A 55,317-nucleotide genomic window follows, 5' to 3' on the forward strand; every position below is an offset into this window, starting at 1 on the left:
AAAAGGGTCTATCTTCTTGAATCTAGAGCATGTCCGGGCGGCGAACCGGCGCCCACTTGCGCCTGACATGCTCTAGGTCGCGGCTCGCGCCGCGCTTGCCTGCGCCTTGGCTGAGGCCTGCTCGTGGGCGATGGCGTCCCGGGTTTCTCTGATTAGGCGCACGGCGATCGGGTCGGTCTGGATCGCCCGCCAATAGGCCGAGAGCTTGGGCAGATCCTCAAGCGGGTCCGGCGTGCCGAACAGGCCGGGGATCCACTCGCAGGCCAGGACGAGCTGCGGCGTGATCGCGCCGTCCGCCTGGGTCAGGCTCTGGCCGACCGCATAACCGTCGGTTCCAATGTACGGCTCCAGGAACCCCAGCGCCTCGGCCACCTTGTCGGTCGCCGCGCGGATCGCGACGGGGTCCCAGTGCTTGCGCGAACGGGCTGAGAAGCTGAACAGCGGGACCATGGCCATGACCACATAGAAGTCGCAAATGCGCGACAGCAGCCGCATCTGGGCCCGGCCCCAGGCGTCGGCCGGCTGGGTGGCCGGCTGCGGATAGGTATCCTCCAGATACTCGCAGATCACCTCCGACTCCGGCAGGGCCCGGCCGTCCTCCAGCACCAGGGCCGGAACCCGGCCGATGGGGTTGATGTCGAGATAATCGCCCTTGGACTCCGCCGAGGAATGGAATCCCGGCGGCTCGATGATCGTCACCTCCAGCCCCTTGGCGTAGATCATCAATCGCACGCGGGTCGGGAAGGGCGAGGAATAGGTCTGGAACAGTTTCACGAGGCGCGCGCCAGGCGCGGGGCGCCCACGTAGCGGGCCGGGTCGGCGTCCACCGTCACCCGTCGCATGTGGCGGCGCTGGCCGGGATAGTCGTTGAGGGCGTAGTGCCAGACCGAACGGTTGTCCCAGAAGGCCACCGAGCCCGGCTGCCAGACGAAGCGGGTGGTGAACCGCTCGCTTCGGCAATGCTCGAACAGGAAATCCAGCAGCGGCTTGGACTCCCGGGTGCTCCAGCCGTCGATCTTCATCGTGAAGGCGGGGTTCACATAGAGCGCCTTGCGCCCGCTCTCCGGGTGGGTGAGCACCACGGGATGGATGAACTCCCCGGTCACCCCCTCGGCCTCGGCCACGTTCATGGACGAGCGCTTCTGGGCCGAGTGGCCGCTGGACGAATACTCCCGGCCGGCGGAGTGAACGGCGTTCAGGGTCTCCAGCGTCGCCCGCAGCCCCGGCGTCAGCGCCTCATAGGCCGCCGCCTGGCTCGAAAACAGCGTGTCGCCGCCATAGTCGGGCAGCTCCACCGCATAGAGGATGGAGGCGATGGAGGGGTGCTCCAGGAAGCTCATGTCGGAGTGCCAGCCGCCGCCGAAGTTCACCTTGTCCTGCGGCTCCTTGATCACCTCCATCACCTCGGGGTGACCCGCCATGCCGGCCACATAGGGGTGGATGTTCAGCGGCCCGAACCGGCGGCCGAACGCCAACTGCTGCTCGGGAGACAGCGCCTGGTCGCGGAAGAAGATCACCTGGTGCTCGACGAACGCCGCGCGGATCTCGGCGATGGTCGCGTCCTCCAGGTCGCTGGAGAGATCGACCCCCGAAATCTCCGCCCCCAGGGCTCCGGCCGTACGGCGAACGCACAGATTCGGCATGGTCTTGTCCTCCCGCCACCTGAACGGTGATCACGAGGGGGATTTCGTCATGTCCGGCGGCGGCGTTCAATCCCCGGCGCGCGCAGTTTTTCTACCGCCGGGCTCAGGCGCCCCCGACTAGCTTTCCGGCGCGCGCGCGCCTAAGCCCGGCGCAAGGCCCCCTTCCAAGGATCCCGCCATGACCTCCAACGCCCTGACCTGGCGCGCCGCCTTGCTGGCGCTGGCGGTGGTGGCGGTGTGGGGGACCAATTTCGTGGTCATCAAGGTGGCGCTGGGCGACCTGCCGCCGCTGCTCTTCGCCACCCTGCGCTTCACCTTCGCCCTGCTGCCGGCGGTCTTCTTCCTCAGGAAGCCCGACGTCCCGTGGCGCAACCTGGCGGCTTATGGCGTGCTGATCGGCCTGGGGCAGTTCGGCATGCTCTACATCGCCATGCAGCACGACATCTCGCCGGGCCTGGCCTCCCTGGTGGTCCAGGTCCAGGTGTTCTTCACCATTGGCCTGTCCATGTGGTTGACCCGGGAGCGGGTGAAGCGGTTCCAGGTCGCCGCCCTGGTCCTGGCGACCGCCGGCCTGGCGATCATCCTCCTGCACACCGACGGCTCGACGACGCCGCTCGGCCTGGGCCTCGTGCTCATCGCGGCGGCAAGCTGGGCCGGCGGCAACATGGTCCAGCGGGCGACGCCGGGGGTGAATTCGCTGGCCTATGTCGTCTGGGCCAGCCTGTTCTCGATCCCGCCGCTGCTCATCCTGTCCCTGGTGTTCGAGGGGCCCGAGCGGATGCTGTTGGGGGTCCAGAACGCCGACCTGGCCACCTGGGGGGCGGTTCTCTGGCAGTCGGTGGGCAATACCCTGTTCGGCTACGCCGCCTGGGGCTGGCTGCTGGCCCGGTATCCGGCCGCCACCATCTCGCCGCTCGCCTTCTTCGTGCCGGTGTTCGGCATGGCGGCCTCCGCGGTTCTGCTGAACGAGCCGATGCAGGACTGGAAGCTGACGGCGGCCGGCCTGGTGCTGGGCGGTCTGGCGCTCAACATGTTCTGGCCCATGCTGCGCCGCCGGGCGACTCAGGCCTCGTAGACGTACATGTGATAGGGCACCTGGGCGTCCTGGGGTTTGGAGTACTTCGTGGTCGCCGCCTGGAAGTGGAACCCCAGCCGCTTGAGGATCGCCCCGGAGGCCGGGTTCTCCGCATTGTGCCCGGCGACAATCCGCTTCAGGCCAACCGTCCGGATCGCGAAGTCCATCAGGGCGGCGGCGGCCTCGCGGGCGAAGCCCTGACCCCAATAGGGCTCGTCGAACCAGTAGCCGATCTCGCCGGAGGTCCCGTCGATGTCGTCGATGTCCGCCGTGCCGATCATCACCCCGTCCAGCAGGACGGCGAACCGGTAGGCGGTCCCCGCCGCCCACTCCTTGCCGTGCAGATGGGCCCAGTCGGCCATGGCCGCCTCGGTGGCTGGCCAGGGCGCCAGGCGCAGCATCCGCGTGACGTTCCAGTTGGACTGGATCTGCGCCATGCGCGCGGCGTCGCCGGGTTCGGTGGGACGCAACACCAGACGGGGCGTCGTCAAACGAATGTCGCGGCTCAGCATGGATATCGACTCTTCCTCCACCATCCCGGATGACAGCCTGACGTGGCTTCGCTATGCCGCGTCAAGGAGACGCCATTATGAACACCGAACAGGTCCTGGACGAATTCCGCGCGTCGGGCGCCCTGCGCGAGGGACACTTCGTGCTCTCCAGCGGCCTGCATTCCGGCACTTTCCTGCAGAAGAACCTGGTCTTCCAGTACCCCGACCGCACCGAGCGGCTGTGCAAGGCGCTGGCGGCCAAGATCCTTGAGGAGGTCGGCCCGGTCGATCTGTGCATTTCCCCGGCGGTGGGTGGCATCATTCCAGGCTACGAGACCGCCCGCGCCCTCGGCGTGCCGTCGATGTACGTGGAGCGGGAAGGGGGCGCCTTCAAGCTGCGCCGCGCCTTCTCCATCCCGCCCGGCGCCCGGATCGCCATGGTGGAGGACATCGTCTCCACCGGCCTGTCGTCGCGTGAATGCGTCGAGGCCATCAAGGCGGCCGGCGGCAATGTCGTGGTGGCCGCCGCCATCGTCGACCGCTCGGGCGGCAAGGCCGATCCCGGCGCGCCCTTCGTGGCCCTGGCCCGCCTGAACGTGCCGGCCTATCCCGCCGACCAGCTGCCGCCCGAACTGGCGGCGATCCCCGTCGAAGACCCGGGCAGCCGGAGACTGCACGGATGAGCCGCCTGCGCCTGGGGGTGAATATCGACCACGTGGCGACGATCCGGAACGCCCGGGGCGCCACCTATCCCGATCCCGTTCGGGCCGCCGAGATGGCCATGGCCGCCGGAGCGGACGGCATCACCGCCCACCTGCGGGAGGACCGCCGCCACATCTCCGACGCCGACATGGAGGCCCTGGCCGCCATCACCCGGCGGCGCGGCATTCCGCTGAACTTCGAGATGGCGGTGACCGCCGAGATGGAGGCCATCTGCCTGGCCCACGTCCCCCACGCCGCCTGCCTGGTGCCCGAGCGCCGGGAGGAGGTGACCACCGAGGGCGGCCTCGACGTGGTCAAGGGCCACGACGCCATCGCCCCCACCGTGCGCCGTTTCGTCGAGGCCGGAATCCGCGTCTCCTGCTTCGTCGACGCCGATCTCGAGCAGGTGGCTGCGGCCAAGTCGGTGGGCGCCCAGGTGGTGGAGCTCACCACCGGACCCTATTGCGACGCCGTTCGCGACCGCTCGCCGGACGCCCCGCGCCTGCTGGAAAAGCTGCGCGCCACGGCGGCCGAGGCGCACCGCATCGGGCTGGAGGTCCACGCCGGCCACGGGATGGACTACGAGACCGCCAAGCCCATCGCCTCCATCCCCGAACTGATGGAGCTGAACATCGGCCACTTCCTGATCGGCGAGGCGATCTTCGTGGGCCTCACCCCCGCCATCCAGCGGATGCGCGCCTTGATGGACGAGGCCCGGGCCGAGCGCGCGGCATGATCCTGGGCATCGGCTCGGACCTGTCGGACATCCGCCGCATCCAGGGCAGCCTCGACCGCTTCGGCGAGCGGTTCACGAACCGCATCTTCACCGAGGTCGAGCGCACCCGCTCGGAGCGCAAGCCTGACAGGGCCTCCAGCTACGCCAAGCGGTTCGCGGCCAAGGAGGCCTGCGCCAAGGCGCTGGGCACCGGCATGCGGGCCGGGGTCTTCTGGCGCGACATGGGGGTGGTGAACATGCGCTCGGGCCAGCCCACCATGGCGCTGACCAACGGCGCCCTGGCGCGTCTGGAGAAGATGGTGCCCGCCGGCCACAAGCCGGTGATCCACCTGTCCCTCACCGACGACCACCCCTACGCCCAGGCCTTCGTGATCATCGAGGCGGTGCCCCTCTAGGGTTCACTGCGACCTCCGCAATCGGCGGGCGAGAGCAGGTGAGGCGGCTGACGATTGTGCTAGGCTGACTGGCATGACGGGGCCTTCCAGAGCATCGCGGCGTCGGGTCGCTCACGGTCAGCGCTGGTGGTTTGGCCTGGTCGCCCTGCTGCTGGGCGCGGTCCTGACCCTGGCGCCGGCGCCTGCCGAGCGGCCACCGGAAGGCCGGTCGATTCAGCAGGCCGTGGCGGCCCAGGAGGCCCCCGAGCTTTCCGCGCGCATCAAGTCCCTGGGCCGCGCCTTCGACGGTCGGGTGGGCATCGCCATCCGCGAGGTCGACGAGGGCTGGACGGTCGCCTTCGACGGCGACAACAAGTATCCGCAGCAGAGCGTTTCCAAGCTGTGGGTGGCGCTCGCCGCCCTCGACGCGGTGGACAAGGGCCAGATCCGGCTCGGCGACACCCTGGTGGTTCGCAAGGACGACCTCAGCATCTTCCATCAGCCCCTGCGCAAGCATGTCGGCGACAATGGCTATCCGGTCACCGTGATGGAACTGATCCGCGGCGCCATCGCCCAGAGCGACAACGCCGCCAACGACGTCCTCGTGGGCCATGTCGGCGGCCAGGCGGCGGTGCAGCAGATCCTCGATCGGCACAGGCTCAAGGGCGTCTGGGCCAGTCCGCCGGAGAAGGTGATGCAGACCCAGATCGCGGGCCTGGACTGGAAGCCGGAATACTCCTTCGCGCGCACCTTCTGGGACGAGCGCGAAACCCTCTCGCCCGAGGCCCGCGCGGTGAACCTGGACGCCTATCTGGCCGACCCCTACGACGCCGCCACGCCCGTCGGCGTCGTCGGCGCCCTGGCGCACCTCAAGCGCGGCGAGCTGCTGGCGCCGGCCTCCACCGACCTGCTGTTGAAGATCATGGGTGAGACGGAGACCGGGCCCGGCCGGCTCCCGGCGGGTCTCGGCCCCGGCTGGACCCTGGCTCACAAGACCGGCACCGGCCAGGTCTGGGGCGCCGTGGCCACCGGCTTCAACGACGTGGGGATCATGACCGCCCCTGACGGCCGCAGCTACGCCGTCGCCGTCATGATCGCCCAGACCCGCCGACCGGTCTCCGAGCGCCAGGCGCTGATGGCCGCCGTCGCCCGCGCCGTGGTGGCGCATCACGAAGGAGAATCTGCCCGATGAGGGGCTCTGGGTCCGCGGCGACGTCATGGTCTTTCGGTGGGACGCCGCCACCGGGCGTCTACACGCCTGAACGCCGCTGCGGGGGCGTTGGCTGGGGCGGGAGTGCGGCCCTCGGGCTCTGCGGCCCATTCGCCTGGACAAAGAGTTCACGGGCGCGACTCTTGCCGCTGGGCTATGCAGCGGTTAGCTACAGGCCCTCAATGCGCCGGCTCGCCGGATGTTCGGAACCCCATCTATGACTGAAGACGTGCACAGCGCGGACAGCTCCGAAAAGTCCGGAGCCCTGAATGAGGTCGTGGAGATCGTGAAAACGGTCGTCTACGCCCTGCTGATCGCACTGTTCCTGCGGGTGCTGTTCTTCCAGCCCTTCACCATTCCCTCGGCCTCGATGGATCCGACCCTCCTGGAGGGCGACTACATCATCGTGTCGAAATACTCCTACGGCTATTCCAAGAACTCGATCCCCTTCAGCCCGCCGCTGTTCAAGGGGCGGATCATGGATCGCATGCCCGAGCGCGGCGATATCATCGTCTTCAAGCTGCCTCGCGACGGCCACATCGACTACATCAAGCGCCTCGTGGGCCTGCCCGGCGACCGGATCCAGATGCAGGGCGGCGTTCTGTTCATCAACGGCAAGGCGGTGCCGCGCAGAGCGCTGCCGCCGGTGATGGTGGACTCCGGCTACGGCTTCACGCGCAACGTCGAACGCTATGAAGAGACCCTGCCCAACGGCAAGAGCTACATCACCTACGATTTCGGCCCCGACGGCGACGTGGACAACACCGGCGTCTTCGTGGTGCCCGAAGGCTCCTACTTCTTCATGGGCGACAACCGCGACAACTCCCTCGACAGCCGCGTGCCGGCCGAGATCGGCGTGGGTTATGTCCCGGCCGAGAACCTGGTGGGCAAGGCCCGGATCATCATGCTGTCCTGGAACAAGGGCGCCTCGCTCTTCAAGCCCTGGACCTGGGTCCTGGATGCACGGCCCAGCCGGTTCTTCCACACCCTGAAATGAACAAGCGCGAAGTCGCGGTCTCCCAACTCGAGGCCCGCATAGGCCACGTTTTCCAGGACCGCGAACTTCTCGAGCGGGCCCTGACTCACGCCAGCGTCGGCAGCGGCTCCACCAAGACCGCCCACAACGAGCGCCTGGAGTTCCTCGGCGACCGGGTGCTGAACCTGATGGCCGCCGAGCGGCTGATGGAGCTGCGCCCCGAGGCCCGCGAGGGCGAGATGTCGCGCCTGATGAACAAGGTGATCACCTACCAGGCCTGCGCCCGCGTCGCCCGCCTGGTGGGCCTGCCCGAGGCTCTGCGGGTCGGACACGGCGAGACCAAGCTTGGGACCCGCGACAACGACAAGGTGCTGGGCGACGCCTGCGAGGCCCTCATCGCGGCCCTCTACATTGAGGGCGGCCTGACCCTGGCCAAGACCTTCTTCCTCACGTTCTGGCTCTCCGAGTTCGAGACCATGGACCAGGCCGCCTTCAAGGATTCCAAGACCTTGCTGCAGGAATGGGCTATGGCGCGAGGATTACCTGTTCCGCGCTATGATGTGGTGGCCCAATCGGGGTCCGCCCACGAGCCGGTATTCACCATTGAAGTCTCGATCGAGGGCCAGTCGCCGGAGCGGGCGCAGGGCCGGTCGAAGCTGGAAGCCCAGAAAGCCGTCGCCAACATAATGCTGTCGAAACTCGAGACCGCCCAATGACCCGTGCAGGTTTTGTCGCCGTGATCGGCGCGCCCAACGCCGGCAAGTCCACCCTGACCAACCGCATGGTGGGCGCCAAGGTCTCGATCGTGACCCAGAAGGTGCAGACCACCCGCTTTCCGGTGCGCGGCGTGGCCATTGAGGGCGAGACCCAGATCATCCTGGTGGACACACCGGGCATCTTCACCCCGCGTCGCCGACTGGACCGCGCCATGGTGCGGTCGGCCTGGGGCGGAACCGAGGACGCCGACGCCGTAGTGCACCTGGTGGACGCCGCCGCCGAGATCGCCGTCAACGAAGGCAAGGGCAAGGCCGCCGACCGCCGAGGCATGGCCGATGTCGACACCATCGTCGAGGGCCTGAAGGCCGCCGGCAAGCAGGTGATCCTGGCGCTGAACAAGATCGACGGCGTCAAGCGCGAGAACCTGCTGGCCATCTCGCAAAGGCTCTTCGAAACAGGTGTCTATACCGAGGTCTTCATGATCTCGGCCGCCACCGGAGCCGGCGTCGAGGACCTCACCAAACGCCTTGTCGAACTGATGCCCGAGGGCCCCTGGCTCTATCCCGCCGACCAGACCGCCGACCTGCCGGTTCGCCTGCTGGCCGCCGAGATCACGCGCGAGAAGATCTATCTGCGGGTTCACGAGGAGCTGCCCTATGCGGCGGCCGTGGAGACCACCTCGTTCGAGGAGCGCAAGGACGGCTCCCTGCGCATCGAACAGACCATCTATGTCGAGCGCGAGAGCCAGCGTCCCATCGTGCTGGGCGCCAACGGCCAGACCCTGAAATGGATCGGCCAGAAGTCCCGCGAGGAGCTTACCACCCTGCTGGACAAGACCGTTCACCTGTTCCTGACGGTGAAGGTCGACGAGCGTTGGGCCGACAAGCGCGAGTTCTACGGCGACGTGGGCCTCGACTTCGATGTCTGAGGCCGCCCCCCCGCGGTCCTTCTCCCCTTGCGGGAGAAGGTGGCCCTGCGGAGCAGGGTCGGATGAGGGGTCGATAGACCTATCCGGCAAACTCACTTCATCATCCCTGCGGTCGCTCGTAGCGGCGGGTGTCTTGTTCCGCGAGCGGAGTGCGACCCCTCATCCGTCGGGCCTTCGCCCGACACCTTCTCCCGCAAGGGGAGAAGGAGCCTTGGCGCTCGCCTGACTCCATGGAATTCGAAGACGACGCCTTCGTGCTCTCGGCCCGGCCTCACGGAGAGGCCGGGGCCATCGTCGAGTTCCTGACCGCCACCCACGGCCGCTACGCCGCCCACGTGGCGGGGGGGACGTCGCGGCGGATCAAGCCCTTCCTGCAGCCCGGCGCGCGCGCCGTCATCGCCTATCGCGCCCGGGTGTCCGACCAGCTGGGCTCGGCCTCCCTGGAGCCCGTGGGGGAGGGGCCGTCGGCCCTGTTCGACGACGCCCTGGCCCTGGCCGGCCTGTCGGCCGCCGCCGCCGTGGCCGCCGCCGCCCTGCCGGAACGCGAGCCGCATCCCGGCGCCTTCTACGCCTTCGAGGCCCTGACCGATTCCCTCATCCATCCCGACATCTGGCCGGCCATCTTTGTGCGCTTCGAGGCGGGGCTGCTGCAGGACCTGGGTTTCGGCCTGGACCTCTCCAAGTGCGCCGCCACCGGGGTGCTGGACAACCTGATCTATGTCAGCCCCCGCACCGGCCGGGCGGTCAGCGCAGAGGCGGGCGAGCCCTACAAGGACAAGCTCCTGCACCTGCCGCCCTTCCTGCTCTCGGCCCAGGGCGGCATCGCGCCGGGCGACATCCGCGCCGGCCTCGACCTCACCGCCCACTTCCTGCAGGCCTTCGTCTTCAACCCCCTGAACCGGCCGCTGCCCCAGGCCAGGCTCTGGCTTGTGGACCGTCTATCTGACGCAGACCGGCTCTAGAGACGCGGGCGCCCCGGCCCGCTAGAATCACCGCGCAACCGAGTTCGCGATTCTCCCATGTCCAAACACACCCCACCGCCCTTCGAGGGCGACGGCGACCGCATCATTGACGAGCCGCTGTCCGAGGCCCTGTCCCGGCGGTATCTCGCCTATGCGCTCTCCACCATCACCGGCCGGGCCCTGCCCGATGTGCGCGACGGCCTGAAGCCCGTGCACCGGCGGCTGATGTACGCCATGCGCATGCTGCGGCTGGACCCCACCACCACCGCCAAGAAGTGCGCCCGCGTGGTCGGCGACGTCATCGGTAAGTATCACCCGCACGGCGACGTGGCGGTCTATGAGGCCCTGGTGCGCCTGGCCCAGGACTTCGCCCAGCGCTATCCGCTGGTCGATGGCCAGGGGAACTTCGGCAACATCGACGGCGATAACGCCGCGGCCATGCGCTACACCGAGTGCAAGCTCACCGTCGCCGCCCAGCTGCTGCTGGACGGGATCGACGAGGACGCGGTGGACTTCCGCTCCACCTATGACGGCGAGGACGAGGAGCCTGTCGTCCTGCCGGCCGGCTTCCCCAACCTGCTGGCCAATGGCTCGTCGGGCATCGCCGTGGGCATGGCCACCTCCATCCCGCCGCACAACGCCGCCGAGCTGATCGACGCCTGCCTGGTGCTGCTCAGCAACCGCGAAGCCACCACGATGGACCTGCTGGAGCACGTCCAGGGCCCCGACTTCCCCACCGGCGGCGTCATCGTCGAGCCCAAGGCCTCCATGGCCGAGACCTACGAGACCGGCCGGGGCGGCGTCCGCGTCCGTGCGCGCTGGTCCAAGGAGGACAACGGCCGCGGCACCTACCAGATCGTCATCACCGAGATTCCGTATCAGGTGAAGAAGGCCGACCTGGTGGAGCAGCTCGCCGGCCTGATCGAGACCAAGAAGGCCCCGCTGCTGGGCGACGTGCGCGATGAGAGCGCCGAGGACGTGCGCCTGATCCTCGAGCCCAAGAGCCGCAACGTCGAGCCCGAGGTGCTGATGGAGAGCCTGTTCAAGCTCTCCGACCTGGAGACCCGCTTCCCGGTCAACATGAACGTCCTGGACGCGCGCGGCACGCCCGGCGTCATGAGCCTGAAGCGCTGCCTGCAATCCTTCCTCGATCACCGCCGCGAGGTGCTCGTTCGCCGCGCCCGCTTCCGGTTGGCGAAGATTGAGGCGCGCCTGCACATCCTCGACGGGATGGTCATCGCCTTCCTCAATCTGGACGAGGTGATCCGTATCGTCCGCTACGAGGACGAGCCCAAGACCAAGCTGATTGACGCCTTCGAGCTCTCCGACATCCAGGCCGACGCCATCCTCAACACCCGCCTGCGCCAGTTGGCCCGGCTGGAGGAAATGGAGCTGCGCCGCGAGCATGCGGAGCTCGCCGAGGAACGCGACGGTCTGGTCAAGATGCTGGGCGACGACAAGCAGCAGTGGAAGCTGGTGGGCGTGGGCCTCAAGGACGTGCGCGCGATCCTCGGCCCCGACACCACGCTGGGCCGCCGCCGCTCGACCTTCGACACCGCCCCGGTGGTGGACGCCGACGCGGCTATCGAGGCCATGATCGTCCGCGAGCCGATCACAGTCATCCTCTCCGAACGCGGCTGGATCCGCGCGGCCAAGGGGCGGGTGGAGGACCCGTCGGAACTGAAGTTCAAGGAGGGCGACAAGCTCGGCTTCCTGGTCCCGGCCGAGACCACCGACAAGCTGCTGATCTTCGCCTCCGACGGCCGCTTCTTCACCGTCGGCTGCGACAAGCTCCCCTCGGCCCGCGGCCACGGCGAGCCCCTGCGGCTGATGCTCGACCTGGACGACAAGACCGACATCATCGACATCTTCCCCTTCAAGGCGGGCTCCAGGCGGGTGATCGCCTCAAAGGAGGGCTACGGCTTCGTCATGCCGGAGGAGGAGGCCATCTCGGCCCGCCGCGCCGGCAAGCAGGTGCTGAATGTCGGCGCCAAGGGCGCGGCCTTCGCCATGCCGGCGACCGGCGACCACCTCGGCGTCATCGGCGACAACGGCAAGATCCTGATCTTCCCCCTGGCCGAGCTGCCGGAAATGCCGCGCGGCAAGGGGGTGAAGCTGCAGACCTACCGCGAGGGCGGCCTGCGCGACGCCATCGTCTTCAATGAGGCTGACGGCGCTGCGTGGATCGACGGGGCGGGCCGCACGCGGGTGTGGGCCGAGTGGAAGGACTGGCTCGCGCGCCGCGCCGCCGCCGGCAAGCTGGCCCCCAAGGGCTTCCCCACCAGCAAGCGGTTCAAGCCGAAGTAGGCAGGGCTGAAACTTGACTTTCGACCCCCCTCATGCGCCCTTCCGCGCCTTGATTTTCTAGAGCTTTGGCGACCATGCATCCCCACCGTTCCCATACCTGCGGCGCCCTCCGGTCGGCGGACACGGGCCAGAATGTCCGCTTGTCGGGCTGGATCCACCGCAAGCGCGACCACGGCGGGTTGATGTTCATCGACCTGCGCGACCACTACGGCCTGACCCAGCTGGTGATCAGCCCCGAGACCCCCGGCTTCGACCGCGTCGAGCGCCTGCGCGCCGAGAGTGTGATCCGGGTGGACGGCCAGGTCCTGGCCCGCTCGGCCGACACCATCAACGCGAACCTCCCCACCGGCGAGGTCGAGATCCGCGTGTCGTCCATCGACGTGATCTCGGAAGCCGCTGAACTACCGCTGCCGGTGTTCGGCGAGCCCGACTATCCCGAAGAGCTGCGGCTCAAGCACCGCTATCTCGACCTGCGCCGCGAGACCCTGCACAAGAACATCGTCCTGCGCTCCAAGGTCATCCAGTCGATCCGCAACCGCATGATCGGCCAGGGTTTCCTGGAGTACCAGACCCCGATCCTGACGGCCTCGTCGCCGGAAGGGGCGCGCGACTTCCTCGTGCCGTCGCGCCTGCACCCGTCCAAGTTCTACGCGCTTCCCCAGGCGCCCCAGCAGTTCAAGCAGCTGCTGATGGTGGCCGGCTTCGACCGCTATTTCCAGATCGCCCCCTGCTTCCGCGACGAGGACCTGCGCGCCGACCGCAGCCTGGAATTCTACCAGCTCGACGTGGAGATGAGCTTCGTCACCCAGGACGACATCTTCGCCGCCATTGAGCCGGTGATGCACGGCGTGTTCGAGGAGTTCGCCGACGGCAAGAGCGTCACCCCCTATCCGTTCCCGCGCATCCCCTATCGCGACAGCATCGCCTGGTACGGCAGCGACAAGCCCGACCTGCGCAACCCCATCAAGATGGCCGACGTCTCCGAGCGCTTCCGCGGCGGTGGCTTTGGCCTGTTCGCCCGCATCCTGGAAGACGCCAAGAACGCCGTCTGGGCGATCCCGGCCCCCAAGGGCGGAAGCCGCGCCTTCTGCGACCGCATGAACTCCTGGGCGCAGGGCGAGGGCCAGCCGGGCCTGGGCTACATCTTCTGGAGCGAGGACCAGGGCGCCTGGGGCGGCCCCATCGCCAAGAACCTGGGCGCTGAGGCGACCGAGGCCCTGATGGCCGAGATCGGCCTGGGGCAGGGCGACGCCGCCTTCTTCGTCGCCGGCGATCCCAAGAGCTTCTACAAGTTCGCCGGCTCGGCCCGTACCAAGGTCGGAACCGACCTGAAGCTGATCGACGAGGACCGCTTCGAATTCGTCTGGATCGTCGACTTCCCGATGTTCGAGATGAACGAGGAGACCAACCACGTCGACTTCTCGCACAACCCCTTCTCCATGCCGCAGGGCGAGCTGGAGGCCCTGGAAACCAAGGACCCCTTGGACATCCTGGCCTACCAGTACGACATCGTCTGCAACGGCTACGAGCTGTGCTCCGGCGCGGTGCGGAACCACCTTCCCGAGGTGATGCTGAAGGCCTTCGACATCGCCGGCTACGGCCCCAGCGTGGTCGAGGAGCAATTCGGCGGCATGCTGAACGCCTTCCGCCATGGCGCCCCGCCGCACGGTGGCCTGGCTCCCGGCATCGACCGGATCGTCATGTTGCTGGCCGGCCAGACGGCCATCCGCGAGGTCATCGCCTTCCCGCTGAACCAGCAGGGCCAGGACCTGCTGATGAACGCGCCGTCAGAGGTCGAGGAAAAGCAGCTCAAGGAGCTGCACGTCCGCCTGGCCCCGCCGATCAAGGTCTAGCGGGCCGGCAGGCCTAGCCGGCGCTGATCAGTCGCGCGGCTCGGCGGGCGGCGCCGGCGGCCGGGGCATGCGCGGCGCGGCCGGCGGGGTCGGGGGCCGCCAGCCGGTCAGGCGCGCGCCGCCGCCGTGGCAGCCGCGGGCCACCAGGCCCGGCGGCAGCTTCGTCGAGGCGTCGGTGCAGGCCTCGTCCAGCTGATCCTGGTCCAGGTTGCGCGCCTTGGAGAGATCGACCCCGTACAGCATGGCGCGGCGCAGGCTGGCGTCGCGGAAGTCGGCGCCGGCGAACATCGCCCCCGAAAGCACCGCGGAGTCGAGATTGGTGTCGCGGAACGAGGCGCGCTCGAACCGGCCGTGCGCCAGCACCGCGCCCTGCATCGAGGCGTCGCGGAAGCTGACGCCGCGGGCGTCGGTCTTGCTGAAATTCGCCCCGGTCAGCTCGCCCTCATTGAGCTGGGCGCCGCCCATCGAGGCCCGGCCGAAATTGGCGCCCTGGGCGCGCAGGTCGCGCAGGTCGGCGTTCGACAGGTTGGCCGAGGAGAAGCTCACGCCCTTGGCCTCGACATCGCGCAGCTTGGCGTCCGAGAGATTGGCCGAGCCGAAGTTGGCCCCGATCATCTGGGAATCCGACAGGTCGGCCCGTGACAGGTCCGCGCCGGAGAAGTTGGCGCCGTAGAAGCGGGCCTCGCGCAGATCCGATCCCACCAGGGCTGCGCCGGCGAAATTCGCGCCGTTGAACTGGGCGCCGGTCAGCTTGCGGCCCGACAGCTCGCACTTGGCGCAGGCCCCGCCAAAGGAGACCAGCCTGGCCACCTCCTTGTCGCCGAGCATGGCGCTGGCCGCACTGGGAGCGAACGCCGCCACCACGGCCAGGGACGCGGCCAGCGGGACGATACGGGACCGGGCGGTGCGGAAAGAGCCGAACATGACGCACCATGTGCCCTGTGGGGGATGTCTCAGGCTACTTAAATCGCGGTAATTCTTGACAGATTAGCAGCGTGGGGTCCGCAGGCCGGGGGGGAGCCGGGTGGCGCCGTCGCCGCAGGCTCGGTTGAGTTGAGCCTGAGACAGTCCCCGCGCGCGGCCCATTTCGGCGCCCGAGAAATTGGTCCCCACCAACTGCGCGCCGGCGAAATTGGCGCCCTCCAGATAGGCCCCGACGAAGCTGGCCTGGGTCAGGTCCGCGCCGGCGAAATTGGCGCTGGAGAACACCCCGCCATAGGCGTTGACGTCGCGCAGGTCGGCGCCGCGGAAATTGGCGCGGTTCATCACCGAGACACTGAGATCGGCTTGCCGGAGTCGGGCGCCGGCATAGTTGCGGCCCTTGATCTCCAGCCCCGAGAAGTCGGCCTGGAACAGGTTGCAGCTGGGGCAGTTGGCCCCCTTGCGCGCCGCGGCGATCTGGCCGGCGTTCTGGGCGCTGGCGGGCAGGGCGAGGGCCAGGACGGTGGCCAGGCTGAGCAGGCTAAGCGGCTTCATCTGCGGGCTCCGGCGGAAGACCCCTCCTGCCTAGGCCAGCAAGCTTAAGGTCCGGTGACCATGCTTAGCCGGTGCGGTCGCTGTCCTGCGGTCCGGCGCGCACGCCACAGGATTCGCAGATCAGGCTGGCGCCCTTGCGCACCACCGCCAGGTCCCCGCAGGCGGCGCAGACATCGGCCTCCAACCGCCCCGAACGCGCATTGGCGGTGGGCAGGAAGACCAGGTTGTCGGGCGTCGCGCCCCGGGCGAACCCGCGTGAGATGAAGTGGGAGGCCGGGATGTTCTCCCCCTCCGGCTCGCCCTCGTCCTTGCCGCGCCCCAGGCCGTCGGCGTTGAGCTCGCCGTCGGCGTTGGCCAGCTCCTCGCGGCCCAGATACGAGATGCCCAGTTCGCGGAACAGGTAGTCGAGGATCGAGGTGGCCGAGCGCACGGAGTCGTTGCCGGTCACCGGTCCGGCCGGCTCGAACCGGGTGAAGACGAAGGCGTCCACGAACTCCTCCAGCGGCACCCCGTATTGCAGGCCGATGGAGATGCCGATGGCGAAGTTGTTCATCAGCGATCGGAAGGCGGCGCCCTCCTTGTGCATGTCGATGAAGATCTCGCCCAGCTCGCCGTCGTCGTACTCGCCAGTGTGCAGATAGACCTTGTGGCCTCCCACGGCGGCCTTCTGGATGTAGCCCTTGCGGCGGTCTGGCAGTTTTCGCCGCGTGCGGTCGCGCTCGACGATGCGCTCCACGATCCGCTCCTCGGGCGGCGGCGCGGGGCGTTCGGGCTCGCGGGCCGCGCGCACCGGTGCTTCGGCCGTCTTCGGCAGGTCGAGGAAGAAGCTCAGCGGCGGATCGGAGCGGCGGATCCGAACGGCGGCGACCCTGGCCTGGGCGGCCTCGGCCAGCAGGGCGCGGGCGTCCGCGGGGGCGGTGTCCCACTCCAGCTCGATCTCGGCGATGGCGGGCAGGTCCAGGGCCGGCTGCAGGGCCGCCAGCATGGCGAAATAGGGCGTCGGGCCCAGGTCCTCGGCGGTGAGGAACACCTGCCGCTGCTCCGGCGTCAGGAAGGCCGCGTCGGCCAGGGCCCCGCCGCCCAGCACGTGGGCCTCGGCGGCGGCGATCTGTTGCTCGCTGAAGCCGGCGAGCTTGAGGGTGTCAAACTCGGGATCGGCCAGGTCGGCGTCGGTGGCCCCCAGCACGTCGGTCAGGAAGCCGGCGTCCACCACCAGGGGGGAGAAGGCGTCGCGCAGGCGGGCGGCGAAGGGCAGGGCGGCCTCGGCCGAGGCGATCTCGTGCTCGGTGAAGCCGCGGGCCTTCAGGGCGGCGTGATCGACACCCGGCGCTTCTGACAGGTCCAGGCGGCCGATCAGGTGGGCGCGGGCGGCCGGAAGGTCTGCGCCCAGCGTTTTGAGGCCGCGCAGGGCGGCCTCCGACAGCACCCGGGTCAGGGCCCCGTCCTCGGTCTCGGCGACGGTGACCGGTCCCAGCCAAGGCGCGCCCGAGCTGGAGGATCCGCCCAGCCGCAGGGCCAGGTCGGGATCATCGAAGACCGCCAGGCCTCCTGCGAGCGGGATGTCGGCCATGGCGGTCCGGGCGCGCTCATAGACCTCGCGGACGGCCAGGCGGCCGGCGTTCGAATCATAGGCCAGGCCCTGGGCCGCCAGCCAGTCGGCGAGCCCCCCCAGGCCCAGCGCCACGGGGCCCCCGAAGGCGGCGAGCGCGATGGCCGCCAGGCCAACCGCGTCGTCGAACGCCTCGCCGTCGAAATCAGCCCCGCTTCCGAAGGCCAGCAGGTCCACCGCGCCGCGCGTGGCGGTCCAGGTCTGGGCGATTTTCGGCGCGGCGTCGGCGGCGAAGGCCGCCACCACGGCGCCGGTTTCCCAGGCCGCGGCGGCCAGGGCGAGGTCGCCCTCGGCAAGGTCGGGCGGAATGGCGGCGATCAGGCCGGGGCCGTCCCCGCTTTCGAACTGGGCCTGGGCCGACCACAGGTCCTCACCCGCGCGGGCCAGGGTCATGGCGTCCAGGATCATCAGGTCGGTGGCGCCGGCGCCCCGCGCGGCCTCGGCGGCGCGGGCCAGGCTGAGATTGGATTGCGGATTGGCGCAGGCCGCGGGGTCGCCCTCGCAGCGCTGGATGGCGTCCATCACCCCCTGCAGGCGCTGGGACAGCGCCATTGCGGCGGCCCGGGCCGAGACCCGGCCCCGGCGGCGCGCGCGCAGGGTGGCAAGCGCCTTGACGTAGTCGCCGTCGTGCGCGCCGATGACACCGGGCGCATCGAGGGCGCGGGGCTCGGCGATGGCCAGGCGGCCGGCCAGCAGGGCCGCGCCCAGGTCGCGGCGGAAGGCGGCCCGCGTGCGGGCGTCGGGCAGCAGGGCGAGCGCGCCCGCCTGTTCGGCGATGATCTCTGCCTTGCGGAAGATGGCGGCGGGCAGGTCGGTCTCGCCGCCGGCCCAGTCCAGCCAGGCTTCCACCCGGGCATCGGTCCAGGCGGCCGGAGCCAGCACCTCGACCACGCTGTCGGCGCGCTCAAGAGGCCTGCGCTCGATCCGGCCCGGTTCGGTTCGCAACGGTTTGTCTCCCACGGGCGGGGAGGTTAGGAGCCCAAGGGGTTCGTCGCAACAGATGTTGTGGTCGCGGGCGAGTTCTTAACAACATCTTGCGGTGATCGCGCCGCTGGACGCTCGGAAGGGCGCCGCCTATAGTCCGCCCGCCTCCCAACCCCGTTGGATCTTCAGAAACGTGCTCAAGTCGATCTTTACCTGGTGGAACGGCGCCACCCTCGGCGCGCTCTTCACCGTCTGGCGCCGCGGCGTGCTCGTGGGCACGGACGACACCGGCAACAAATACTACCAGGCCAAGGACGACAGCGATTCCTACGACAAGGGCCGTCTGCGCCGCTGGGTGATGTATTCCGGCTATGCCGAGGCCTCCAAGGTCCCGCCGGACTGGCACGGCTGGCTGCACCACACCTTCGAGGAACCTCCGACCAAGGAGCCGCTCAAGCGGCAGGCTTGGGAGAAGGATCACCTGCCCAACATGACCGGCACCATCAACGCCTGGCGGCCCAAGGGCTCCATCAGCCGGGGCGGTGAGCGCCAGAAGGCGACCGGCGACTACGAGGCCTGGCGGCCGGAATAGTGGGCGGACGTTCTCTCCTCAGCCTGACGGTGGCCCTGAGCGTCCTGGCCGGCGCTGGTTTCGTGGCCGCCCAGACCGCGCCCGTCGCCCCGGTCGCCCCGACCCCCGCGCCGGGACCGGTGGCGCCGTCGCCCTTGCCGGCCGCCGATCAACCCCAACCGGCGGAAGAGGCGCCGCCCGTCGTGGTGCCGGTTCCCGCCCCCGTGGCCACCCCGGCGGTCCAGGCCTCCGAGGTCGCGCCTGCGGCGGCGCCCAAGGCCCAGGTCGTGGAAAAGCCGGCCGAGAGCACCATCAAGCGCGCCCGCTATGACGTCGCCATCCTGCAGGCCCTGGACAAGGTCACCGCCGAGACGGTCCGCTTCGAGGCCGCCGTGGGCCAGCCGGTGCGCTACAAGACCCTGGTCTTCACCGTGAAGGCTTGCGAGCAGGCGGCCGCCGACGAACCGCAGGAAGACGCCATCGCCTACATGACGGTGGACTCCCAGCCCCGCGCCGCGCCGGGCAAGCCGACCCCGCCCGCGCGTCAGGCCTTCAAGGGCTGGATGTACGCCTCGTCACCGGGCCTCAACCCGCTGCAGCATCCGGTCTACGACGCCTGGCTGATCACCTGCAGGGCCGCGGCCCCCGTCGTGGCCGCCGGCAACCGCTGAAACTCAGCCGTCACGGCGAGCGCCTTGCCCAGCCGTCGCCGGTAGACGGCCCGTGAGATCTCCTCGGTCCCGAACTGCGCCAGGTGCTCGGTCATGAACTGGGCGTCCAGCAGCAGGAACCCGCCGGCGATCAGCCGCGCCACCAGGTGTGTCAGGGCCACCTTCGACGCGTCGGTGCGGGTGGAGAACATGCTCTCGCCGAAGAAGGCGCCGGCCAGGGAAACGCCGTACAGCCCGCCCACCATCTCGTCGCCGGCCCAGCACTCGACGCTGTGGGCGTGACCGATCGCGAACAGTTCGGCGTAGAGCCGCTCGATGGGGTTATTGATCCAGGTCTCGGTCCGCCCCGGCCTGGCTGCCGCGCAGGCGCTCACGACCTCGGAAAAGGCTGTGTCGATCCGCACCTCGAAGGGGTCACGCCGGACAGTGCGCGCCAGGCGTCTGGACAGGTGGAAGCCGGCCAGGGGAATCACCCCCCGCCGTTCGGGATCGATCAGGAAGACCGCGTCGTCGTCGCGCGCGTCGGCCATGGGAAAGACCCCACGGGCGTAGCAGTCCAGCAGCTCGGCGGCGCCAAAGGTGGTCATGGGTTGAGGTCTTGCAGCCCTTCTCCCCTTGCGGGAGAAGGTGGCCCTGCGGAGCAGGGTCGGAAGAGGGGTCGCACGGACCTCTCCGGATCGGGCTTCAAGGAGAGGTGTCGAGGGGAGAGCGACCCCTCATCCGACCGCCCTCCGGGCGGCCACCTTCTCCCGCAAGGGGAGAAGGACCGCATGGGCGTCCGCGTCACAATCTCAGGCCTCAGGCCGAGAGCTCGGCCTGCGACTTCATCCAGCGTTCCAGCCAGTGGATGTCGTAGGTCCCTGAGATGATGTCGGGCTGGTGGATCAGCTCCTGGAACAGCGGGATCGAGGTCTCGATGCCCCCCACCACCATCTCGCCCAGGCAACGGTTCAGGCGCGCCAGGCACTCCTCGCGGTCGCGGCCGTGGACGATCAGCTTGCCCACCAGGCTGTCGTAGTCCGGCGGGATCGAATAGCCGGCATAGAGGGCGCTATCGAGGCGCACGCCCAGCCCGCCCGGCGCGTGGAAGTCGGTGACCAGGCCCGGCGAGGGGGCGAAGGTCTTGGGATTCTCGGCGTTGATCCGGCACTCGATGGCGTGGCCTTCGAAGATGATGTCCTCCTGCTTGAAGGACAGCGGCAGGCCCGCGGCGATGCGAATCTGTTCGCGCACCAGATCGATGCCGGTGATGGCCTCGGTGACGGGGTGCTCCACCTGCAGGCGGGTGTTCATCTCGATGAAGAAGAACTCGCCGTTCTCGTACAGGAACTCGATGGTGCCGACCCCGAGGTAGCCGATGGCCTTGATCGCATCGACCACCACCTTGCCGATCTTGGCGCGGGCGGCGGCGTCGATGACCGGGGAGGGGGCTTCCTCCAGCACCTTCTGGTGGCGGCGCTGCAGGGAGCAGTCGCGCTCCCCCAGGTGACAGACATTGCCGAAGCTGTCGGCGATGACCTGGATCTCGATGTGGCGCGGGGTCTGGAGATAGCGCTCCATATAGACCGCGTCGTCGCCGAACGAGGCTCGGGCCTCGGCGCGCGCCGTGGAGACCGCCTCGGCCAGTTCGTCCTCGTTGAGGGCCACCTTCATGCCGCGCCCGCCTCCGCCGGCGGCGGCCTTGATCAGCACCGGGAAGCCGATTTCCTTGGCGGCGGCGAAGGCCTCCTCCTCGGTGGTCACGGCGCCGTCGGAGCCGGGGACCACGGGGATGCCGGCGTTCTTCACGGCCTGCTTGGCGGTGATCTTGTCGCCCATCATCAGGATGTGCTCGGCCTTGGGGCCGATGAAGGTGAAGCCGTGCGCCGTGACGATCTCGGCGAAGCGGGCGTTCTCCGACAGGAAGCCGTAGCCCGGATGGATCGCCTGGGCGCCGGTGATCTCGGCCGCCGCGATGATCGAGGGGATGTTCAGATAGCTCTTGGCCGCCGAGCGCGGGCCGATGCAGACGCTCTCGTCGGCCAGCCGCACCCACATGGCGCCGGCGTCGGCCTCGGAGTGGACCGCCACCGTCGAGATGCCCATTTCCTTGCAGGCCCGGTGGACCCGCAGCGCGATCTCGCCCCGGTTGGCGATGAGGATTTTTTCGAACATCGGGTTACTCGATGACGACGAGGGGTTCGCCGAACTCCACAGGGTCGCCATCGCCCACCAGGATCTCCACCACCTTGCCTGCCTTGGTGGCCGGGATCGGGTTCATGGTCTTCATGGCCTCGATGATCATCAGGGTCTGGCCTGCCGTCACGGTGTCGCCGACCTTGACGAAGGGCGGGGCCTCTGGGGCGGACTGCATGTAGACGGTGCCCACCATGGGCGACTTCACCACGTCGCCAGCGGCGCGGGTGGCCGCAGGGGCTTCGGCGGCGGCGCCAGTGGGCGCGGCGGCGGCCGGCGCGGCCGCGACCGGGGCGGCGGCCATCGGGGCCTGCTGCACGTACTGGGCGGGCGCGGCGGTCAGGGTGCGGGCGACGCGGATCTTCAGGCCCGAATGCTCCACCTCGATCTCGGTCAGGCCGGTATCGGTGAGGATGTCGGCCAGTTTGCGCACCAGGCGCGCGTCGATCGGATCGGCGGGAGCCTTTGGAGTGCTAGCCATGGAAAAGACCCTTATCTTTTGGCTTGAGGAAGTTAGGCGGACTGACCCGCGGCGGCTTCGATAGCCAGGACATAACTTTGCGCGCCGAAGCCGGACACCAGTCCGGTCGCCGCCAGGGAGACGTAGGTTTCCCGGCGGAACGCCTCGCGCGCCGCCGGATTGGAGAGGTGGCACTCGACGATCGGGATATCGAGCATCTTCAGGGCGTCCAGCAGGGCGATGGATGTATGGCCATAGGCCGCCGGGTTGATCACCAGGGCGGAAGCCTGTGTGCGGGCCTCCTGCACCCAGTCGATCAGCTGGCCTTCGTGGTTGGACTGATGGAACACGACGGTTCGACCCAGGGCGGCGGCGCGTTGCTCACAGAGCTTGCGCACATCGTCCAGCGTGGCTTTTCCGTAAATCTCGGGCTCGCGGACGCCCAGGAGGTTGAGGTTGGGCCCGCTCAGCACATAGATCGGTTTCGACATTCGGCTCCGCCGTCGATTCCGCCGTCTTGTAACGGGCGGCGGCGGGGGTCACAAGCACTGGGAATGTACGACGTGTTGGACGAGGCGGTCATGACCCTGACCATCAATGGCGAAGAGCGGTCCTTTTCGGGCCTCTCGGACCTCGCCGCCCTGGTGCTGAGCCTGGGTCTCGACCCCCGCAAGGTGGCCGTGGAGCGCAATCTCGAGATCGTGCCGCGCTCGGCCTATGGCGCCACCGCGCTCTCCGACGGCGACCGGATCGAGATCGTCCACTTCATCGGAGGCGGCTGACATGGACGGAACGACCCATACGGAAACCCAGGACGACACCTGGACGGTCGCGGGCCGCACCTTCACCTCGCGGCTGATCATCGGCACCGGCAAGTACAAGGACTATGCGCAGAACGCCGCGGCCGCCGAGGCTGCGGGCGCCGAGATCGTCACCGTGGCCCTGCGCCGGGTGAACCTGTCCGATCCCAGCCAGCAGATGCTGGTGGACTATGTGAAGCCCGACCGCTTCACCTACCTGCCCAACACCGCCGGCTGCTTCACCGGCGAGGAGGCGGTGCGCACCCTGCGCCTGGCCCGCGAGGCCGGCGGCTGGGACCTGGTGAAGCTGGAGGTGCTGTCGGACCCCAAGCTGCTCTATCCCGACATGGAAGAGACCCTGCGCGCCTTGAAGATGCTGATCGCCGAGGGCTTCCAGGTGATGGTCTACTGCACCGACGACCCGGTCTACGCCCGCAAGCTGGAAGACGCCGGCGCCTGCGCCGTCATGCCGCTCGCCGCCCCCATCGGCTCGGGCATGGGCATCCTCAACAAGGTCAATATCGGCCTGATCATCGAGCAGGCCAAGGTCCCGGTGCTGGTGGACGCCGGCCTCGGCACGGCGTCGGACGCCGCCATCGCGATGGAGATGGGCTGCGACGCCGTCCTGATGAACACCGCCATCTCCGACGCCCGCGACCCGATCCTGATGGCCAGCGCCATGAAGCACGCCGTCATCGCCGGGCGTCAGGCCTTCCTGGCGGGCCGGATGCCGCGCCGGATCTACGGCGACCCGTCGTCGCCGCAGTCTGGGCTGATCTGAACCCGGCATGGCCATGCCGCCCGACGCGATCGTCTTTGCCGAGACCTTGGCGTGCATCGTTCGCGAGTCGGGCGTGATGGGCGTGGCCGACGTGCCGACACCGGTGGCGCTGGAGGTGTTTCCCGAGAGCTTCCTCCTGGACAGCCTTCAGGTGATGCGCCGGATCGGGATCGATCCTGAGGAGGCTGCGTGCCTCTGCGCCATCTATATGGGCATTCATCAGACCCTGGTGCTCGCCGACGCCGATCCGGCCGTGGCGCCGTGGTCCGGCGACCACAGCCTCCTGGTCGCGGTGGCCCAGGGCCGCCTCGCCGTAGAACGGTTGGGTCCGCTCTTTCTGTTGTTCGAGACAGGCCTGGGCGAGCAGATGATGCGACGTCGTCAAACGATGAACTGAGAGGCCGGGCCGCGTCGACCGGGTGGCCTTCCCCAAGGGGATGTCCTCTAGAAAGGGCGAAAATCGGGGAGGAGCCGCCATGGGGCAGGCCAGGGGACGCAAGTCGATCTTCATCACCGGGGCCGCCTCGGGCATGGGCCGGGAGACCGCTCGGCTGTTCCGCGAGAAGGGCTGGTTCATCGGCGGCTACGACGTCAACCCCGAGGGGCTGAAGGCGCTCGCGGCCGAGCTGGGCGAAGAGAACTGCCTGGTCCGCACCCTGGACGTCACCGACCGCGCCGACTTCCAGGCCGCCTTCGCCGAGTTTGGGGCCGCCACGGGCGGCAAGCTCGACCTTCTGTACAACAACGCCGGGATCGGCCGCGGCGGCCCCTTCGCCGACCAGCCCTTCGAGGACGTCATGGCCGTGGTCCAGGTCAATTTCGTCGGCGTGCTGATCGGCATCCACGAGGGGATCAAGTTGCTGAAGGCCACCCCGGGCTCGCTCTGCTTCACCACCTCATCCTCCTCGGCCACCTTTGGCATGGCCGGCATCGCGGTGTATTCCGCCACCAAGCACGCCGTGAAAGGGCTTACCGAGGCGCTATCGGTGGAGTTCAAGGCCTATGGCGTCCGCGTCGCCGACGTCCTGCCCGGCCTCATCGACACTCCGATCCTGCCCCCCGGCGCGGCGGCGGCGGCCCCCAAGGAGGGCCTGTTCCGCGCCATCCCGCCCATGGACGTCGCCAAGGTGGTGTGGGAGGCGTATCACTCGGATAAATTGCATTGGTACGTCCCGCCCGAGCTGGTGGAGCTCGACAAGGCCGCCACCCTGGCCCCCGAGGCGACCCGCGATCAGATGGCCGCCGGCTCCCTGTTCTCCCTGCAGCCCGCCTCTTGAGAACGACTGCAGGCGGCGCCTAAACCTGGGCGGCAGCCAGCCGGTCGATGTCCGCTTGCGGCGAAAGCCCAAGCGCGGTCAGCATTTCGTGGCGCCCGGGCCCGAGCTTGGGCGGATAGGCTGCGGCGTTGGCCTTCTTCCCCCGCGCCCAGTAGCCCATCACACGCAAGAGGTTGGCCGGCCGCTTCAGCCAGGCCGAGGGGTGCTCCAGCATGTGGAAGCCCCGTAGCGCCGCCCGCAGCAGGTCGAGGTTGGAGCGGACGGCGATGGCCACACCGTCCTCCAGGAAGCTCTTGGCCAGCTTGGCTTTGAAGCTGGGCCTGTAGTCAGGCGTCAGGGTGTTGCGGGCCAGACGGATAGCCAGCCGATCCTGGTTCAGCATGTCCAGGTAGTAGGGCTTCAGGCTCTCATTGATCCTCCCCTGATAGGCCACGGCGCGGGCGGCCGGATCGTTGCTCTCGTTCAGCGAGTCGCGCAGGGCGTAGGCGCTGACGGCGGCGAAGGAGCAGCCCCGGCCATAGAGCGGGTTGGTCCGCACCAGGCTGTCGCCCAGCGGGAAGTAGCCCAGCACGGTGGCGACGCCGCCCGGCGCCATGTCCCGCCAGCGACTGTGCAGGTCGCCCATCCCGAACACCCGGCTGACCCCCTGGGCGCGAGCCGGATCGATCCAGGGGACTAGGCCTGGAATCTGCTCGCATATGCCGTTGAAGATCTCGGGCGAGACGATGGCCTTGCGCATCTCCAGCTCGATCTCCGGCACGCACATGGTGATGGAGAACCAGCCGTTGTCGCCGGGAAAGACGCCGTACTTCAGGAACCCCAGGTCGCCGGTGCCTGGCGCCTTGCCGCGCGGGGGTTCCGCCATGCCCGGGTTCAGGCGGTAGTGGCGGGTGAAGTAGAGGATGCCAGCGGTCTCCTCCTCCTCGGTGATCGGGGCGCCGGCCTCGGTCAGTTGCTCGATGGAGGCGGTGGTGCGGCCCGCGGCGTCCACCACCAGGTCGGCCGTGAGATCCGCTCCGTTCTCCACGGTGACCCCTGTGACCCGCAACGGCGCCCCCGGTTCGATCTTCAGGCCGGTGACGAAGACCTCCGACCGGATCTCCACATTGGCCAGGCGCTCCACATAGCGGCGGATCACCAGCTCCAGGGTGGTGCGCCGACTGGTGAGGACCACGAAGTCCTTGTCGACGGCCTGCGGTCGATAGCCCTTCTTCAGCTCGTCGCTGAGCATCTGCTCGAAGCCAAGGTCGCGGGCTCCGGCCTCCAGGAGGTCGGCCAGCAGCATCGGGTGCTCATCGCGCAGGATCAGCCTCAGGCGGGCCAGGAAGGCGTGGCTGTGGCGCAGGTGGCCCACCCCGCGGCGGGCCCAGTCGGCGAAGGCCGCGTCGGCGTCACCGGTGGGCGGGGCAGGGTCGCGTTCGAGGAGGATGAGCTCTCGTTCCGGCGAGGCGAGGGCCAGGGCCGTGCACAGCCCGCCAATTCCGGCCCCGATCACGAGCACGCGTTCGGTCATGTCGCCTCCCGGGCGTTTTTCTTTTAGCCGTGACACAGGCGCCGGGGGGGAAGGAAAGGGGGGACTTTACAGCCGCGGTTGTCAAGGTTATCGGGCGGCATGCTGCATCGCGCCGCCCAGATCATGACCTCCACCATCGCTCCCTCGCGGGGCGTTGGAGGGTGTGCGCGCGACTAGCCGCTTCCTTCAACAGCCCCGCCGGAGACGGACGGGGTCTTGAGAGGATCACCCTGTCTTCCGGATCACCGAGACAGGACCGCCCGATGCCCCACGACGATCTCAATCCCAACGCGTTCTACGGCGGCGGCCTCGCCGTCGAGAGCTATGACCTGTTCGCCGCCGAGGTCGGCAAGCTGACCGGCGACATCGACTTCTACCTAAACCTCGCCCGCGACCGAGGCGGCAAGGTGCTGGAACTGGCCTGCGGCACGGGACGCATCCTGACCCCGCTGGTGGAGGCGGGCTTCGAGGTCACCGGGGTGGATATTTCGCGGGCCATGCTGGACCTCGCCGATCGAAGGCTGCAGGCCCTGAGGCCATCCGCCTGGGGCCGCGCGCGGCTGATCTGTTCGCCGATGCAGGCCTTCGAGACCCAGGACAGGTTCGACCTGGTGCTGATCCCGGCCCGGTCCCTTCAGCACCTGATAGACCCGATCGACCAAAGGAAGACGCTGGAGCGGGTCTGGCGCTGCCTGAACCCCGGCGGAATGCTGGTCATCGACATGTTCGACGCTCGGCTGGAGGCGTGCGTAGGCGAACCGCCGCCGCCACCGCCGCGTGAGGTGGTCGACCCGGTGAGCGGCCGCCGCTTCCGCCGCACCTGCCTGGGTCGCCACACCAATCCCTTTGAGCAGACGACGGGGGAGCGGATGCGTATCGAGGAGCTGGACGCCCAGGGCGGCGTGCTGGGCAGCCACGAGACCTCGTGGACCCTGCGCTGGTCCACGCGCCAGGAGATGGCCTACCTGCTGGAGCTCACGGGGTTCGAGGCGCTCAGCGTCTATTCGGACTTCGAGCGGTCGCCCGCCGCCTATGGCGGCGAGCAGATCTGGGTGGCTCGCGCCGTCTAGCTGGCCCGCTTGATATCGCCGGCCTTGGCCGCCGCGATGGCGGCGCGCAGGGCTGGCATGTCGGCGCCGGGTACCATGCGGTCGCCGACGATGAAGGCCGGCGTGCCCTCGATGCCGAGGGAGTGGGCCAGCTCGCGGGTGTCGGCGATGTGCTTCTGGACGGCGGCCGATTGGCCGGCGGCCCGGGCCTGCGCGGGATTGATTCCCAGGGCGGCCAGATGCCGGTCGATGGAGGCCGCGTCCAGGGCCTTTTCGGCCATGAAGCTCTTATGTAGCGCCAGGCCTTGGGCCTTGCCCGCCGGGGACAGGGACACCTCGGCGGCCAGGGTCGATTCGCCGCCGAAGATCGGGAATTCCTTGAAGACGAACCGCACATCGGGGTTTTCACGGATGATCTGCAGGATCTCCGGCGCGGAAGTCTTGCAGTAGCCGCAGCGGTAATCGAAGAACTCGACCACCGTGATCTTGCCGTTCGGGTTGGCCACGAAGTCGCGCGGGTCCTGCTCCAGCGCCTTGCGGTGTTTCACCATGCCGGCCTTGGCCAGGTTGGCGGCCTCGGCCACCTTCTTTTCCTGCAGCTTCTGCACCGCCTCCTCGATCACCTCGGGGTGTTCCAGCAGGTAGGCGCGCACCTTCTGGCCGAAGGCCGCGTCGGCGGACTTCTGGCAGCCTGAGAGGGCGAGGATGGCGGCGAGCGCCAGGACGGCGCGGGTCGGGGTTTTCATGCGGTCTGCTTGGCTTGGAGAGCGGGAAAGATCAGCGGAGCGTACCGCGGCGGATCGAGCCTTCGTTGGCCAGATCCTTGAGGTCGTCCTTAGTGGGGGACGAGGCCAGGACAATGTCCGTGGCGCGGCGCCATTCAGGCGTGGACTTCTCCAGCTTCTCCCGGGCGCGCATGGCGAAGACGAGGGCCTGCTGGCGATTGCCGATCTGGAAATTGTACTCGGCGGTAGCGTAGCGGGCCAGGCCATCCTGTTCCTTGCGGTCGTAGGCCTGCGCCAGGAGACGCCAAGCCTCGGCGTTCTCCTCGTCAATGGTCAGCGAGCGCTTCAGTTCGGAGATCCCCTCATCGAGCTTCTTTTCGTCATTCAGCGCGATCAGGGTCTGGCCGAGATTGATGCGCAGCAGGGGCGCCTCGGGCTTCAGTTCGACGGACTTGCGCTGCGGCGCCTCGGCCTCAACGGCGCGGCCGAACTCGAAGAGAATCTGGCCCCGCAGTTCGTACAGGTAAGGGTTGGCCGGCTGATCGGCCAGCAGGTCGTCGATGATCTTCAGCGCCTTGTCTGGCTCCTTGAGCTGGTAGTAGGCGATCGCCCGGCCATAGCGGGTCGTGTACGACTGGTCCTTCTCGTCCAGCCGGCCCATGACCAGCTGGGGATTGATGAAGGCGTCGAGCTTCATCTTCATGATGGCGTGTTCGGCCACCGCCTCGGGGTTGTCCTTGGCGTCGTAGTTGCGCAGCACCTGGGCGCGGCTCCTCAGCGCCTCGATCCGGTCTGACGACAGGGGGTGGCTGCGGAAATAGGCGAAGCGGCGCGCCTCCTGGAAGACCTCCTGGTAGCGGAAGTTGTCGAAGAACTCGACGAGGCCGCGGCCCGACAGACCGGCCTTTTCGAGATAGGTCAGGCCGGCCTGGTCGGCGCGCGATTCCTGCTCGCGGCTGTAGCCCATCGCGCCCAGCGCCCCGAAATAGTTGGCGCTGCCCACCAGGGCCGCGGCCCCTTCCGCCGAACCCGCCAGCGCCGCCAGGACGCCCAGGCCCATGGTCAGCAGGAAGGGCTTCATGCCCGCGGCGTTCATGTCCCCCGAACGAGCGGAGTGACCGCCGGCCAGGTGAGCGATTTCATGGGCCATGACGCCCTGGAGCTGGTTCGGGTTCTCGGTCTCAAGGATGAGGCCGGTATAGACCGCCATCTGGCCGGGCCCCGCCGAGGCCTGCAGGTCCTTGGACCCGATCAGCAGGATATCGATCGACTTGGAGTCCACGCCGGCCGCGTCGAACAGCGGCACGGAGTCCTTGCGCAGGGTCTCTTCGATCTCGGTGTCCCGGATCAGGGACACACCCTCCTGGGCCTGAGCCGGCGCCGCATGGATCAGCAGGCTGAACGCGACAGTCGTCGTCAGGGCCAGGCGAGAAAGCGAGCGGGCAGGGGACGCCATCGTCGAAACTCCAAGCGCCCCCCAGCCCTTCATTGGTTCAGCCTAGCCTCTCAACCCCGACGCCACCAGCCTTTGCGAGGCGCGGTGGGCGGTGTCGAGATTTCCGCCGGGTCGGCGGCGGCGGGCGCCTTGGCCTTGGCCGCGCGGGCCGGCTTGGCGGCCGGAGCCTGCACCACCGGTTCGGCGACGACTTCGACCGGCGCCAGCTCGGCGGCGGGCGCCTCCAGCACGGGGGTCTCCACCGTCGCGGCCTCGGCCTTGGGCTTGCGGGCGCGGCTGCGCTTGGCCGGGGCTGCGGGCGCCTCGGCTTCGGCCTCGGGTTCCGGCAGCGGAGCCGCAGCTTCCTCGATCACCGCGATGGGGTCGGGGAATTCCTCGGCGGCGGCCGGCGCTTCGGCCACATCGGCCTCGTCGCTGCGGCCACGGTTGCGGCCGCGACGCGCCCGGGTCTTCTTGGGCTTCTCGTCCAGGGCGGGCAGTTCGACCCACATGTCATGGCCGCCCTCGGTGGCCGGTGCGATCATCGGCGAGTTTTCCTCGCCGGCCGACTCGACCGACTCGGCGGGGGCGTCATGACTGTCGTTGGCCGCGGCCGGGGTGCGGAAATCTTCCGCCGGGTCGTGCCAGACGAAGGGATCATCGCCGTAGGGCACCCAGGGACGGGTCCACGAGAAGGCGTCCTGCGGACGGCTGTCGTCGCGCATGCGGCGACCGCCTCTGCGGCCACGGCGGCGGCGTCTGCCACCCTGGCCGTCATCTTCGTAGTCACCCTTGGCCTCGACCGGAGCGCGGGGCTCGGCGGCGGGCTGGTCGGGGCGAGGCTCACCATCGCGGCGTCCGCGGCGGCGGCGGCGGCGGCCACGGCCGGCCCGTTCGCCGTCGTCTTCGCCTCCGCGCTCTTCGCCACGGCCTTCGGACTGATGGGCGACGACCGGATCGCGACCGCCCTCATATTCCTCGTCTTCCTCGGCCTCGAGGATTTCCTCGTCGTCCTCTTCCTCGTCCTCGACGGAGTTGTCGTCGAAGTCGTCGTCGTCGGGGACATAGGCCTGCAACGGCGTGTGGTGCACCACGGCATGCTCGGGCCGCGCCTCGCTGGCCGTGCGCTCGATCTCGTGATCGGCGTGGGACATGGCGTCGTCGATGACGATGGTGACGAACAGCCCCAGGCCTTCATTGATCCGCGCCAGGTGATTGCGCTTCTCGTTGAGGATGTAGAGGCCGACGGCGCGCGGAACCTTCAGAGTCGCCTCGCCGCCACCCTTGAGGGCCTCGCCTTCGACAGTGCGCAGGGCCGACAGGGCGCTGGACTCCACCGAGCGGACGCGCCCGGTGCCGGCGCAATGCTCGCAGACGTGGGTCGTGCCTTCCAGGACGCCGGAGCGGCGGCGCTGGCGGCTGATCTCCATCAGGCCAAAGCCGCTGATCTTGCCCATCTGGACCCGGGCGCGGTCGTCCTTCAGCGAGTCCTTCAGCTTCTTCTCGACGGCCCGGTTGTTCTTCGACTCATCCATGTCGATGAAGTCGATGACGATCAGGCCGGCCAGGTCGCGCAGACGCAGTTGGCGGGCCGTCTCTTCGGCCGCCTCCATGTTGGTCTTCAACGCGGTGGCTTCGACGTTCCGCTCGCGGGTCGCGCGCCCGGAGTTCACGTCGACGGCCACCAGGGCCTCGGTCTGGTTGATCACCAGGTAGCCGCCCGAACGCAGGGGCACGGTGGGGGTGTAGATCTGGGCGAGGTGATCCTCGACCTTGTGTTTCACGAACAGCGGGGTGGCCTCGCGATAGGCCTGCACCTTCTTGGCCTGCGACGGCATCAGCATGCGCATGAAGTCGCGGGCTTCCTTGAAGCCGGCCTCGCCTTCGACCCAGACCTCGTCGATGTCCTTGTCATAGAGGTCGCGGATGGTGCGCTTCACCAGGTCCTCTTCCTCATAGATGAGGGCGGGGGCCACGGAGTGCAGTGTGGTGTCGCGGATATTCTCCCACAGGCGCAGGAGGTATTCGTAGTCGCGCTTGATCTCGGCCTTGGTGCGCTTGGCGCCGGCCGTGCGAACGATCAGGCCCATACCCTGCGGTACGTCGAGGCTCTGGACCACGCCCTTCAGGCGCTTGCGGTCGGTGACCGTGGTGATCTTCCGTGAAATGCCGCCGCCGCGGGCGGTGTTCGGCATGAGCACGCCATAGCGGCCGGCCAGGGAGAGGTAGGTGGTCAGGGCCGCGCCCTTGTTGCCGCGCTCTTCCTTGACGACCTGGACCAGCATGATCTGCCGACGGCGGATCACTTCCTGGATCTTGTAGCGACGCATCAGCCGCCGGCGGCGCCGGGCGACCTCCTCGTCCATGACATCGTCTTCGTCCGCGTCGGACGCGTCGTCGTCATCGTCGTCGTTCTCGGACGTGGGAGCACCCCGGCCGCGAGGCTCGTCGTCCTCTTCATCGGCCTCTTCGCGCATGAGCGCTTCGCGGTCGGCGACCGGAATCTGATAGTAGTCCGGGTGGATTTCGTTGAAGGCCAGGAATCCGTGCCGGTTGCCGCCGTACTCGATAAAGGCGGCCTGCAGGGACGGTTCGACCCGCGTCACCTTGGCGAGATAGATATTCCCCCGGAGTTGCTTGCGGTTCTGACTTTCGAAATCGAATTCTTCAACCCGTGTTCCGTCGATCACCACCACACGCGTCTCTTCTGCGTGAGCGGCGTCGATAAGCATTTTCTTGGACATATAGGCGATCTCCGTGGCGCGCCTGGAGCTCCAGGCTCGGGCGCTGCCGGTTTGTCATGAGGGCGCGCACGCTTTCGCCGGCCGCGTCAGAGACGCGGGCGGTGCAAGGCCGGAAAGGGGCTCGAGCGGCGCTGCCCATAGTTGTTTCCCAGGCGCGCTCCTTGAGGGAGCGCGGATCGGATTGATGCGTCATGGCCGAGGATTCGGCCGAAGCCGACGCGGGCTTCGCGCGGAACATGGCCCTGACAGGCAGGGCGTCCTCCGGCGCGGGGGGACATTGCAACAGTAAGCTGAAAAAAGAAAGACAATCGGCTTCAGCCCCAGTTCAGCCCCTGCGGGTTAACCGTTTCTCCACGCAACCAAGGGGTATATGGGGTTCAAATCAAAATGCGTGTGGTGTGGGGCATTGTGCTCGCAAAAGTAGGCGCGGCCTTCAACAGATTCGGGAAGCGTACCCTGGCGGCCATCGCCGCGGGCGTGTGCTGCCTTGCGGTCGCCGCGGTCGGCCAGGCGAACGCCTCGGGTGGAGGCGTCCTGAAAGTCCGCCTTGGCGGGGATCAGGCCGAGACCCGCATCGTCATTGATCTCGACCGCTCGGCCACCGCCAAGGTGGCGTCCGACGGGGTGAGCGACCGCCGGATCGTGATGAACCTTCCCGGCGTCAGCGTTGGCCGCACCTTACAGGGCGGTGGCCAGGGCCTGGTGAAGAGCTGGATGCTGGACGGCGGCGCCCTGGGGGCCCGCCTGCGCATCGACCTTTCCAACGATGCGGTGATCAAGCGCCGCTTCCTGTTGCCGCCGGCCGACGGCGCCGCCAATTACCGCTATGTGATCGACATCGCAGCGGCCGCGCCGCGCGCCAGCGGAGACCGGGTCACCCTGATCTCCAACACCGCGCCGGCCATCCGCCCGCCGCCCCTGAACCTCAAGAAGACGGTGGTCATCGACGCCGGCCATGGCGGCAAGGATCCCGGCGCTGTCGGAGCGAACGGCTTCGAAAAGGAAGTGACCCTCGCCGCCGCCTTGGCGCTGAAGGCCCGCCTGGAGCGCACCGGTCGCTACCGGGTGGTCATGACCCGGTCCTCGGACGTCTATGTGCCCCTGGAGACCCGGGTGCCGATCGCGCGCAAGGCTGGGGCTGACCTCTTCATTTCACTGCACGCGGACTCGGGGCCCGGCACCACCACCCGCGGGGCGAGCGTCTACACCCTCGCCGACCGCGCCGTGGCCCGCTCGCAGAAGCTGATCTCCAAGGACGACTGGTTCATGAAGGTGAACCAGGCCGACCGGGGGGTTTCCGGCATCCTCTTTGACCTCACCCAGCGCTCCACCAAGAACCGCTCGGCCACCTTCGCCGAGATGGTCCTGGATCGGATCGCCGACGGCGACATGCGCCTGCTGCGCCGCAGCCACCGGGAGGCCGGGCTTGCTGTTCTCCTGGCGCCCGACGTGCCGGCCGTGCTGCTGGAAATGGGCTTTGTGAACAATCCCGAGGACGAGGCCTTCCTGCGCGATCCCGCCAGCCGGGCCAAGCTGATGAACGCCGTCGGCGACTCCATCGACGCCTACTTCGCGCAAGAGACCCGGCTGGCCTCGCGCTAAGTCTCAGCGCGTCACAAAACCGGCTTTCCCTTTTCCGAAACCCGCTCTAGACGATGACCATGCGGGAGGAGGGCGCCCGCGGAGGTCTGTCAGTCTTGAACCCCCCGGAAAGATGGGTCGCGATCGCCGGCGTCGCCGTGTTGAGCGCAATCGCGGTGGCTGGGTTCGCCATCGCCATCTACGCCGCGTGGCTGTTCCATGACATGCCGGACGCTGGTGACCTGGTGGACTACCGGCCGCCCACCGCCACCCGAGCCTACGCCTGGGACGGCACCCTGATCGGCGAGTTCTCCCGCGAGCGCCGTATCTTCGTTCCCTATGACAATATCCCGCCGCAGCTGGCCCAGGCCTTCCTGGCGGCGGAAGACCGCAACTTTTTCCAGCACTCGGGCGTGGACGCCATGGGCCTGACGCGGGCCATGATGCGCAACGTGCTGAACGCGGCCCGCGGCAAGCGCCTCGAGGGCGGCTCCACCATCACCCAGCAGGTGGCCAAGAACGTCCTGCTGACCAGTGACGCCACGGTGGGGCGCAAGCTGAAGGAAGCCATCCTGGCCCGGCGCCTGGAGCAGACGCTGAACAAGGAGCAGATCCTCGAGCTCTATCTGAACGAAATCTGGTTGGGCTATCGCTCGTACGGCGTCGGCGCGGCGGCCTACAATTATTTCGGCAAGTCGATTTCCGACCTCACCCTGGCCGAGTGCGCCTATCTGGCGGCGCTGCCCAAGGGGCCGGACAACTACCATCCGACCCGGCGCAAGGCGAACGCCATCGCCCGTCGCAACTGGATCATCGGGCAGATGGCCGACCTCGGCTGGGTCAGTCGCGTCGACGCCGAAAATGCGCTGAAGGAGGACCTCAAGGTCCAGAACGCCCCCAGCCGCGCCAAGTATCGCGACGCCGACTTCTTCGTGGAGGAGGTCCGCCGCCGCGGCCTGGCCACCCTCGGCCAAAGGCTGAACGAGGGCGGCTATTACATGCGCACCACCCTCGACCCGGAGATGCAGACAGCGGCCCGCGTGGCCCTGATGCACGGCCTCGAGCAGTACGACCGCCGCCATGGCTGGCGTGGGGCCTGGGGCCACGTGACCATCGCGCCGGGCTGGGAGGCCCTGGCCAAGAAGAAGACCCTGCCGGCAGAGCGCCGCACCTGGCAGCCGGCGGTCGTGACAGAGTCTTCCAACACCAATATTCGCATCCAGGTGGCCGATGGCGGCGCCACCGGGGCTCTTGTCGCCGAGGACGTGGCCTGGGCCCGCGCCGGGCGCGGCGTGCCTGTGGTCGGCGACCTCATCTTCGTCGAGCCGGTTGTGGGCGGTGGCTACCGTCTGAAACAGGTGCCCGCGGTCAACGGCGCATTGGTGGCCATGGAGCCCAACTCCGGGCGCGTCCTGGCCATGGTCGGCGGCTATTCCTTCTCGCTGTCCAACTTCAACCGCTCCACCCAGGCGATGCGCCAGCCGGGTTCGGCCTTCAAGCCGCTGGTCTACGCCGCGGCTCTGGAGAACGGTTACACGCCGGGCAGCGTAGTGATGGACAGCGCCATCACCCTGAAGGGGGCGGCTGGCGCGGACTGGACCCCGGAGAACTACAACAAGAAGTACTATGGCGCCCTGACCCTGCGAAAAGGGCTGGAGCTGTCGCGCAACGCCATGACGGTGCGCCTCGCCCAAGGGGTCGGCATGCCGAAAATCCGCGACATGGCCATCAAGCTGGGCGTGGTGCGGGACATGGAGCCGGTGCTGGCCATGGCGCTGGGCGCCGGGGAGACGACGCCCTTCAAGCTGACGGCGGCCTACGCCTCCTTCGTCAACGGCGGCCGCAAGGTCGAGCCCCACCTGATCGAACTGGTGCAGGACCGCGAGGGCAAGACCATCTTCCGCGCCGACAAGCGAGACTGCTCCCGCTGCGACGCCGGCTTCAATGGTGACGAAAGCCCGCGCATCGCGCCCGGCGGCGCGCAGTTGATGGACCCGGTCACTGCCTACCAGATCACCTCAATGCTGCAGGGCGTGGTCCAGCGGGGCACGGCGACCTCGGCATCGGTGCTGGGCCGCCCGGTCGGCGGCAAGACGGGGACCACCAACGAATACCGCAGCGCGTGGTTCGTCGGTTTCACGCCGCAGATCGTCGCCGGTGTCTTCGTCGGCTTCGACGACAACCGCAGCCTGGGCGAAGGCGAAACGGGGACCACCGCGGCGGTGCCCATCTTCACCGAGTTCATGATGGAGGCCACCAAGGGCCTGCCAAAGACCGAGTTCAAGGCGCCCAAGAGCGCCAAGTTCGTCATGGTCCGAGGTATCCGTGAGGCCTTCAAGCCGGGGACCGAGCCCAAGGTCGCAATCTCGCCCGCCTATCGCCCAAGCGAGGGGCCGCAGCCCTATCAGCAGGTCTGGCCGGACGGCAAGCCGACCGGAGCGCCCGCGCCCCCGGCCCCGCCGAAGAAGCAGGATGACATGAGCGGGTTGTACTAGGGCGGGCAAACCGCTACTGCCCGCCGCTCACCTTTCGAAGGAATTTCCCATGAGAGCGGATGTTGAGGCTGCCAAGGCCGACATCGAGCAGTCGATCGACCTGCTCAGGAGGCGTCTTTGACTGGGAACCTGCCCTCCGAAAACTGCATGAGCTGAACGCCCGGGTCGAGGACCCGAGCCTCTGGGACAATGCCGAGGCCGCCCAGGCCATCACCCGTGAGCGGTCCAAGCTGGCGGCCAGCATCGAGGCCGTCCAGTCCATCGAGCGCGACCTGGCCGACGCCATCGGCTACGCCGAGATGGCCGATGAGGAGGGCGACGAGGCCTCCCTCGACGAGGCGCGCGCCCAGCTCAAGGGCCTGAAGGAACGCGCCGGGCGCGCCGAGCTGGAGGCCCTGCTCTCAGGCGAGGCCGACGGCAACGACGCCTTCATGGAAATCAATTCCGGCGCCGGCGGCACCGAGTCCAACGATTGGGCCGGCATGCTGCTGCGGATGTACAGCCGCTGGGCCACCGCCCACGGCATGACCGTGGACTTCCTGGAAGAGACCTCGGGCGAGCAGGCTGGGATCAAGTCGGTGACCCTGCAGATCAAGGGTCACAACGCCTATGGCTGGCTGAAGACAGAGGCCGGGGTCCATCGCCTGGTGCGGATCTCGCCCTTCGATTCGGCGGCGAAGCGGCACACGAGCTTTGCGTCGGTCTGGGTCTATCCGGTGGTGGACGACACCATCGTTATCGACATCAACCCCTCGGATGTGCGCACCGACACCTACCGGGCGTCCGGCTCCGGCGGGCAGCACATCAACAAGACCGACTCAGCTGTGCGCCTGACCCACATCCCGACCGGCGTCGCCGTCGCCTGCCAGTCGGGGCGCTCGCAGCACCAGAACCGCGAGGAAGCCTGGAAGATGCTGCGCGCGCGGCTCTACGAGATGGAGCTGCAGAAGCGAGAGGCGGAGGCCCAGGCCATGCAGGACCAGAAGACCGACATCGGCTGGGGCCACCAGATCCGCTCCTACGTCCTGCAGCCCTATCAGATGGTCAAGGATCTGCGGACCGAGGTGGAGACCTCCGACACGCAAGGCGTGCTGGACGGCGACCTGGACACCTTCATGGGCGCTTCCCTGGCTCAACGCGTCGGCGTCACCCGCGAGGGCTAGGGCGGGAAGTCGAAGCGCTTCGATCAAGGAGGCCGGCCGATGATCCGCTGTGAATGGGCGCGGGAAGGGATCGAGGCCTTGCGGGCGCAGGTCTCAGTGTTCGTCATCGTCGACGTGCTGTCGTTCTCCACAGCGGTGGACATCGCCGTCGGGCGTGGCGCGCTGATCCATCCGTTTCCGCTCGGCGATCACGAGGCGGCCAAGGCCGAGGCCGACAAGGTCGGCGCCATGGTGGCCGCGCCCAAACGCGCCGCCGGCGGTCAGTTCAGCCTGTCTCCGGCCAGCCTGCGAGACCTCAGCCCCGGCGACCGCCTGCTATTGCCGTCGCCCAACGGTTCACGCCTGTCCCTGGCTGTAGGCGACACGCCGGTGCTGGCGGGCTGCCTGCGCAACGCCAGGGCGGTGGCCGCCAAGGCCCGAGAGCTGGCGGAAGGCGGCGACATCGGACTGATCCCGGCGGGCGAACGCTGGCCCGGCGACACTCTGCGCCCCGCCATCGAGGACCTGATCGGGGCCGGCGCCATCATCGAAGCCCTGGCCGGCGAGATGACCGCAGAGGCGAGGGTGGCCCGCGACGCTTGGCGCAGCGCGCAGAGCGAGCTGGACGCCTTGATCCGTGACTGTCTGTCGGGCCGGGAGCTCATCGAGCGAGGCTTCGAGATCGATGTCGACCTGGCGCTGGAACGCAACGTCAGCGCCGCAGCGCCCCTGTTGCGCGACGGGGTCTACGTCGCCGGCTGAGCCTCGGGGGAGGCGGGGCCTTTGGGACTGGCGCCGTAGCGGTTATCGCCGGGCGTCCCGTCCAGGATCATGAAAATCAGCAACACCAGCTGACCCAGGATCGGGATGAGGCCCAACAGGAGCCACCAGGCCGTGCGGCCGCTATCGTGCAGCCTGCGGAAGCTGACCGCCAGCGACGGAATGAGGATGTACAGGCAGAAGCCGAAGTAAATCAGGGCGATGACGGCTGAGGCCGGCGTGGCGAAGGCGTCGCGGCTGAGGTCGCCACCGACAAACCAAGAGAGTATCCCGGCCGCCATCTGCACGAGCGCCACGAAGAGCGCGAACAGCCAGTATTCAGAACGTCGCGCTCGGCCATTGAAGTCGGCGTACTTGCGCAGCGGCTGCAGCATCAGGTCCATGAGGCCCTCCCGGTCAAGATCAGGAAAGCTTAGCCGTTGCGCGGCGGCTTACAACCCGTCGCTTAGAGCATGTCAGGCGCAAGTGGGCGCCGGTTCGCCGCCCGGACATGCTCTAGATTCAAGAAGATAGACCCTTTTTATCCGATCAGGTTGATTCAACCTGATCCGGAAAGGGTCTAGACCGGCTTGGGAGCCAGTCCCGGGGTCGGGGCGGGCGCGCTGGCCTGGGCCAGGGGACTCGGCGCCGGCGCCGGCGGGGTGGCGGGGCGCTGGAACTTCAGGCTGCGGCCCTGGAAGAAGGCGCCGGTTTCCATGGCCAACTGCTCATGGGTGATATCGCCGTCGACATAGGCGGTGCCATAGAGGCGGACCTGCTTGGCGGTCACGGCGCCGATGATGCGGCCGCGGGCCTCGATCGCCTCGGCATAGACGCCGCCCTCGATGTGGCCGGTTTCGCCAACGGTCAGTTTGCCGACCCGCACGTCGCCGCGCACGACGCCGTCGATGTGGACCTCACCCTCGCCGGTCACATTGCCCTCGATGGTGATGTTCTCGCTGATCAGCGAGGCCGCGCGCGGCGCCTTGCGCTGGCCTGCCGGATCCGCGGCGAGCGGGGCAGGGGTGGAGTCGAATTTTACCGGGGGCTTGGCGGGGGTCTTAGCTGTCTTGGAGAACATAATCGCCGGCTTTCACGAAACGGTCGGGGTTCTGGGCGCGTCCATTGACCCAGACCTCGTAATGAAGATGCGGACCCGTGGAACGGCCGGTCGAGCCCATGGCCCCGATCCGCTGACCCACGGCCACCCGCTGCCCGGCGTTGACGCCGATCGCCTGCAGGTGCGCGTAGCGCGTCTTGAAGCCACTCCCGTGGTCTATCTCAATGGTGTTGCCATATCCCGAACGCACGCCGGTGAAGGACACCACGCCCGGCGCGGTCGTGTAGATCGGCACGCCGAACCCGCCCACGAAATCGAGGCCGGAGTGGAAGGCCGGGCGGCGGGTGAAGGGATCGAAGCGCACGCCGAAGCCGCTGGACTGGCCGGTATGGTTGGTGGGGCGTGCGAAGGGCAGTTTTGCGGCGGCCTCGGCCAAGGCCGTGGCCTCGGACATGTTGGTGGCCGCGTGCTGGATGCGGACCGCGAAGCTTTCGTCGACGTCGAGAACCGCGGCCAGGGCCCTCGGATCCTTCGCCTCGATCAGCGGACCACCCAGAGAGCCGCCCTTGGGGGTGTAGGATGTGGGCGTCAGGCCGGCGAGCCGGAAGGCCAGGCGCAGGCGGTCAGCCCGGCTCTTGGCGAAGTTGTCGGCCGCGTCGATCAGGCGTTCCTGGCTGGCGCGCACCAATTCGATGCGGCGCATCGGGTTGGTTCCGGCCGGCACGTTGCTGGCGCGTTGGATGGTGGGGGCCAGCGCGTGGGTCAGCCCCGGCGCACCCTTGACGTCGGTCAGCAACATGGCCAGCGCCGCGTGGCGCTTCTCGACCGTTAGGGCGAGGTCGTCGACTGAGCCGTTGGCGGCGTTGAGCTGGGCCACGGCGCTGTTCAGGCGCGCCTGGCGGTCGGCGATCCAGCGTTCGTACTTGGCCTGGGTCCGCGCGATTTCCTGATCGGTCGCCGACAGGGCCATGGCGTTCACCATCATGGCCGCGGTGCAGATGCCCATCCACAGGGCGCAGACCGCCAGGACGGACGCGAAGGTGAGCTGCTTTCCCGTCGTCAGGACAAAGGCCCGCATCTCGCCGCCGGAGCGGACATAGAGGTGGCGTTCGGGGAAAAGCTCTTCCAGCGATCGGCGAAGGCGCGAAAAGCGTGACATACACACCGCGTCGGCTAGGGAACTGAAGTCCCGGCGATATGCGATGAGAATTTGATAACGCGCAAGGGGGTTCGCGCCACAAGGGAGCGCTGGCCGGATGATGCAATTCTTAACTTGACTGGTTAACGGGCCGTGAAGGGCCGCGCTAGCTTCTCAGGCAGATCAAGATGCTGTCGGGCGCGTAAACCGGCCGCACGCGACAATTCTACAACATCCCTGAGACGCGATGGTTCCCGCTGCACGCGACTTTGGCGCACTCTTGCGACGACCCGTCGCAGCGCCGCCAAGCTTGGCCTTAAAGGCTTTGCGCGGCTTTCAGCACCTCAGCGGCGTGGCCGGGGACCTTTACCTTGCGCCAGATTCGCGTCAGCCGGCCGTCCTTGATCAGGAAGGTCGACCGCTCGATGCCCATATAGGCGCGGCCGTACATATTCTTCTCCACCCAGGACCCGTAGCGCTCGATCACCGCGCCCTCCGGATCGGCGCCGAGGGGCACCGCCAGACCGTACTTCGCCGTAAACTTCGCGTGACTTTTGAGGGAGTCCTTGGAGACGCCGACCACCGAGACGCCCGCCTTGGCGAAGTCGGCGGCCAGAGCGGAGAACTCCTGCGCCTCCTTGGTGCAGCCGCTCGTGTCGTCCTTGGGGTAGAAGTAGAGCACCACGGCCTTGCCCGCGAAGTCGGCGAGCCGGATGGGACCGTCCGCTCCGGCCAGTTCGAAGTCAGGCGCCTCGGCGCCTTCGATCACGTCGCTCATGGTCAGGTCTCCTCTTCTCCCTCCCCATGAAGGGGAGGGAGACCAATCTTCAGACGGGCTTTACCAGGACGATCTTCTTCTTGCCTGCGCCCAGCTTGATAACGCCCTCCACCAGGTCGGCGGCAGTGAGCGTCCGGTCGCCGTCGGTCTCGGCCTTGTCGTTGACCCGCAGGCCCCCGCCCTTGGCCAGGCGCCGCGCTTCCCCCCGCGAGCCCGCGAGCCCCGCGTCGGTGGCCAGGGCGGCCAGCACGATCCCCACCTCGAGGTCGGTCATGGAGATCTCGAAGGTGGGCAGGTCATCCGACAGGGCGCCTTCCTCGAAGGCCTTGCGCGCGGCCTCTGCAGCCGAATGGGCCGCCTCTGCGCCGTGCAGCATGGTGGTGGCGATATTGGCCAGGACCTTCTTGGCCTCGTTGATGTCGGCGCCCTGCATGGCCTCGTAGCGTTCGACCTCGTCCAGGGGCATGTCGGTGAACAGGCGCAGGAAGCGGCCGACGTCGGCGTCCTCGGTGTTGCGCCAGAACTGCCAGTACTCGTAGGGGCTGCGCATGTCGGCGTTCAGCCACACGGCTCCGCCCACCGTCTTGCCCATCTTCTGGCCCGAGGCCGTGGAGAGCAGGGGGGTCGTGAGGCCGAAGGACGGCTTCTGGTCGACGCGGCGGATCAACTCCACCCCGTTGAGGATGTTGCCCCACTGATCGGACCCGCCCATCTGAAGGGTGCAGCCGAACTTGCGCTCCAACTCCAGGAAGTCGGTGGCCTGCATCAGCATGTAGTTGAATTCGAGGAAGGTCATCGGCTGCTCACGTTCCAGCCGCAGCTTGACGCTCTCGAAGCTGAGCATGCGGTTGATCGTGAAGTGGACGCCGAATTCCCGCAGGAACTGGACGTAGCCCAGCTTCGACAGCCACTCGTCATTGTCGACCATCACCGCGTCGGTGGGGCCATCGCCGAAGGTCAGGAACTTGGCGAACACCGTCTTGATGTTGTCGATGTTCGACTGGATCTGGGCCTCGGTTAGAAGCGGGCGCGACTGGTCCTTGTCGGTGGGATCGCCGACCTTGGTGGTGCCGCCGCCCATCAGCACGATGGGCTTGTGGCCCGCTTGCTGCAGGCGGCGCAGCATCATGATCTGGATCAGGCTGCCGACGTGCAGGCTGGCGGCCGTGGCGTCGAACCCGATGTAGCCGGTGACGATCCCCTTCGACGCCGCTTCGTCCAGCTCCACCGGATGGGTGATCTGGTGGATGTAGCCGCGGGCCTGCATGGTGCGCAGCAGGTCGGACTTGAAGGCGGGCTGGTCGGCGGACATGGGCAAGGGCTCTTCTAGGGACGCGTGCGGCTCTAACACGCGGCGATCCAGGATTTCGAGGGTCATTTCAGAGGTCTCCTGAGGCATGGGGCCGGAGACCGTCAATTTCTGAGGATGGGCGCCGACCGGGTTACGGGTGGCGCGAGATCGGGTCCGCACCTGCTCTAGGGCAGGCGGTAATAACGTCCAGCAAGGGTGGCGCGGGTGATCATCCCGGCTAGGTAGCGGCTCGGCGGTCATCCGGTCAAGCCGGTGCGAATTGCCCTACCGTGCGCCGCGTGGGCGCCGTTAGCATGAGCCATGCACCTGACCTTGCACCGACATGGCGACTCGCAGGGGACCGCGGCGACAAGCGTCGAGGTCCACCTGGCCTGGCCCGCCCCCGGAAAGCTCGCCTTGACCTACGTCGTCTCGGGCGACATCGCGTCCCTGAAGCTGCCCGCCCCGGCGGCCAGCGGCCGCACTGATGAACTCTGGCGACACACCTGCCTGGAGGCCTTTGTCGGCGCGGCGAACGGCGCGGGCTACTACGAGTTCAACCTCTCGCCCTCCACCCAGTGGGCGGCCTATGGGTTCAGCGGCTACCGCGAGGGAATGACCCCAGTCGAGCCGTTCGACGATCCCGGGGTTTCTGTCGAGCCCGAGGCTGACCGGTTCGTCCAGCGCGCCACCCTGAACCTGAGCGATCTACCCGGACTGCACCCCGACGCCGACTGGCGTCTTGCTCTCACGGCGGTGATCGAGCAGAGGGACGGCCTCAAGTCATACTGGGCCCTGGCCCACCCGGCCGGGCGACCGGACTTCCACCACGCCGACAGCTTTTCCCAGATCCTCACGCCAGCAGAGCGCGCATGAAATTTGGCCTCGATCGACTTCTCGCCGAACCTGAGCTGCGGGCGCCCCTGAGGGGCCGCCGCGTTGGTCTGGTGGCGCACCCGGCCTCGGTGACCCAGGACCTGACCCACGCCCTGGACGCCCTGGCCGCCTGTGAGGAGATTGAGTTGTCCTCGGCCTTCGGGCCGCAGCACGGCCTGAGGGGCGACAAGCAGGACAACATGGTGGAGAGCCCGGACTTTGATGACCCGGTGCTCGGCATCCCGGTCTTCAGCCTCTATGGCGAGGTGCGCCGGCCCACCGGTCAGATGATGAGCACCTTCGACGTGGTGCTGATCGACCTGCAGGACCTGGGCTGCCGCATCTACACCTTCGTCACCACGCTACTCTACATGCTCGAGGCCGCCGCGGCGCAGGGCAAGGAGGTCTGGGTGCTAGATCGCCCTAACCCCGCCGGCCGCCCCGTCGAGGGCCTGACCCTGAGGCCCGGCTGGGAAAGCTTCGTCGGCGCCGGGGCCATGCCCATGCGCCACGGCCTGACCCTGGGCGAGCTGGGCCACTGGTTCATCAAGACCTTCGACCTCGACGTGAAGTACCGGGTGATCGAGATGGAGGGCTGGAAGCCGGACGCGGCGCCTGGCCACGGCTGGCCGCTGGGTGAGCGCGCCTGGGTCAATCCCAGCCCCAACGCGCCCAACCTCTGGATGGCGCGCGCCTACGCCGGCACGGTGATGCTGGAAGGCGCGACCCTATCAGAGGGCCGTGGCACCACCCGCCCCTTGGAGCTGTTCGGCGCGCCAGACATCGACGCCCGCGCCCTGCTGGAAGAAATGAAGGCCTTCGCGCCCCAGTGGCTGGCGGGCTGCGTGCTGCGGGAGTGCTGGTTCGAGCCGACCTTCCACAAGCATGTGGGAAAGCTCTGCAACGGGCTGCAGATTCACACTGAGGGGCCAGCCTATGACCACGAGGCCTTCAAGCCTTGGCGGGTCCAGGCCCTGGCCTTCAAGGCGATCCGGCGGCTCTATCCCGACTATCCGCTGTGGCGCGATTTCCCATACGAGTACGAGCTCGGAAAGCTGGCTATCGACGTGATCAACGGCGGGCCGTTGCTGCGGGAATGGGTTGACAACCCGGCCTCGACGCCTGGCGACCTTGACGCCATCACAGTCCCTGATGAGCAGGCCTGGCTGATCGAGCGCCGGCCGCACCTGCTCTATTAGAGAAGCTAGATCGGGTCGGCTTCGATCCGCTTGTCGAGATAGGTCCCGACGCGCTGTTCAACGTCGGGCAGGTTCTCGGCCCAGAAGTGGGTCGCGCCCTCGATCACCTCGTGGTCGATGACGATGCCCTTCTGGGTGCGCAGCTTGGAGACCACGCGCTCGACTTCAATCGGTGGCACCACGGTGTCGGCCCCACCGTGCAGGATCAGGCCCGAGGCCGGGCAGGGGGCCAGGAAGCTGAAGTCGTACATGTTGGTGGGCGGCGAGACGGAGATGAAGCCGTCCGTTTCCGGCCGACGCATCAGCAGCTGCATGCCGACCCAGGCGCCGAAGGAATAGCCGGCCACCCAGCACTGGGAGGCCGCCGGGTTGGTGGTCTGCAGCCAGTCCAAGGCGGTGGCAGCGTCGGCCAGTTCGCCGATGCCGCTGTCGAACTCGCCCTGGCTGCGGCCGACGCCGCGGAAGTTGAAGCGCAGGGTGGAGAAGCCGCGCTTCATGAACAGGTGGAAGAGCTGAACCGCCACCGGGTGGTTCATCTGACCGCCGGCGCGCGGGTGGGGGTGCAGGATCAGCGCGATCGGCGCCGTTTCACTCTTGCCCGCCGAATACCGGCCCTCAATGCGGCCGGCCGCGCCGGTCAGAACCACTTCAGGCATGCCATCCTCACGTCGAATAGTTGACTCACGCGCTTGGTCTTCCTAGATCACGCCCATCGGACGAGTTCCTGGGATATGGCCCCGCGCAAGGCGGCGGCTTTAACACAGGGGCCTTGTCAAACGCTCGAAAATTCGCAACCGGATTTCGCCCAACCATGCGCCTCAGCACCAAAGGCCGCTACGCCGTGATGGCCATGGCCGATCTCGCGCGCCGTCAGGGCTGCGGTGAGGAGGGCGAACGGGCCGTGTCCCTGGCCGAGATCGCGACGCGCCAGCAGATTTCACTGTCCTATCTCGAACAGCTCTTCGCCCGCCTGCGCCGCCGCGGCCTGGTGAAAAGCCTGCGTGGTCCCGGCGGCGGCTACCTGCTGGCCCGCACGGCCGAGACCACCAACATCGCCGACATCGTCATGGCCGTGGACGAACCCCTGCGCGCCACCCGCTGCTCCACCAAGGGCAAGGGTTGCATGCTGAAGGGCGAACGCTGCCTGACCCACGACCTGTGGGAAGAGATGGGCCGCCAGATCGAAGGCTACCTGGCCTCGGTCACCCTGGCCGACGTCGTCACAGGCCGCCTTGGCGCGGCGAGGCAGGCGGTATGAGCGGCGTCTATCTCGACTTCAACGCCACCGCTCCGGTGCGCCCCGAAGCGATCGCGGCGATGACGCGCGCCCTGGAAACCGGTGGCAACCCGTCCTCGATCCACGCCGCGGGTCGAGCCGCGCGCGCCATCGTCGAACAGGCCCGCGAGGAGGTCGCCGCCCTGATCGGCGGTCCAGCCTCCACCGTGGTCTTCACCGGCGGCGGCACCGAGGCCAACGCCCTCGCTGTCGAAAGTGCGGTGGCCACGGGATCCAAGCGCCTGATCATCAGCGCCATTGAGCACGAGAGCGTGGTGGAGACGGCCAAGGCAAGCGGGGCCGAGCTGGAGCTGCTACCCGTCGGGGCCGACGGTTTGGCCGATCTCGACTGGCTGAGGACCCGACTGGCGTCCTGGGCCGCCGCGGATGGCAAGCCCTTCGTGGCCCTGATGCTCGCCAACAATGAGACCGGGATTATCCAGCCGGTCGCCGAGGCTTCTGAGATCGTGCGCGCCGCGGAGGGGTGGCTCCATGTCGACGCCATTCAGGCCGCCGGCAAGATCGCCCTCGACAGCCGGGCCCTGGGCGCCGACACCCTGACCATCTCCGGGCACAAGTTCGGCGGACCTCAAGGCGTGGGCGCGCTCACCTTTGGCCCCCGCGCCACCCTGGTGCGCCGCCAGCATGGCGGCGGGCAGGAGCGGGGCCGCCGCGCGGGCACCGAGAATGTCGCGGGCATCGCGGGCCTGGGCGCCGCGGCCGCCGCCGCCCTGCGCGACCTGGAGACCTTCGCAGCCCAGGCCGCCCTTCGCGACCTCGCCGCCGCCTGCCTGGAGGCCGAGGGCGCCGTGGTCATCGCGCCGGACTCGCCGCGCCTGGCCAACACGCTGTGTGTCGCCAGCCCCGGCCATGCCTCGGACTTGCAGGTGATGGGCCTGGACTTGATGGGTGTCATGGTCAGCGCCGGCTCGGCCTGCTCTTCAGGCAAGGTGAAGGCCAGCGCCGTCCTCACCGCCATGGGGCTCACCGATCTGGCGCCCTACGCCATCCGGGTCAGCGGCGGCTGGGCCACCCGCGAAACCGACTGGGCCGCCTTCGTCGCGGCCTGGAGCGATGTTCATTCCCGACACGCGGCCCGTCGCCGCGCGCCGGCGGCTTAGGAGCTCCCACATGGCCGCCGTCAAGCAGACCATCGAACACGTTGAAAGCCTGGAGAAGTACCAGCACGGCTTCGTCACCGACATCGCCCAGGATTTCGCCCCCAAGGGCCTGAACGCCGACATCGTGCGCTTCATCTCGGCCAAGAAGGACGAGCCGGAATGGATGCTCGCCTGGCGCCTGGACGCCTTCGAGCGCTGGCTGGCCATGGACGAGCCCGAGTGGGCCAAGGTCCACTTCCCGCGCATCGACTATCAGGACAGCTACTATTACGCCGCCCCCTCGCAGAAGAAGGGTCCCGCGAGCCTGGATGAGGTCGATCCCGAGATCCTGGCCGTCTACGAAAAGCTGGGCATCCCCTTGAAAGAACAGGCCGTCCTGGCGGGCGTCGAAGGCGCGCCGCGCTACGCCGTGGACGCGGTGTTCGACAGCGTTTCGGTGGTCACCACCTTCAAGAAGGAGCTGGCCCAGGTCGGCGTGATCTTCTGCTCCATGAGCGAGGCGATCCGCGAGCATCCGGAGCTGGTGAAGAAGTACCTCGGCTCCGTCGTGCCGGTGTCCGACAACTACTATGCGTGCCTGAACGCCGCGGTCTTCTCCGACGGTAGCTTCGTCTATGTGCCGCCAGGCGTCCGCTGCCCCATGGAGTTGTCGACCTATTTCCGCATTAATGCGGAGAATTCCGGCCAGTTCGAACGCACCCTGATCATCGCCGACAAGGGCTCCTACGTCTCCTATCTGGAGGGCTGCACCGCCCCCATGCGCGACGAGAACCAGCTGCACGCCGCCGTGGTGGAGCTGGTCGTCATGGACGATGCGGAGATCAAGTATTCCACGGTCCAGAACTGGTATCCGGGTGATCCCGTCACCGGGAAGGGCGGCATCTACAACTTCGTCACCAAGCGCGCCGACTGCCGCGGCGATCGCTCCAAGGTGTCCTGGACCCAGGTCGAGACCGGTTCGGCCATCACCTGGAAGTACCCCTCCTGCATCCTGCGCGGTGAGGGCTCGGTGGGCGAATTCTATTCCATCGCCATCACCAATGGCCGTCAGCAGGCCGACACCGGCACCAAGATGATCCACCTGGGCGCCAACACCCGATCGCGCGTGATCTCCAAGGGGATCAGCGCCGGCAAGTCCTCCAATACCTACCGCGGCCTGGTCTCGGCCCACCCCAAGGCCAAGGGTGCGCGCAACTTCACCCAGTGCGACAGCCTGTTGATCGGCAAGACCTGCGCCGCCCACACCGTGCCCTATATCGAGGCTCGCAACGGAAGCTGCGTCTTCGAGCACGAGGCCACCACCACCAAGCTCTCGGAAGACCAGCTGTTCTACGCCATGCAGCGTGGCCTCTCCCAGGAAGAAGCTGTCCAGCTGCTGGTCAACGGCTTCGTCAAGGACGTGCTGCAGGAGCTGCCCATGGAGTTCGCGGTGGAAGCCCAGAAGCTCGTCGCCATCTCCCTCGAAGGGTCCGTCGGATGACCCTGCCCACTTCGGAACGGATCGCCGCCATGTCCTTCAGGCAAGTCTTTGACGCCGAGCGTCTGAAACGCGACGCCGAGCGCCGCGCGCGCGCGGACGCCGAGCGCGCCCGCCAGGAGGCCGACGAGGCCCGCTCCATCGAGCTCTATGAAATCCTGGCCGCCGACCCGGAATTTCTGGCCGAGAAGAAGCTGGTCCTGGAGCGTTCACGCTACACCGTGGGCCTCGAACACGCCGACTTCCGCCTGCGCGCCTATTTCGAGGACGCCCAGATCAACGTCACCGCCGCCGACAAGCGCTCGGCCACCACCACCGCGGCCCCCACCAAGCAGCAGTTCGTCGACAGCGTCGAACAGGCCCTGGACGTGCTGGCCCAATACCTGGCCGATGAGACCGCCTGATGCTGCATATCGAGAGCCTACGCGCCGAAGTGGACGGCAAGGAGATCCTCAAGGGCCTGTCGCTGGACGTGCCCGCGGGCGAGGTCCACGCCATCATGGGCCCCAACGGCGCCGGCAAGTCGACCCTCTCCTACGTGCTCACCGGTCGCTCGGGCTATGACGTCACCGGCGGAACCGCGACCCTGGACGGCGAGGACCTGCTGGCGCTCGACCCCAGCGAACGCGCGGCCAAGGGTGTCTTCCTGTCTTTCCAGTATCCGCTGGAGATCCCCGGCGTTCCGGCCCTGACCTTCATCCGCACGTCCATGAACGCCCAGCGCAAGGCGCGGGGCGAGGCCGAGATCTCTGCGCCTGCCTTCCTGAAGCTGGCTCGCGAACATGCCGCTGCGCTGAAGATCGACTTCGAGATGCTGAAGCGCGCGCTCAACGTCGGCTTCTCCGGCGGTGAGAAGAAGCGGATGGAGATCTTCCAGATGGCCATGCTGGCCCCGCGCTTCCTGATCCTGGACGAGACCGATTCCGGCCTCGACATCGACGCCCTGAAGATCGTGTCGGAAGGCGTCAACGCCATGCGCTCGCCCGACCGCGGCATGCTGGTGATCACCCACTATCAGCGCCTGCTGGACTACATCAAACCCGACAAGGTCCACGTCCTGGCCGGCGGCCGCATCGTCGCCACCGGTGGGCCTGACCTGGCGCTCGAGCTCGAGCGTGAAGGCTACGACAAGTATGCGAGGGCCGCTTGAGCCTTAGCGCCGCCCTGAAGTCCGGCGACGTCACCCTGCTGCCCGGCAAGCGTGACGAAGACTGGAAGTGGACCGACCTGCGCGGCCTGCTGCGGGTCCTGCCGGCGACTGCGCCGGCTCTGGACCTGGCGGGCTTGGCGGAAGGCCCCTTCGACGCCCTGGCCGATCAGCGACATGTGGTGGCCGGGGGGCATGAGAGCGTCGCCATCGACGTTCCGGCCGGCAGCGAGCGGGCCGTCGCCCTGCGGGTCCTGTCCCGCGACGGCGGGGCGCTCGCCGGCAAGGTTACGATCCACGTCGGCCCGGGCGCCAAGCTGCGGCTGCTGGAGAGCTACGAAGGCGACGCCAGCGCCTATGTCACCGACACCGCTATCATCTTCGTCCTGGAAGCGGGCGCAGCGGTCGAGCGCGTGGTCCTGGCCGCCGACGGCGCCGAGGGGGTCAATGTCAGCCAGGCCAAGGTCACCCTGTCGCCCGGCTCCGAGTACGGCCAGACGGTGATCACCAACGGCGCCCGCCGCCAGCGCATCGAAACCCAGGTCACCCATCCGGGGGCCGAGGCCAAGCTGCGCCTCGACGGGCTCTATCTGCTCGAAGACAAGCGCCACGCCGACCTGACCACCGTGGTCCTGCACCAGGGCGTCGACGGCGCCACCGACCAGTTCACTCGCGGCGTGGTCCGCGACCAGGCGCGCGGCATCTTCCAGGGCCGGATCGTGGTGGAGGAGGGCGCCGACCGCACCGAGGCCCGCATGCGCCACAACGCGCTGATCCTCTCGGATAAGGCCGAGATCGACGCCAAGCCTGAACTTCTGATCTTCGCCGATGACGTCCAATGCGCCCATGGCAACACCATCGGGGCCCTGGACGAGGAGGCGCTGTTCTACATGCGCCAGCGCGGCCTGCCCGAGGCCGAGGCCCGCGCCCTGCTGATCGAGGCCTTCGTTGGCGCCGTGGCCGACCGTATCGGGTTCGAGCCGGTGCGCGACATCGCCCGCGCCTGGGCTGCTGACCGGCTGAGGGCGTGAGCATGGCTTTCAACGCTGAAGCGATCCGCGCTGAGTTTCCGATCCTGGCGCGCCAGGTGAACGGCAAGCCACTTATCTATCTCGACAGCGCGGCCTCGGCCCAGAAGCCCCGCGCCGTGATCGACGCCATGGTCCACGCCATGGAGCACTCCTACTCCAACGTCCACCGTGGGCTCCACACGTTGGCCAATGAAACGACGGAAGCCTATGAAAAGGCCCGCCAAAGCGCCGCCGACTTCATCCACGCAGACCTGGCCGAGATCGTCTTCACCAAGGGTGGGACGGAAGCCATCAACCTTGTGGCTTCGGGCATTGGCGCGAGCCTGAAGGCCGGCGACGAGATCCTGCTCACGGAGATGGAGCACCACGCCAATATCGTGCCGTGGCACTTCCTGCGTGAACGCCAGGGCGTGGTTCTCAAGTTCATTCCGGTCCTGGACGACGGCCAGCTGGACATGGCCGCGATCCCCGACCTGCTGAGCGCCAAGACCCGGGTCGTGGCCCTGACCCACATGTCCAACGTCCTGGGCACAGTGAACCCTGTGGCCGAGATCATCGCCATGGCGCACGACGCCGGCGCCCTGGTGCTGCTGGACGGCTGTCAGGCCGTCGTCCACCAACCCATCGACGTGAAGGCCCTGGACGTCGACTTCTACGTCTTCTCCGGCCACAAGCTCTATGGCCCCACCGGCATCGGCATCCTCTATGGCAAGGCCGAGCGCCTCGCCGCCCTGCGTCCCTACCAAGGCGGGGGCGAGATGATCGCCTCCGTCGCCCTGGACGAGATCAGCTACGCCGACCCGCCGCACCGGTTCGAGGCCGGCACGCCGCCGATTCTGGAGGCCATCGGCCTGGGGGCGGCCATCGACTGGTTCGTCAAGCTGGATCGCGCCGCCATCGCCGACCACGAACACAAACTCTATGCCCGCGTCCGCGAAGGCCTGGCCGGCGCCAACTGGCTGAAGGTGATCGGCGAGGCTCCGGGCAAGGGCGCGATCCTGTCCTTCACCATCGACGGGGCGCACGCCCACGACGTCGCCCAGATCCTCGACCGCTACGGTGTCGCGGTGCGCGCCGGAACCCACTGCGCCGAACCCCTGATGCGGCGCTTTGGCGTCACCTCGAGCGCCCGGGCCTCCTTCGCCCTATATAATACGGAAGGGGAGGCCGACGCCTTTGTCGACGCCCTCAACCGTACCCAAGCCTTTTTCGCGTAGAGCCTGACCTCATGGACGACGCCACCCCCGTCTCGACCGCGCCGATCAGCCAGCATGAGCTGGACGTGATCACCGACCAGCTGATCGAGCAGCTGAAGACGGTGTTCGATCCGGAAATCCCAGTCGACATCTATGAGCTCGGCCTCATCTACAAGGTCGACGTCTCCGACAATAAGGACGTGGCCATCGACATGACGCTGACGGCTCCGGGCTGCCCGGTGGCCGGCGAAATGCCGGGCTGGGTGGAGGACGCGGTCAGGCAAATTCCCGGCATCGGCCAGGTGAAGGTGGATCTCGTCTTCGACCCGCCGTGGGATCCCTCGCGGATGTCCGACGAGGCGAAACTTTCATTGAACATGTTCTGACCCATATGGATGGCATGGCCGACCTCAACCTGACCCCCGCCGCCCCCCGTGTCCGCCGCCCGCGGCCAAAGGTCGTCACCCTGACCGACGCCGCGGCTGAACGCGTGCGTGAGATCATGGGCCGCGCCGAGGTCCCCTATGCGGGCCTGCGCGTCGGTGTGAAGAACGGCGGCTGCGCCGGGTCCGAATACATCATCGAATATGCCGAGGCCGCCGCGCCCCTGGACGAGGTGGTGGAGGACAAGGGCGTCACCATCCTCATCGATCCCAAGGCGGTGCTGTTCCTGATCGGCACCGAGATCGACTACGAAAAGACCAAGCTCTCGGCCAAGTTCACGTTCCGCAACCCGAATCAGACCGACGCCTGTGGCTGCGGTGAGAGCGTGACGATCGAACCGAGCAAGGCGCTGGACGCCTGAGCCCGCCGCCCGGTCCATAGGTGTTGCCTATCGATCATATCAGAACAATCGATTTTACCAATCCCTCTGAAAAGGCTCTCTAGGCGCATCGCACGTGATCGCCGCGCCGCATCCCGGCCGGCCATCCGACAAACGCCAGGGAGACAGAGATGGACAAGGTCGAAGACAACGCCCAGGGCCAGTGCCCTATGGGCCACGGGGGCAGCCGCCGCACCAACCGCGACTGGTGGCCCAAGAACCTCCGCCTGGAGGGCCTGAACCAGCACTCGCCGCGGTCCAATCCCCTGGGCGAGACCTTCGACTACGCGAAGGAGTTCGAGAGCCTCGACCTCGATGCGGTGATCGCCGACCTGCGCGCCCTGATGACCGACTCGCAGGAGTGGTGGCCGGCGGACTTCGGCCACTATGGCGGCCTGTTCATTCGGCTGGCCTGGCACAGCGCCGGCACCTATCGCGTCACCGACGGCCGGGGCGGCGCGGGTGGGGGGCAGCAGCGCTTCGCCCCCCTGAACAGCTGGCCCGACAACGCAAACCTCGACAAGGCGCGCCGCCTGCTGTGGCCGATCAAGCAGAAGTACGGGGCCAAGATCTCCTGGGCCGACCTCTATGTCCTGGTGGGTAATGTCGCCCTGGAGTCCATGGGCTTCAAGACCTTCGGCTTCGGCGGCGGCCGGGCCGACACCTGGGAGCCGGAAGAGCTGTTCTGGGGCCCTGAGGGCTCCTGGCTGGGGGACGAGCGCTACAGCGGCGAACGCCAGCTGCACACCGCCCTGGGCGCGGTGCAGATGGGCCTGATCTACGTCAATCCTGAGGGCCCCGGCGGCAATCCCGATCCGGTGGCCTCGGCCCGGGATATCCGCGACACCTTCGCCCGCATGGCCATGGACGACGAAGAGACCGTCGCCCTGATCGCCGGCGGCCACACCTTCGGCAAGACCCACGGCGCGGGCGATCCGTCCCTCCTGGGCCCGGAGCCGGAAGGCGGCGCGATCGAGGACCAGGGCCTTGGCTGGCGCAGCAGGCACGGGACGGGCTTCGGCGCCGACACGATCACCGGCGGGCCGGAAGTCACCTGGAGCCAGACACCGACGAAGTGGAGCAACCACTTCTTCGACAACCTCTTCAAGTTCGAGTGGGAGCTGACCAAGAGCCCGGCGGGCGCCCTGCAGTGGCAGGCCAAGAACGCGCCGGCCGATATTCCCGACGCCCACGATCCGGCCAAGCGGCATGTGCCCACCATGCTGACCTCCGATCTCGCCCTGCGGTTCGATCCTGAATACGAGAAGATCTCGCGCCGCTTCCATGCCAATCCGGACCAGTTCGCCGACGCGTTCGCACGCGCCTGGTTCAAGCTGACCCACCGAGACATGGGCCCGATCGGCCGCTACCTGGGCCCGCTCGTGCCGACCGAGACGCTGATCTGGCAGGACCCGGTCCCCGCCGTCGATCATCCGCTGATCGACGCTGCGGACATCGCGGGGCTGAAGACCAGAATCCTCGCCTCGGGCCTGCCGGTCTCCCAGCTGGTCTCGGCCGCCTGGGCCTCGGCCTCCACCTTCCGTGGCTCCGACAAGCGGGGCGGCGCCAATGGCGCCCGGGTCCGCCTGGCGCCGCAGAAGGACTGGGAGGTCAACGACCCGGCCAACCTGGGCCAGGTGCTGTCGACCCTGGAAGCCATCCAGGCCGACTTCAACGCCCAGGCCGTGGGCGGCAAAAAGGTCTCCCTGGCCGACCTGATCGTCCTGGCGGGCGGCGCGGCGGTGGAAAAGGCCGCCAGGGACGCCGGCACGCAGGTGGACGTACCCTTCACCCCCGGGCGAATGGATGCGTCAGCCGACCAGACCGACGCCGACTCCTTCGCCCCGCTCGAGCCCACCTCGGACGGCTTCCGCAACTACCGCCGCGGCGAGCAGTTCATGGCGCCTGAGGAAGCCTTGGTGGACCGCGCGCAGCTGCTGCGGCTCAGCACGCCGGAAATGACGGTCCTGGTGGGCGGCCTGCGGGTGCTGGGCGCAAATTCGGCTGGCTCTACGGCTGGTGTCTTCACCGACCGCCCGGGCCAGCTCACCACGGACTTCTTCGTCAACCTGCTGGACATGGGTGTGGAATGGGAGGCCGCGGGTTCTGACAACGCCTTCCAGGGCCGGGACCGTAGGACCAAGGCTCCCAAGTGGACGGCCACCCGCGTGGATCTGATCTTCGGCTCCCATGCGGAGCTGCGGGCCCAGGCGGAGGTCTATGCTTGCTCTGACTCTCAGACCAAGTTCGTCCGCGACTTTGTGGCGGCCTGGACCAAGGTCATGAACGCCGACCGCCTCGACCTGCACTGAGGTTCGGCTTGCGGCGGCGCCTGGACGGGCGCCGCCGCTTGACGACCCGTGCGGCCGCCTCTATCGGCAATGTCACGGTCCGCAGTTCACCGAGGCGTCGCCGCCCGCGAGGGTTTGCTAAACCTGCTCCAGACTTCATCGACTGACACATCTCACCGTGCCAGATCGGAAGGGCGATCACCGTTCATCCCCGGCACGCGAGGGATAGATCATGTCGAGAACCGTCATTCCGCTGCAGACGCAGGACGTCTCCAGCTTCGCCAAGGCTCTACGCGCCCAGTTGATGGCCCGCGCCGCGCCGCCCAGCCACGTCGAACTGCTGAATATGCTGGCCCGCGCCGTGGGCCGCCGCAATTTTCAGGATCTGAGGGCGCAAATGGATGAGACCGCTCCGCCACTGGCGTCCATGCCCAAGGAAACCGCTGACCTGG

The 55,317-nt window shown here is 68.0% G+C and carries 55 protein-coding genes (1 of these 55 only partly in view); 35 read left to right on the plus strand and 20 right to left on the minus strand.

The genetic code is table 11. From position 1 onward, the window contains the following. Positions 1 to 72: 72 nt before the first annotated feature. Both OCL97_RS00005 and OCL97_RS00010 read right to left on the minus strand, forming a co-directional pair. Positions 73 to 774, minus strand: coding sequence for a glutathione S-transferase family protein (locus OCL97_RS00005; protein WP_377366511.1), 702 nt, complete (start codon positions 772 to 774; stop codon positions 73 to 75). Beyond that, positions 771 to 1,643 (minus strand): TauD/TfdA dioxygenase family protein, encoded by an 873-nt coding sequence (locus OCL97_RS00010; protein WP_377366513.1) that lies wholly within the window; start codon positions 1,641 to 1,643, stop codon positions 771 to 773. Before OCL97_RS00010 ends, OCL97_RS00005 begins: the two co-directional genes overlap by 4 nt. Positions 1,644 to 1,821: 178 nt before the next feature. Between OCL97_RS00010 and OCL97_RS00015 the strand changes: the two genes are divergently transcribed. Beyond that, complete coding sequence (locus tag OCL97_RS00015) at positions 1,822 to 2,718, plus strand: EamA family transporter (RefSeq protein ID WP_377366515.1); 897 nt, start codon at positions 1,822 to 1,824, stop codon at positions 2,716 to 2,718. On the opposite strand, the gene OCL97_RS00020 is transcribed toward OCL97_RS00015, so the two are convergent. Beyond that, positions 2,706 to 3,230 (minus strand): GNAT family N-acetyltransferase, encoded by a 525-nt coding sequence (locus tag OCL97_RS00020; protein ID WP_377366517.1) that lies wholly within the window; start codon positions 3,228 to 3,230, stop codon positions 2,706 to 2,708. The two genes, OCL97_RS00015 and OCL97_RS00020, sit on opposite strands and share 13 nt — an antisense overlap. Positions 3,231 to 3,307: 77 nt before the next feature. Between OCL97_RS00020 and pyrE the strand changes: the two genes are divergently transcribed. From pyrE to aspS, 10 genes are all read left to right on the plus strand, one after another. Next, a complete protein-coding gene (gene pyrE, locus OCL97_RS00025; protein ID WP_377366519.1) occupies positions 3,308 to 3,892 on the plus strand; it encodes an orotate phosphoribosyltransferase in 585 nt (194 codons plus the stop codon). Next, a complete protein-coding gene (locus OCL97_RS00030; protein WP_377366521.1) occupies positions 3,889 to 4,647 on the plus strand; it encodes a pyridoxine 5'-phosphate synthase in 759 nt (252 codons plus the stop codon). Before pyrE ends, OCL97_RS00030 begins: the two co-directional genes overlap by 4 nt. Continuing rightward, a complete protein-coding gene (acpS, locus tag OCL97_RS00035) occupies positions 4,644 to 5,042 on the plus strand; it encodes a holo-ACP synthase (protein ID WP_304774394.1) in 399 nt (132 codons plus the stop codon). The genes OCL97_RS00030 and acpS overlap by 4 nt, the downstream gene beginning before the upstream one ends. Before the next feature lie 73 nt (positions 5,043 to 5,115). Beyond that, a complete protein-coding gene (bla, locus tag OCL97_RS00040) occupies positions 5,116 to 6,213 on the plus strand; it encodes a class A beta-lactamase (protein ID WP_377366523.1) in 1,098 nt (365 codons plus the stop codon). Positions 6,214 to 6,448: 235 nt separating this feature from the next. Then, on the plus strand, positions 6,449 to 7,228 hold the full coding sequence (gene lepB / locus OCL97_RS00045; protein WP_304774400.1) for a signal peptidase I: 780 nt from the start codon (positions 6,449 to 6,451) through the stop codon (positions 7,226 to 7,228). Continuing rightward, the gene (gene rnc / locus OCL97_RS00050) at positions 7,225 to 7,923 is read left to right on the plus strand and encodes a ribonuclease III (RefSeq protein WP_305336627.1); all 699 of its coding nucleotides are present in this window, start codon (positions 7,225 to 7,227) and stop codon (positions 7,921 to 7,923) included. Before lepB ends, rnc begins: the two co-directional genes overlap by 4 nt. Further along, the gene (era, locus tag OCL97_RS00055; protein WP_305704786.1) at positions 7,920 to 8,852 is read left to right on the plus strand and encodes a GTPase Era; all 933 of its coding nucleotides are present in this window, start codon (positions 7,920 to 7,922) and stop codon (positions 8,850 to 8,852) included. The genes rnc and era overlap by 4 nt, the downstream gene beginning before the upstream one ends. A gap of 230 nt (positions 8,853 to 9,082) precedes the next feature. Then, positions 9,083 to 9,814, plus strand: coding sequence for a DNA repair protein RecO (gene recO, locus OCL97_RS00060; RefSeq protein WP_304774406.1), 732 nt, complete (start codon positions 9,083 to 9,085; stop codon positions 9,812 to 9,814). A 57-nt stretch (positions 9,815 to 9,871) separates the two neighbouring features. After that, positions 9,872 to 12,121: a DNA topoisomerase IV subunit A gene (gene parC / locus OCL97_RS00065; RefSeq protein WP_377366527.1), complete on the plus strand. Its 2,250-nt coding sequence runs from the start codon at positions 9,872 to 9,874 to the stop codon at positions 12,119 to 12,121. A 65-nt stretch (positions 12,122 to 12,186) separates the two neighbouring features. Further along, complete coding sequence (aspS, locus tag OCL97_RS00070; RefSeq protein ID WP_377366529.1) at positions 12,187 to 13,974, plus strand: aspartate--tRNA ligase; 1,788 nt, start codon at positions 12,187 to 12,189, stop codon at positions 13,972 to 13,974. A 27-nt stretch (positions 13,975 to 14,001) separates the two neighbouring features. On the opposite strand, the gene OCL97_RS00075 is transcribed toward aspS, so the two are convergent. From OCL97_RS00075 to OCL97_RS00085, 3 genes are all read right to left on the minus strand, one after another. After that, entirely contained in the window at positions 14,002 to 14,898 is an 897-nt protein-coding gene (locus OCL97_RS00075) for a pentapeptide repeat-containing protein (protein WP_377366531.1), read from the minus strand. A 63-nt stretch (positions 14,899 to 14,961) separates the two neighbouring features. Next, entirely contained in the window at positions 14,962 to 15,450 is a 489-nt protein-coding gene (locus tag OCL97_RS00080) for a pentapeptide repeat-containing protein (RefSeq protein ID WP_377366533.1), read from the minus strand. Positions 15,451 to 15,514: 64 nt separating this feature from the next. Continuing rightward, positions 15,515 to 18,004, minus strand: a complete 2,490-nt coding sequence (locus OCL97_RS00085; RefSeq protein ID WP_377366535.1) for a TSCPD domain-containing protein — start codon at positions 18,002 to 18,004, stop codon at positions 15,515 to 15,517. A gap of 172 nt (positions 18,005 to 18,176) precedes the next feature. Between OCL97_RS00085 and OCL97_RS00090 the strand changes: the two genes are divergently transcribed. Next, a complete protein-coding gene (locus OCL97_RS00090; RefSeq protein ID WP_304774417.1) occupies positions 18,177 to 18,575 on the plus strand; it encodes an NADH:ubiquinone oxidoreductase subunit NDUFA12 in 399 nt (132 codons plus the stop codon). Beyond that, positions 18,575 to 19,225: a DUF2155 domain-containing protein gene (locus OCL97_RS00095; RefSeq protein ID WP_377366537.1), complete on the plus strand. Its 651-nt coding sequence runs from the start codon at positions 18,575 to 18,577 to the stop codon at positions 19,223 to 19,225. Before OCL97_RS00090 ends, OCL97_RS00095 begins: the two co-directional genes overlap by 1 nt. On the opposite strand, the gene aat is transcribed toward OCL97_RS00095, so the two are convergent. The 4 genes from aat to aroQ all read right to left on the minus strand — a co-directional run bounded on the left by aat (position 19,162) and on the right by aroQ (position 22,351). Further along, on the minus strand, positions 19,162 to 19,812 hold the full coding sequence (gene aat / locus OCL97_RS00100) for a leucyl/phenylalanyl-tRNA--protein transferase (RefSeq protein WP_305336599.1): 651 nt from the start codon (positions 19,810 to 19,812) through the stop codon (positions 19,162 to 19,164). The genes OCL97_RS00095 and aat overlap by 64 nt on opposite strands. Positions 19,813 to 20,023: 211 nt before the next feature. Beyond that, positions 20,024 to 21,379: an acetyl-CoA carboxylase biotin carboxylase subunit gene (accC, locus tag OCL97_RS00105; RefSeq protein ID WP_304774421.1), complete on the minus strand. Its 1,356-nt coding sequence runs from the start codon at positions 21,377 to 21,379 to the stop codon at positions 20,024 to 20,026. Positions 21,380 to 21,383: 4 nt separating this feature from the next. Beyond that, on the minus strand, positions 21,384 to 21,881 hold the full coding sequence (gene accB / locus OCL97_RS00110; protein ID WP_305336600.1) for an acetyl-CoA carboxylase biotin carboxyl carrier protein: 498 nt from the start codon (positions 21,879 to 21,881) through the stop codon (positions 21,384 to 21,386). A gap of 32 nt (positions 21,882 to 21,913) precedes the next feature. Continuing rightward, on the minus strand, positions 21,914 to 22,351 hold the full coding sequence (aroQ, locus tag OCL97_RS00115; protein ID WP_304774424.1) for a type II 3-dehydroquinate dehydratase: 438 nt from the start codon (positions 22,349 to 22,351) through the stop codon (positions 21,914 to 21,916). Between the two features lie 90 nt (positions 22,352 to 22,441). Here aroQ and thiS point away from each other — a divergent pair, with 90 nt between their 5' ends. The 4 genes from thiS to OCL97_RS00135 all read left to right on the plus strand — a co-directional run bounded on the left by thiS (position 22,442) and on the right by OCL97_RS00135 (position 24,718). Then, a complete protein-coding gene (thiS, locus tag OCL97_RS00120) occupies positions 22,442 to 22,642 on the plus strand; it encodes a sulfur carrier protein ThiS (RefSeq protein ID WP_293493248.1) in 201 nt (66 codons plus the stop codon). Between the two features lies 1 nt (position 22,643). Then, positions 22,644 to 23,441 (plus strand): thiazole synthase, encoded by a 798-nt coding sequence (locus OCL97_RS00125; RefSeq protein WP_377366540.1) that lies wholly within the window; start codon positions 22,644 to 22,646, stop codon positions 23,439 to 23,441. Positions 23,442 to 23,448: 7 nt separating this feature from the next. After that, positions 23,449 to 23,838: a hypothetical protein gene (locus OCL97_RS00130; RefSeq protein ID WP_377366542.1), complete on the plus strand. Its 390-nt coding sequence runs from the start codon at positions 23,449 to 23,451 to the stop codon at positions 23,836 to 23,838. A gap of 79 nt (positions 23,839 to 23,917) precedes the next feature. Then, positions 23,918 to 24,718, plus strand: a complete 801-nt coding sequence (locus OCL97_RS00135) for an SDR family oxidoreductase (protein WP_377366544.1) — start codon at positions 23,918 to 23,920, stop codon at positions 24,716 to 24,718. 19 nt (positions 24,719 to 24,737) lie between these two features. On the opposite strand, the gene OCL97_RS00140 is transcribed toward OCL97_RS00135, so the two are convergent. Next, complete coding sequence (locus OCL97_RS00140) at positions 24,738 to 26,231, minus strand: FAD-dependent oxidoreductase (RefSeq protein ID WP_377366546.1); 1,494 nt, start codon at positions 26,229 to 26,231, stop codon at positions 24,738 to 24,740. A gap of 263 nt (positions 26,232 to 26,494) precedes the next feature. Here OCL97_RS00140 and OCL97_RS00145 point away from each other — a divergent pair, with 263 nt between their 5' ends. Next, a complete protein-coding gene (locus OCL97_RS00145) occupies positions 26,495 to 27,301 on the plus strand; it encodes a class I SAM-dependent methyltransferase (protein ID WP_377366548.1) in 807 nt (268 codons plus the stop codon). Here OCL97_RS00145 and OCL97_RS00150 read toward each other — a convergent pair. The 3 genes from OCL97_RS00150 to OCL97_RS00160 are packed head-to-tail and all read right to left on the minus strand — an operon-like array spanning position 27,298 to position 32,184. Then, positions 27,298 to 28,026, minus strand: coding sequence for a DsbA family protein (locus OCL97_RS00150; RefSeq protein ID WP_377366550.1), 729 nt, complete (start codon positions 28,024 to 28,026; stop codon positions 27,298 to 27,300). The genes OCL97_RS00145 and OCL97_RS00150 overlap by 4 nt on opposite strands. Positions 28,027 to 28,057: 31 nt before the next feature. Then, a complete protein-coding gene (locus tag OCL97_RS00155; RefSeq protein WP_305336604.1) occupies positions 28,058 to 29,461 on the minus strand; it encodes a M48 family metalloprotease in 1,404 nt (467 codons plus the stop codon). A gap of 50 nt (positions 29,462 to 29,511) precedes the next feature. Beyond that, entirely contained in the window at positions 29,512 to 32,184 is a 2,673-nt protein-coding gene (locus tag OCL97_RS00160; protein WP_377366552.1) for an Rne/Rng family ribonuclease, read from the minus strand. A 408-nt stretch (positions 32,185 to 32,592) separates the two neighbouring features. Here OCL97_RS00160 and OCL97_RS00165 point away from each other — a divergent pair, with 408 nt between their 5' ends. The 4 genes from OCL97_RS00165 (at position 32,593) to OCL97_RS00180 (ending at position 38,164) form a co-directional block, all read left to right on the plus strand. Next, on the plus strand, positions 32,593 to 33,786 hold the full coding sequence (locus tag OCL97_RS00165) for an N-acetylmuramoyl-L-alanine amidase family protein (RefSeq protein WP_377366554.1): 1,194 nt from the start codon (positions 32,593 to 32,595) through the stop codon (positions 33,784 to 33,786). 59 nt (positions 33,787 to 33,845) lie between these two features. After that, entirely contained in the window at positions 33,846 to 36,260 is a 2,415-nt protein-coding gene (locus OCL97_RS00170; RefSeq protein ID WP_377366924.1) for a penicillin-binding protein 1A, read from the plus strand. 49 nt (positions 36,261 to 36,309) lie between these two features. Further along, positions 36,310 to 37,423 (plus strand): peptide chain release factor 2 gene (gene prfB / locus OCL97_RS00175; protein WP_377366556.1). Its coding sequence is split into 2 segments (ribosomal slippage): positions 36,310 to 36,378 and positions 36,380 to 37,423, totalling 1,113 coding nucleotides; the frame shifts between segments, so codons are not numbered across the junction. Between the two features lie 39 nt (positions 37,424 to 37,462). After that, positions 37,463 to 38,164 (plus strand): 2-phosphosulfolactate phosphatase, encoded by a 702-nt coding sequence (locus OCL97_RS00180; RefSeq protein WP_377366558.1) that lies wholly within the window; start codon positions 37,463 to 37,465, stop codon positions 38,162 to 38,164. Here the strand turns inward: OCL97_RS00180 and OCL97_RS00185 are convergent. The 5 genes from OCL97_RS00185 to tyrS all read right to left on the minus strand — a co-directional run bounded on the left by OCL97_RS00185 (position 38,149) and on the right by tyrS (position 42,515). Next, positions 38,149 to 38,565, minus strand: a complete 417-nt coding sequence (locus tag OCL97_RS00185) for a DUF805 domain-containing protein (RefSeq protein ID WP_304779966.1) — start codon at positions 38,563 to 38,565, stop codon at positions 38,149 to 38,151. The genes OCL97_RS00180 and OCL97_RS00185 overlap by 16 nt on opposite strands. Positions 38,566 to 38,741: 176 nt before the next feature. Beyond that, positions 38,742 to 39,242, minus strand: a complete 501-nt coding sequence (locus tag OCL97_RS00190; protein WP_377366560.1) for a bactofilin family protein — start codon at positions 39,240 to 39,242, stop codon at positions 38,742 to 38,744. Continuing rightward, the gene (locus OCL97_RS00195) at positions 39,223 to 40,380 is read right to left on the minus strand and encodes a peptidoglycan DD-metalloendopeptidase family protein (protein ID WP_377366562.1); all 1,158 of its coding nucleotides are present in this window, start codon (positions 40,378 to 40,380) and stop codon (positions 39,223 to 39,225) included. Before OCL97_RS00195 ends, OCL97_RS00190 begins: the two co-directional genes overlap by 20 nt. 295 nt (positions 40,381 to 40,675) lie before the next feature. After that, on the minus strand, positions 40,676 to 41,137 hold the full coding sequence (locus OCL97_RS00200) for a peroxiredoxin (protein ID WP_377366564.1): 462 nt from the start codon (positions 41,135 to 41,137) through the stop codon (positions 40,676 to 40,678). Positions 41,138 to 41,186: 49 nt separating this feature from the next. Then, entirely contained in the window at positions 41,187 to 42,515 is a 1,329-nt protein-coding gene (gene tyrS / locus OCL97_RS00205; RefSeq protein WP_377366566.1) for a tyrosine--tRNA ligase, read from the minus strand. Between the two features lie 234 nt (positions 42,516 to 42,749). On the opposite strand from tyrS, the gene OCL97_RS00210 reads away from it, so the two are divergent. Both OCL97_RS00210 and OCL97_RS00215 read left to right on the plus strand, forming a co-directional pair. After that, complete coding sequence (locus tag OCL97_RS00210) at positions 42,750 to 43,304, plus strand: DOMON-like domain-containing protein (RefSeq protein ID WP_377366568.1); 555 nt, start codon at positions 42,750 to 42,752, stop codon at positions 43,302 to 43,304. Further along, positions 43,301 to 44,503: an exo-beta-N-acetylmuramidase NamZ family protein gene (locus tag OCL97_RS00215; protein ID WP_377366570.1), complete on the plus strand. Its 1,203-nt coding sequence runs from the start codon at positions 43,301 to 43,303 to the stop codon at positions 44,501 to 44,503. The genes OCL97_RS00210 and OCL97_RS00215 overlap by 4 nt, the downstream gene beginning before the upstream one ends. Before the next feature lie 5 nt (positions 44,504 to 44,508). On the opposite strand, the gene OCL97_RS00220 is transcribed toward OCL97_RS00215, so the two are convergent. After that, a complete protein-coding gene (locus OCL97_RS00220) occupies positions 44,509 to 45,159 on the minus strand; it encodes an alpha/beta hydrolase (protein ID WP_304779986.1) in 651 nt (216 codons plus the stop codon). A 155-nt stretch (positions 45,160 to 45,314) separates the two neighbouring features. Between OCL97_RS00220 and OCL97_RS00225 the strand changes: the two genes are divergently transcribed. From OCL97_RS00225 to OCL97_RS00275, 11 genes are all read left to right on the plus strand, one after another. Then, on the plus strand, positions 45,315 to 45,761 hold the full coding sequence (locus tag OCL97_RS00225) for an Rrf2 family transcriptional regulator (RefSeq protein WP_377366572.1): 447 nt from the start codon (positions 45,315 to 45,317) through the stop codon (positions 45,759 to 45,761). Continuing rightward, positions 45,758 to 46,900, plus strand: coding sequence for a cysteine desulfurase family protein (locus OCL97_RS00230; RefSeq protein ID WP_377366574.1), 1,143 nt, complete (start codon positions 45,758 to 45,760; stop codon positions 46,898 to 46,900). Before OCL97_RS00225 ends, OCL97_RS00230 begins: the two co-directional genes overlap by 4 nt. Positions 46,901 to 46,910: 10 nt before the next feature. Continuing rightward, positions 46,911 to 48,380 carry a Fe-S cluster assembly protein SufB gene (sufB, locus tag OCL97_RS00235; protein WP_304779996.1) on the plus strand — a complete coding sequence of 490 codons (1,470 nt, stop codon included), beginning with the start codon at positions 46,911 to 46,913 and terminating at the stop codon, positions 48,378 to 48,380. After that, entirely contained in the window at positions 48,377 to 48,781 is a 405-nt protein-coding gene (locus OCL97_RS00240) for a hypothetical protein (RefSeq protein WP_377366577.1), read from the plus strand. Before sufB ends, OCL97_RS00240 begins: the two co-directional genes overlap by 4 nt. After that, entirely contained in the window at positions 48,781 to 49,527 is a 747-nt protein-coding gene (sufC, locus tag OCL97_RS00245; protein WP_377366579.1) for a Fe-S cluster assembly ATPase SufC, read from the plus strand. The genes OCL97_RS00240 and sufC overlap by 1 nt, the downstream gene beginning before the upstream one ends. Continuing rightward, entirely contained in the window at positions 49,524 to 50,555 is a 1,032-nt protein-coding gene (gene sufD / locus OCL97_RS00250) for a Fe-S cluster assembly protein SufD (protein WP_377366581.1), read from the plus strand. The genes sufC and sufD overlap by 4 nt, the downstream gene beginning before the upstream one ends. 2 nt (positions 50,556 to 50,557) lie before the next feature. Next, positions 50,558 to 51,772, plus strand: a complete 1,215-nt coding sequence (locus tag OCL97_RS00255) for a cysteine desulfurase (RefSeq protein WP_377366583.1) — start codon at positions 50,558 to 50,560, stop codon at positions 51,770 to 51,772. Between the two features lie 11 nt (positions 51,773 to 51,783). Then, complete coding sequence (locus OCL97_RS00260) at positions 51,784 to 52,137, plus strand: SUF system Fe-S cluster assembly protein (protein WP_304780012.1); 354 nt, start codon at positions 51,784 to 51,786, stop codon at positions 52,135 to 52,137. Positions 52,138 to 52,151: 14 nt separating this feature from the next. Then, a complete protein-coding gene (locus OCL97_RS00265; RefSeq protein WP_377366585.1) occupies positions 52,152 to 52,556 on the plus strand; it encodes a HesB/IscA family protein in 405 nt (134 codons plus the stop codon). Between the two features lie 149 nt (positions 52,557 to 52,705). Continuing rightward, positions 52,706 to 54,886 (plus strand): catalase/peroxidase HPI, encoded by a 2,181-nt coding sequence (gene katG, locus OCL97_RS00270; protein ID WP_377366587.1) that lies wholly within the window; start codon positions 52,706 to 52,708, stop codon positions 54,884 to 54,886. Positions 54,887 to 55,097: 211 nt separating this feature from the next. Beyond that, a protein-coding gene (locus tag OCL97_RS00275; protein WP_377366589.1) for a DUF2087 domain-containing protein crosses the window boundary here: on the plus strand, positions 55,098 to 55,317 show its start. Its footprint extends 314 nt past the window's final position; the window shows 220 of its 534 coding nt (coding positions 1-220); it begins with the start codon at positions 55,098 to 55,100; the stop codon falls past the right edge of the window.

The sequence above is a fragment of the Phenylobacterium ferrooxidans genome, assembly GCF_042714595.1.
GTDB lineage: Bacteria > Pseudomonadota > Alphaproteobacteria > Caulobacterales > Caulobacteraceae > Phenylobacterium > Phenylobacterium ferrooxidans.

Bases quoted from the DNA above. Each gene is read 5' to 3' on its own strand.
- OCL97_RS00180 (WP_377366558.1), top strand. From the start codon at position 37,463: ATGATCCGCTGTGAATGGGCGCGGGAAGGGATCGAGGCCTTGCGGGCG.
- OCL97_RS00020 (WP_377366517.1), bottom strand. From the start codon at position 3,230: ATGCTGAGCCGCGACATTCGTTTGACGACGCCCCGTCTGGTGTTGCGT.
- OCL97_RS00215 (WP_377366570.1), top strand. From the start codon at position 43,301: ATGAAATTTGGCCTCGATCGACTTCTCGCCGAACCTGAGCTGCGGGCG.
- OCL97_RS00125 (WP_377366540.1), top strand. From the start codon at position 22,644: ATGGACGGAACGACCCATACGGAAACCCAGGACGACACCTGGACGGTC.
- OCL97_RS00190 (WP_377366560.1), bottom strand. From the start codon at position 39,242: ATGTTCTCCAAGACAGCTAAGACCCCCGCCAAGCCCCCGGTAAAATTC.
- OCL97_RS00225 (WP_377366572.1), top strand. From the start codon at position 45,315: ATGCGCCTCAGCACCAAAGGCCGCTACGCCGTGATGGCCATGGCCGAT.
- lepB (WP_304774400.1), top strand. From the start codon at position 6,449: ATGACTGAAGACGTGCACAGCGCGGACAGCTCCGAAAAGTCCGGAGCC.
- OCL97_RS00210 (WP_377366568.1), top strand. From the start codon at position 42,750: ATGCACCTGACCTTGCACCGACATGGCGACTCGCAGGGGACCGCGGCG.
- OCL97_RS00075 (WP_377366531.1), bottom strand. From the start codon at position 14,898: ATGTTCGGCTCTTTCCGCACCGCCCGGTCCCGTATCGTCCCGCTGGCC.
- OCL97_RS00130 (WP_377366542.1), top strand. From the start codon at position 23,449: ATGGCCATGCCGCCCGACGCGATCGTCTTTGCCGAGACCTTGGCGTGC.
- aroQ (WP_304774424.1), bottom strand. From the start codon at position 22,351: ATGTCGAAACCGATCTATGTGCTGAGCGGGCCCAACCTCAACCTCCTG.
- sufB (WP_304779996.1), top strand. From the start codon at position 46,911: ATGGCCGCCGTCAAGCAGACCATCGAACACGTTGAAAGCCTGGAGAAG.
- OCL97_RS00010 (WP_377366513.1), bottom strand. From the start codon at position 1,643: ATGCCGAATCTGTGCGTTCGCCGTACGGCCGGAGCCCTGGGGGCGGAG.
- OCL97_RS00230 (WP_377366574.1), top strand. From the start codon at position 45,758: ATGAGCGGCGTCTATCTCGACTTCAACGCCACCGCTCCGGTGCGCCCC.
- accB (WP_305336600.1), bottom strand. From the start codon at position 21,881: ATGGCTAGCACTCCAAAGGCTCCCGCCGATCCGATCGACGCGCGCCTG.
- OCL97_RS00150 (WP_377366550.1), bottom strand. From the start codon at position 28,026: ATGAAAACCCCGACCCGCGCCGTCCTGGCGCTCGCCGCCATCCTCGCC.
- parC (WP_377366527.1), top strand. From the start codon at position 9,872: ATGTCCAAACACACCCCACCGCCCTTCGAGGGCGACGGCGACCGCATC.
- OCL97_RS00145 (WP_377366548.1), top strand. From the start codon at position 26,495: ATGCCCCACGACGATCTCAATCCCAACGCGTTCTACGGCGGCGGCCTC.
- OCL97_RS00015 (WP_377366515.1), top strand. From the start codon at position 1,822: ATGACCTCCAACGCCCTGACCTGGCGCGCCGCCTTGCTGGCGCTGGCG.
- bla (WP_377366523.1), top strand. From the start codon at position 5,116: ATGACGGGGCCTTCCAGAGCATCGCGGCGTCGGGTCGCTCACGGTCAG.
- accC (WP_304774421.1), bottom strand. From the start codon at position 21,379: ATGTTCGAAAAAATCCTCATCGCCAACCGGGGCGAGATCGCGCTGCGG.
- OCL97_RS00260 (WP_304780012.1), top strand. From the start codon at position 51,784: ATGGACGACGCCACCCCCGTCTCGACCGCGCCGATCAGCCAGCATGAG.
- OCL97_RS00140 (WP_377366546.1), bottom strand. From the start codon at position 26,231: ATGACCGAACGCGTGCTCGTGATCGGGGCCGGAATTGGCGGGCTGTGC.
- sufC (WP_377366579.1), top strand. From the start codon at position 48,781: ATGCTGCATATCGAGAGCCTACGCGCCGAAGTGGACGGCAAGGAGATC.
- acpS (WP_304774394.1), top strand. From the start codon at position 4,644: ATGATCCTGGGCATCGGCTCGGACCTGTCGGACATCCGCCGCATCCAG.
- OCL97_RS00255 (WP_377366583.1), top strand. From the start codon at position 50,558: ATGGCTTTCAACGCTGAAGCGATCCGCGCTGAGTTTCCGATCCTGGCG.
- aat (WP_305336599.1), bottom strand. From the start codon at position 19,812: ATGACCACCTTTGGCGCCGCCGAGCTGCTGGACTGCTACGCCCGTGGG.
- OCL97_RS00200 (WP_377366564.1), bottom strand. From the start codon at position 41,137: ATGAGCGACGTGATCGAAGGCGCCGAGGCGCCTGACTTCGAACTGGCC.
- OCL97_RS00220 (WP_304779986.1), bottom strand. From the start codon at position 45,159: ATGCCTGAAGTGGTTCTGACCGGCGCGGCCGGCCGCATTGAGGGCCGG.
- recO (WP_304774406.1), top strand. From the start codon at position 9,083: ATGGAATTCGAAGACGACGCCTTCGTGCTCTCGGCCCGGCCTCACGGA.
- rnc (WP_305336627.1), top strand. From the start codon at position 7,225: ATGAACAAGCGCGAAGTCGCGGTCTCCCAACTCGAGGCCCGCATAGGC.
- OCL97_RS00195 (WP_377366562.1), bottom strand. From the start codon at position 40,380: ATGTCACGCTTTTCGCGCCTTCGCCGATCGCTGGAAGAGCTTTTCCCC.
- tyrS (WP_377366566.1), bottom strand. From the start codon at position 42,515: ATGACCCTCGAAATCCTGGATCGCCGCGTGTTAGAGCCGCACGCGTCC.
- OCL97_RS00030 (WP_377366521.1), top strand. From the start codon at position 3,889: ATGAGCCGCCTGCGCCTGGGGGTGAATATCGACCACGTGGCGACGATC.
- OCL97_RS00265 (WP_377366585.1), top strand. From the start codon at position 52,152: ATGGCCGACCTCAACCTGACCCCCGCCGCCCCCCGTGTCCGCCGCCCG.
- OCL97_RS00185 (WP_304779966.1), bottom strand. From the start codon at position 38,565: ATGGACCTGATGCTGCAGCCGCTGCGCAAGTACGCCGACTTCAATGGC.
- OCL97_RS00170 (WP_377366924.1), top strand. From the start codon at position 33,846: ATGCGGGAGGAGGGCGCCCGCGGAGGTCTGTCAGTCTTGAACCCCCCG.
- pyrE (WP_377366519.1), top strand. From the start codon at position 3,308: ATGAACACCGAACAGGTCCTGGACGAATTCCGCGCGTCGGGCGCCCTG.
- era (WP_305704786.1), top strand. From the start codon at position 7,920: ATGACCCGTGCAGGTTTTGTCGCCGTGATCGGCGCGCCCAACGCCGGC.
- OCL97_RS00240 (WP_377366577.1), top strand. From the start codon at position 48,377: ATGACCCTGCCCACTTCGGAACGGATCGCCGCCATGTCCTTCAGGCAA.
- thiS (WP_293493248.1), top strand. From the start codon at position 22,442: ATGACCCTGACCATCAATGGCGAAGAGCGGTCCTTTTCGGGCCTCTCG.
- OCL97_RS00160 (WP_377366552.1), bottom strand. From the start codon at position 32,184: ATGTCCAAGAAAATGCTTATCGACGCCGCTCACGCAGAAGAGACGCGT.
- OCL97_RS00080 (WP_377366533.1), bottom strand. From the start codon at position 15,450: ATGAAGCCGCTTAGCCTGCTCAGCCTGGCCACCGTCCTGGCCCTCGCC.
- OCL97_RS00135 (WP_377366544.1), top strand. From the start codon at position 23,918: ATGGGGCAGGCCAGGGGACGCAAGTCGATCTTCATCACCGGGGCCGCC.
- katG (WP_377366587.1), top strand. From the start codon at position 52,706: ATGGACAAGGTCGAAGACAACGCCCAGGGCCAGTGCCCTATGGGCCAC.
- OCL97_RS00155 (WP_305336604.1), bottom strand. From the start codon at position 29,461: ATGGCGTCCCCTGCCCGCTCGCTTTCTCGCCTGGCCCTGACGACGACT.